The following is a 50,700-nucleotide window of genomic DNA, read 5'->3' on the forward strand; positions in this document are numbered from 1 at the left end:
CAGTACTTCCCGAGCGAAATCCCCATTGCGGTGGGACGGACAAGCGGCTTCGTGCTCGATGTCAGTCACTGCACACGGCGGCGCTCAGGGGGCATGCGGCAGGACCAGAAGGCGAAGGCACAGGCGCTCTATTCGACGATTCGGCTCGAACGGGGTGGGATCGGCCGGTCATTCAGGGAGGTGCTGGCGACGAGCCTTGCTGTGCAGCCGCCACAGCCTCAGCGGCCCTTCGTGCTGATCACCGATGAGAAGCCCGACTATGCGCGCCTCGTGCGGAAGCTTGCAGTCTACTGGGGTGAGGGAGGAGGGCGACTCGTGCACCTGAGGATTGCTTCACACTTGCCACGGACGATCCACAATCCACTCTTTTCTTCGAACTACACCGATCGCGAGCTCAGAAAGGACCTGGCGAACCACCATCGTGAGAGTGTCTGCTTCAACCGCAATGTCGCAAACGGCATGCTGCGCCTCTGGGCCTACCTTATGTGGCACAACTACTTAAAGCCCTACCGTATCCGCTGGCCGAAAGGCCGAAGACCCGCCACCCATGCCGAGGCGAGCGGCATCGATGCAACTGCGCTCGAGAACGTATATAGAAGCTTCTTCGAAGAACGGGCGTTTCTGACACGAAGCCCTTTGAGTCCGACGATGGCGAGAAGCTGGAAGAAGGAATGGCGGACACCGGGGAAGGAGAAGGCGGAGTATCTTCCCAAGCTGGCGCTCGGTTGAACAGCTTGTGCTGGATTGGCGAGGTGCGTTCTTCTCAGTGCCCTCGTTTACACAAGGTTGAGAGCACTAACCGCTTACCGCCACCAAAACGCATTCTGCGCAGTAACCGTTTCAAACCCGTTGCTGGAAAAAATTTTCTTGTTTGCTTCGTACAGATCGGGATTTAGCCGCACAGTCACTACTTCGAGATTTTTCTGGACATAGGTATCGACGGCCTGGGACAGCTCTTTTTGGCCTGTCTTCATAATTGCGTCACTCTCCTGAAAAACAAAGGAAGGAATTCCCCAGCTCCAGAGGGCGGCTGCATGTGCAGCTGCATCCAGAGGATCACCCTGGATGGCCATAGTCTTCTCGAGCAGAGCCTGGCGCGCTGATTGGTACTCGGCAGCAGAAAAATATGCAGGATTGGATTTGATCATGTACAGTTCAGTGCCGCGGGCAAGCTCCTTGAACGAAAAAACAATGTCGGTGGGCTTTTTTCCTGACGGCAGTGGAATGCTGGCAATAATCGAGAGCCAGGATGCATTCCTGTTCGGGCTGTAAGCGATGCGCACTTCTTTCGGCTCTGCACCTTTTGGCATTCCTTTGCGGATTGCGGTGAAAAAGCGCGATGAAGGAGTATTCGCGAGTTCTTCCAGCATGCGCAAGGCTGCAAATGAGCTGGTTTCTTTCGGATCGGGCCCGCGGTAGCGAAGTTCGACCTGCATCATCCCTGATGGCATGGTACTGTCGGGGAATACCAGGAACAAAGGCCTCGTGACGCCTGGTTTGGGAAAGGCTGCCAGGGGCGCAGACCAGGGATTGGATGCTTTGGGCAGCTGTCCGAAACGCTCATCGAGCAAGTTCATAATCTGGTCGGTGTCAAAATTGCCTGCTATAGCTATAAATGCATTGTTCGGAACCAGCCAGGTTGCAGCGAATGTGCGCAGGGTAGCTGCGTCGGCCTTTTCGAGCACATAATCAGCTCCTAGCACATCGAGTCGAAATGGAGCCCTTGAAAAAAGCTTTTTTGCGATGGCCATATCATGAATCGCATTGCTGTCGAGGGTCGAATCCTTTATAAGAGCTCGTGCTGATTGCCGGGCATTTTCGACCCCATCTTCCTGGGCAAGCAGAAATTCTCTCCGCTCCTGCGAGAACAGGTACAGAATAGTGTCGAGGGCGGGTACAAGTTTTTCTTTGCTGACAGAGAAACCGAATTCGAAGCGGTCAAGACTCGCTCCGCCTGCAATGCGGTTTGGCTCGAGTACATCGATCGCAGCCGCGGGTTCAGTGGTTCCTGGCGATGCTGCGGGGCCATTGAACAGTGCGAGTTCAAGAAGCTTGAATAGGCCTGCGGTTTGGGCTGTTTGGGCATCTGCGCCCGCATGGTAAGCCAGCAGAATCGCGACATTCTCTTCGCTTTCGATTGGATTGAGGAGAACGGTCATCCCATTGCCGAGCGTTTTGAGTTGTGGTTCTGCAGCTACAGGAAGAATAGCCAAAATACTTATCAGTAAGAATATTGCGATGGAATAAATCTGGTTTTGTCTCACTCAACCATAGTAAAAAGCGTCTTGGAAATTGTCAATCTTCAGGCGAAGTGCTGTCTTCAGGGCGATTTTTGCCTTTTTGTTCTTCTTCCGGGTTCTGCGGATACCCGAATAATCTTTTTCGGGAATCTTCGAACCATTGGAATATTTCATCGCGAGTGAAGAACAGATCCTGTTTCTGCGGGTCCAGGAAGAGTTTCCATGGTTCTATTTTCAGAGCTGCGGAAATTTTGAGTATCGCTTTGCTCGAAGGGAAATTTCTTCCGGTTTCGATATTTGCGATAAATCCTGGAGACAGGTCTGCCCTTTGGGCCAGTTCCTCCTGTGACATCTGGAGGATTGCCCTTCGCAGGCGCAGATTCGAGGCAAGGCAATACCGTACATAATCCATTAGCTTTACAGTATCCCAAGCAATAGCAAACTGCTGCCAATCCGGAAGGCATTTTGCCTTCCGTGGCGAAGGATGCTGAATGGAATAATCTTTCGATTGACCCTTCTCCCCGAAGGGACATAGAATACGGTCATGTTCACATCGGAAACCTATATTAAAAGAAGAACTGCATTCCGGCAGTCTCTGTATGATCGAGGTATTTTGAATGGCACGCTGCTGCTGCTTGCAAACAGCGAATGCCCTCGCAATTATCCTTCCAATTGCTACCCATTTCGCCAAGATTCAACCTGGAAATACCTTGTGGGCCTCGATGTCCCGGGAATTGCTTTTACGCTCGATATAGACTCAGGGCATTCCTGCATCTATGCCGATGATCCGGGCATAGACAGCATCATATGGACTGGGGGAACGCCGACCAGATCCCAGCTTGCGAGTCAGGCTGCATGTGACGAAGCGGCCTCTTTTTCGACCTTGTCTGCTTTGCTCGCAAGAGAACGTGCCGCGAAGAAGCCAGTTTTCATTTTTCCTCCCTACCGAGCGGAGCAGGTATCTGCGCTCGTAGCGCTTTTGGGGTTACCGGATGCATCGCCGGCTGATTTTTTGAAAGAACATATAAATACAAGCGTCATCGCAGCGCTGGTGAGCTTGCGGGAAATAAAAGAGCCAGAGGAAATCGCGGAAATAGAGCGGGCCGTTACGATAACCAAAGCGATTCACGAAGATATTTTGCACAATTTCCGCGCTGGCTGGACAGAAAAACAAGCCGCAAATCGGGTGCTTTCGCTTGCAAGCGAATATGGATGTGAACTTGCGTTCGCGACCATAGCGACATGCAAAGGGGCGGTGCTGCACAATGCCCCGACCGCATATGCAGCGACATCGAACGATACATTTCTTCTGGATGCCGGAGTCGAGATGCCTTCAGGCTATGCGGGGGATTTGACGACGACATTCCCGGTCGGCGAGCGCTTTGACGTGCAATCGCGCGAGATATACGAAGTTCTCTCCCGTGTATTCAATGAGGCAATTTCTGTGCTGGGGCCGGGAGTCAGGTTTATCGATGTGCACAAGAGAGCTTCAGTTGCCCTTGCTCAGGGGCTCACATCGCTCGGTATCATGAAAGGCGACCCGGAAAAAGCTGTTCAGGCGGGAGCACACGCCCTGTTCTTTCCGCATGGGCTGGGGCATCAGATTGGGCTCGATGTACATGATATGGAAGGGCTGGGAGAGGATATTGTCGGCTATGGAGACGAGCTTGGGCGCAGTGACCAATTTGGCTTGCATGCGCTGCGGCTTGCAAAGACGCTCAAGCCTGGCATGGTGCATTCCGTCGAGCCTGGCATTTACTTCATTTCCGAGCTTATCGAGAGGTGGCGCGCGCAAGGTATTTGCAAAGATTATATCGAATATGATAATATAAACAGATGGATGCATGTGGGCGGCATGCGCATCGAAGAAGATTGGTGCATAACCGAGTCTGGTGCAAGGCGCCTCGGCCCCGAATTTGATAAAAAAGTAGCTGCGATAGAAGCGGCAAGGTCAGGAAAATGAAAGAAGTATTCGCTTGTGCATTTCTCGAAGACGCAATCGTTGTGAAAAGCATGCTTGAATCTGCAGGGATACAGGCAGAGCTGCTCTCCGATCAGATGCTCGATATCAATCCCTTTTATTCAATAGAGCCAAAAGGCGCGAAAATTGTCGTCTCTGATTCCGATGAGGCGGATGCAAAGGCAATTGTTGACAGTTTCAGGGAGCATATGCGCTCGGATAATTGAATAGCTGCATCGGGAAAAGTGATATGAAAAAAAAGTTGCTGATACCTTCAATAATTGTGCTTCTCACTGCGTTTGCTGTGGCAGGGGTTTTTCTTTTGATGCAGCTCTATATTGCGGACAAAAGTTTTGACACGCTCGATCGTGCGCTCAAAAGTCTGATCGATCTGCAGGCCTCAGCTGCATACAATGGATATTTCGCCTGGACGAAGATGTACGATCTCGTTATGCAGGGCAATCTGACCGAAGCCAATGCGCTTGCAGATGAGATCCCCAAGAGTTTTCCTCTCGTTGCATCGGCAGAAATCATACAAGAGGCGCCGCCTGAAGAGAATTTTGTTGTCGGTGCCGACGGAGAGCTGCTCAGAATTGTGTACTCGATCCGCGATGACGATGAATTCCGTACCGCGCCAAACGCAGTTGCGGTTACTATTATTCAGGCGTCCAAACTTCTCGACATTGTATCTCCAAATGGCTTTAAGATAGATATGACCGGTGGGCGAAAAACCACGTATGGTATTCATGTTTCGGCAAATTTGATGCACATAAGCCTATGGAATATCATTGCGATGGTTCTCCTCACCGTACTTTTCGCGTCGCTTCTTATCCAGCGATATGTAAAGAAAACAGCCTTCTTTCTTGATACAAGAGGCCTTGAATCGATTATCTATCTTTTCGAGCAAACCGAGAAAATGTCCGCAAGTCATTCGAGAAATGTTGCGGTGCTGGCGCTTTTTCTTGGAAAGAAACTGGGGCTCCGCGGCAAGAAGCTTCGAAACCTCTATGTTGCGGCGCTTCTCCACGATATTGGAAAAATCGGCGTACCAACCAATGTTATCGCGAAAGCTGGTCGGCTCGACTCCAAAGAATATATGCAGATAAAGCAGCATCCCGTTATTTCCGCACGTATCCTTAAAAGCTTCAAGGAATTCGAGCGCCTCAGCCCAATTGTGCTGTACCATCACGAGAGGGAAGATGGATCAGGATATCCTGAAGGCCTTACAGGCAAGGATATTCCTTTGGAATCAAAGATCATCGCCGTTGTCGATGTATTCGAAGCTCTCGTAGGAGAGCGTCCGTACCGAAATCCCATTCACTCTTTCAGTGCCTTCGAGAAACTGAAGAAGATGCCGCTTGACCAACGCATTGTCAAGGTGCTCATCGATAATTATAGCGAGCTGAATTCGTTCCAGCCTCCGCGCTGGGTGCTTTCGTACAGCCCTTGGCTTTTGGGAGTTTGACCAGCTGCTGCAAGCTTGCCGAAGTTTGTCGGAAGCCTGGCCTTCAGTAATGCGCAATTGTTCGCTTCGAGCGGCTTTTCAGCGAGCCATCTGCGTTCCGGTATGGATTTTTCATATTGCGGCGGATTGTCTGGTAGGCATTGCAGGCTTCATAGTAGCCTTCCGGGTCTTTGTAGCTTGAAAATTCATCGCATCGGAACAATTCAAGCAGCGCAGGAAAACGCGGATCCGTTATGACTGGCTCTGTTTTCTGAATTGGAAGAACCGAGAGCGCCGCAGGCATCATATGGTAGCGTATCAAAAACGCCACATCTTCCTGTGTTGTGGTGGAAAAACCAAGGCGAGCCAGAAATTTCCGCGCACGCCGCGCACCCAGCTCGGCATGCTGATCGAAGCGTTTGCCTTCTCTGCTTAGGGATTCCGGCTTGCCGATATCATGGAGCAGAAGCGCAAGCGAAAGCACAAGGTCGCGCTCTTTGCGGTATGAAAATGTTTGAAGCGTATGATTCCATCCATTGCCTTCGGGATGATAATCCTTTGCATGATCGACATCATCGAGCAGCGCAATTTCTGGCCATTCCCGGGCAATAAAGCCGCTTTTTTTAAGCAGTTCGAGACCTGCTGCAGGATATGGACCGGTCAGAACCGTGATAAGCAGGTCTTTCTGGAAATACGATGAAGTGCAGGCAGGCAGGGGAATTGGTTCTTTTGCAAGGCGATAGCCTTCGGGATGGAAGGTAGCCAGCGCTGCAGATTCGAAGAGTGCATTGTCCGTATCTGTATTGCAGGACGGGATAGCTTTGGCCTTGAGATCATCGTAAATATTCCCCTGATCATAAAATATGTCGCTCTGAGGGTTTCTCCGGAAGTTAGCCCACGAGCCGCCTACCTCGCAATGAAGCGCGTCTTCGGTACAGAGAAAGCGCACGCTGCTTTCCTGCATGGAGCTTTCCTGTATGGCGCCCGCCGGCGCTCCGCCGCTCTCGGCAAAACTTGTGCGCAAAGCAAGGCTGGCTTCGCATGTGTCAAACGCGGCATCCGCATATGGCAGATTCGGGTACTGCAATTCGCTGAAACATCGGGCAAGGTCAATGACCGAGCATTCAGCCACTACAAAGCGCACAGGGCGAGGCTTTTCATCATAGTATGCATCAAGCGCGGTTACGCCATATTCGAAAAACAGTATTCCAGCATCCGCGAGCTGTCGGTAAATTTCTCTCATGTTCCCTTCGCAACGGGAAGATTCGAGAGAAGCCAGCGGAAAAGCTCGCATTTGGAATCGGCGCCAAGCAACAGGTCGTGTTCTGTATTCCCAATACGATATCGAAGCGTAAAGACTGTAAAAGGCGGGCTGAACAGAAAATCGAAGAAGTGCTTTTTAGGCAGCTCGATCGACGCAATGGATTCCAGCGGCACCAGAATGTCAGCAAGGGGCTCTTTGGGAACCCTGGGTGCAGCCATGCGGAACAGCGAATCGAACCAGTTTTCGCCTGGAGTGGGTCTGAAGCGAAGGGCCGTTTCGGAGAGCACAAGGAGTCCCCATTCGCCTTGCGATTTGCGGGTGCTGAAATGCTGACCCATCGTTCTCGAGATTATTTTTTCGCCAATCTCTTTTTCGAAATTGGCCCAGAATGCTTCGACATCAACTTGCATCATACTTGTAATATACTACCTGTCGACATTCATTTCCATGGATGTCTCGCACACTGGAACGAGAAGCAGGAAAATGCTACTCTCCAGCCATGAGCAGAGCCCGAGGTATTGCAGCAGGCATCGGATATTCAACGATTTTCGGTTTTTCGTTTCTGGTAACAAAAGAGACATTAGCAGTGCTCAGTCCGGTCGAGCTGTTGGCTTCGAGGTTTTTCATTGCCGCCCTGCTTATGAGCGGGCTTGCTCTGGCTGGCGCGATTCGTATCGATTTCAGGCAAAAGCCGCTTGGACTTCTGCTGCTTATGTGCTTGTTCCAGCCAGTGGCCTATTTCATATTCGAGACATATGGGGTAGCGAACGCGGCAACGAGTGTGGCAGGGATTATTCTTGGGGCGCTGCCTGCAGGTGTTGCAATAGTCGGTGCGATTGTCCTGAAAGAGAGATTGTCGGCGCTGCAGTATTCGGGGCTCGCCATGTCCATAATCGGCGTTGGGCTTGTTGCATTGCTCGGGCAGGGACAGAATGCCGAGACCAAGCCAATCGGCGTTGTTTTTCTGACTGCTTCGATGCTGAGCGCAGTAATCTTCAATATAGCGAGCAGAAAGGCATCAGAGAGATTCTCGCCAGCCGAACGGACATTCGCGATGATGTGGTCGGGGGCGATAAGTTTCGGCATTCCTGCTGCGCTGCAGAATATTGCCGGAAAAGGAAATATTGCGGCGCTTTTCAATACCGCCGGCAGCAGATTCGTACCTTCCTGGGCAGGGATATTGTACCTGGGCGTGCTCTCTTCGGTGCTGGCCTTTTTTCTCATCAATTACTCGCTCACGTATCTCAAGGCCTCGCAGTCTGCGGTTTTTACCAATATGGTCACGGTAATCACGGTGCTTGCAGGCGTTTTGATTCGGCATGAAGCGTTCAGCTGGAATCAGGGCTTGAGCGCGCTTCTTATTGTAATAGGGATTGCGGTCGCTAATTCGGCTGGAAAACGAGAGATACAGGAGCGTCGATCATGAAGAATGCTGCTTTCTATGATGTACACTGCCACCTCATGAATCTTTCTCATCCTGCCTTTGTGTCGATAATCGAGTCGCTCCGGCACAGGCCGCGCGAAGTGATTTACTCGCAAATCGCATCGTTCGAGTACCTTGCGTCGTCGATGCTGAAAAGGGGAGGAGAGAAGGTTCGCAATCTTCTCGCAGTGATGGATAACGACTGCGCGGATATTCTCTTTCTTATGGAAGACGACCTTGCAGGGCAATTTGAAGATGCGAAAAATGCTAAGTTCAAGGAGCCAGCCCCCTTGCGCGAAGGCTCGCTTCATATCGGTGAACTCTCGTTTGATTCTCTGGTGCTGACGCCGCTTGTTATGGACTTTTCTACTCCTTCGACGCTCACGCCGGACACATACTACAAGCGGCCTCCGCGAAAGCCAATCGAAGCACAGATTGTCGATATTATGTATGCAATTAGGCGATATCGGGCTGATCGGCCGCAGGGATTCTTGCGCGTCTATCCTTTTCTCGGGTTGAACACGAAGAATTATCGAGCGGAAGGGCTTTTGGCCTATCTTGAGAAATGGTTCGCCGGCTATAAAAAAGATGAATCTGAATTTGAACGGCGCTTCATGTCCATGTCCGCGAACGCACCTGACTGCACGCCGGAAAGCTATGGTCTTTTTGCGGGCATAAAGCTGTATCCGCCTCTTGGCTTCGATCCGTGGCCAGACGACCCGGCAGAAAGAGAGAAAGTTGAAATTCTGTATTCTTTTGCTGAATCCAAGGGCATTCCCATCACAACGCATTGCGATGATCAGGGGTATCGCATTATCCCTCTGGAAGAATCGCTCTTGTTTACCGCGCCTGCGCGCTACAAGCCGGCACTCGAAAAATACCCGAACCTTGTGCTCAATTTCGCGCATTTTGGGAAGCGCTACATACGAATGATCGGTGGAAGGGCACAAGAAGACTGGCGTGCGCAAATCGTCGATCTGGTGCTTGCATATCCTCATGTGTACACCGATTTTTCTTTTACCGCGGGAGAGCCTTCGTTTTATGGCGAGCTGGCCAATCTACTCGATTCGCTCAGTCAAAACGAAGCTGAAAAACTATCGCATCGCATTCTGTTTGGCTCGGATTTTATGGTGAACCTTTTCAAAGTGCGCTCCTACAGAGATTACTACGAGCTTTTTTCTCAAAGCGGGCTTGCTGAGGAGATGAAGCTGCGATTCTGCTCGGAAAATCCGAGGGTGTTTTTGTTTGGGAGCGGCGAGTAGAGCAGGGGATAGACGACGATTTTCAGCTAAATCTTGCGGCGATTCTCAAGCCATTTGCTGAAAACGTCGAGCCCTTGGGGGATTGCTGCGCGCCCAAGACCTATGCGGAAATGCGCGGCATATTCCTCGCCATACAGCGAGCCTGGCAGAATAAGGGCTCCGGTATCATTCACCAGTTCATGAGCAAGCTTGTCTGCTTCGTTCCAAGGGGCGTTCTCAGCTGTTGCCGAGAGGCGCGGAAAAGCAACTGATCCCCCCTGCGGCGGTATCCATGAAAACAGCTCGACATGCTGGTCGAAAAAAGCCCGGTAATGGGCGAGGTTGCTCTGGCATATGGCCTTGTTTCTCGCAAGAATCTTTTCCGAATTATCGAGCGCAATGCAGGCGAGCGTCTCAGAGGGTGCTGATGCGCAGATGGAGTTATAATCTTTGACCGCCGCGACCCGATCGAGGATGTCGCTGCGATGCGTTGCAAGCCATCCGATACGAAGCCCGGCCAGCCCCCAGGCTTTCGAAAGCACCGACAAGGAAATCGCATTTTCGTAGACTTCGCAGGCCGCAGGCAAAGGCTCTCTTCCGTCGAGTTCGAGCAGCCGGTACACTTCGTCGACTAAAAGCGTAATGCCGCGCTTTGCGCAAATCTCAACAACACGAGAAAATTCTTCTTGCGTCATCAGTGCCCCGGTCGGGTTGTGCGGCATATTGAGCACGACCATTTTGACATGTGTAGTGGGGTTTGGGCCGGGGCTAAATTTCCGCGCGCTGCCTGAATTTGTTCTTGCGTTTAGTGAGGGGCTTGGGCCGGATCCGAAGCCGAAACTTGCGCCGGGGCCGTGCCTGCGGTCGGGACCTTCAGCACTCTCTATCAACTGCTCGAGTTCAACCGGATCGAAAAACCATCGCGCGGGGCTTCGCTGAATTTCCCATTTGATAACGTGCGCACCGAGGCTTTTCGGTATTTCATGCAACGACTGGTAGCATGGCCAGTTGACGATGACAGTGTCGCCGGGTTGAATGGTCGCCATGTAGAGGTTCAGGATGGCTTCTTCGGCGCCCGAATGCACAAGAATCGATTTCGCTTCGAGCCCTTTGTAGAGCTTGGCGATTTTTTCTCTCAAAATCGGAGAACCGCGCGACTCTGTGTAGCCGAGCCAGGTCTTTGTGAGGCTTTCGAGCGCGTGTCCGGGGTTGTCGCTCAGTTCTAGGAGCGTCGAAATGGGCATGCTCTCGCAATCTGAAGTGCACAAAAGGTAGCGCGCGTTGAATTCATGCTCGGCAAAGAATCTTTCGAGTCCAAACGGCTCAAACATGGGTATCCTCCAATATTTTTCTTACGATCCATGAAGCCATGAAGTGGCCGGCAGCCTGCGGCACAAAGGGAGCTGAACCCTGGATGCCTCGCTGGCCTTCTCTGGGCATGGGCTTTATCGCAGGTTCATCCGACCACACTACGGGAAAATCGAGAGGGATTTGTAGTTTGGCAAGGCGCTGTCTGACTGCCCGCGCGAGAGGGCAGCCCTTGACCTCCGACATGAGGCCAATCTTCAGCCGCTCCGGCATGAGCCGGCCAGCAGTTCCCATGCTCGAGATGAACACAAGATTTTGCGTGCGCATGGCTGCAAGCAGACTCACTTTTGGGCTCAGCAAATCGACGCAATCGGCATGGATTTCGCATTCGCGGGCAATTACTTTGGTGGCGGTCTCGCTGGTAAAGAATGTTTTTTCGGCAAGAATTTCAATATCGGTGTTGATTTCTCTGGCTGCTTGCATAAAGGCTTCGGTTTTCGGCATGCCGACAAAGCGGGAAAAACCGATTGCGAGGCGGTTCAAATTCGATATTTCGACGATATCGAAGTCGATGACATGCAGATACCCGATACCAGCGCGCACAAGGTCAAGCGCGCATGCCGCGCCGACCCCGCCAAGTCCATAGACAGCGACGCGGGCCTTTGCAAGCGCATCAAGGCCATTTTCGCCAACTATGATGCGGGTTCTGTCTGTAAATCGGGCAGGGGATTCCATCGCCATTGCGCTCATTTTTCTACCTCATTCATTCAGAAGATACGCAGATGCAAAATTGGCTTCGAGTATCGACTCGAGCGCAGATTGCTCTATTTTCAGCACCATGGACATTTTGCGCACCACTGTTGCGATATCCTCGAGGCGCGTCCAAGCCGAGCCATGAGGAGGCTGCCATGGTGCATCGGTTTCGGACAGAATGCGAGAAAGAGGAAGCCCGATCAATGATTCAATCGCGTGGCTCGAATCGCGCAGAAGAGGCGTTCCGAATGAGAAATATGCGTTGATGCCTTTTTTGAGAAGCATATTTGCTTCTTCGAGCCGCCCCGGCCAGCAATGGAAAATGACCGATGGAATATCGGCCAGTATTCTGCCATGAGCCATTAGCACATCTGCAGCCTTTCTCAGATGAATGACAAGGGGCAGCCCTTCAAAAGCGGCCAGCCTGGCCTGAAACACAAATGCTTCGGTCTGCAGCTTCATTGCCTCAGGTGTTCTCGAGCGCAAGGGCCCATCGCCAAAAAAGTCAAAACCAGCCTCTCCTATAAAGCGTATTTTCTTTTCCCTGCAAAGCGCTGCCAGAAAATCTGCATTGCGCATGTCCGGGTTTTGCGGGTGAACGCCGAAACCGGCGATAGTGGGAGAAAGGAGAGCCTGCATTTTTTCGCTGGCTGCGAATTCATCGGGGTCGTGGGAAACCACTGCTGCGCGCCACGGAAAAGGAAGCGGCCGGCGCGCAAAACCTGGTTCCCTTGAGTCGAGATCGACCAGGTGAATGTGCGCATCGCAATACATGGCTCAATTGTGGCCGCAAAGCACGGCGCGGGTCAATCCGAGCTCCAAAAATTGAGAATTTTTGCGTTTTTGCTCTTGCAAAATAAAATGCTATAAATTATATTATGTATAACAAGATATTCTTGCAAAGGAGAGATGCGATGGAAACGATCCTGATGGATGTGAGGCGCTTTATGCGATCAATCCTGGATCTTGCACATGCGCGCAGCGATGTGCAGGTAGGTTCTGGCCGAAAGGCAGACACACACAGCAAGTCGGCTTCGTATCGGAGTATCGATACAGGGTCTTCTGTCGATGTGTACGGGTGCAGGGGACGGATAGATATCTATTCCGGAAAAGAGGCGTTCGAATTCTACAAGAAAATGTCGTTCGATAAGATGCCTCCGCTTTGATATCTGCCCAGCCAGTGCGGGTGCTGTCCCATTTCGAAATGCGTGGTATGCTCGAAAGGTGCCAACAAGGAAAATGCCATGAGCGCAGCTGAGGAACTCTACGAAAAATGGAAAAGCCAATTCAGAAAAGGATTTCTCGAGCTCTGCGTGTTGGAACTTCTCTCGAAAAGCGGCAGAAGCTATGGCCTGGCTATTATGGAACAGTTGAATAATGCGGGCGTGGATGTGACTGAGGGCACGCTGTACCCCCTTCTTATGCGCATGACAAAGGACGAGAGCATCGAAGCGCAGTGGGAAACTCCCGATGTGGGCCATCCGCGAAAATACTATGTCATATCAAGCACAGGAAGCGCCCTGCTTGGCCAAATGAGGGAAGAATATGAAAGAAGCGCCGCAGCGCGACGCACGATCATGACCGGAGGGCATGCAGAATGACAAGAAAGGAATACATCGATATCCTGACGCAGCGCCTCGGGGGGCTCGATGAAGCTTCCTGCGCTGATATCATCCTCGAAATCGAGGATCATATCGATGGTCTTGTGCGCGAGCATCCTGAAAAGAGCCCCGAAGAGATTATCGAAGGACTTGAACCGCCAGAATCGCTCGCCGATAGCCTGAGGGAAGCGGCAGGGCTTGGGCCGTATGAGCCACCCCATGCAGAGCAGCCAAAAAGCGGGCAAAAGGCTAAAAAAAACGTTCACATTACCATCGACGATATCGAGCTTGAAGAAGCGATCAGAAAAGCATTCGACATAGCCCGGATTTTCAGACGAAATCGCGACGGAACTTTTAAGGAGAGCCAAGAAAGCCAAACCAGCGAAGACGTGCATGGCAGCTATGAATTTGGAGATTCCGATCTTGCTTCGGTGCATGAAGTTTCTGTGCGCTGCAGGTCTTCTGACATTAGGGTACTTGTTGCTGACACTTCCCTTGCTGTCCGGACACCGGGCGAAGAGCATCCAAGACTTGAATTACGCTACGACAGCACAAGGGGAACATTCGGAATCAGCACAGCTCATGGCAAGTCAGAACCTGATCTCATAGAATTGCGCATACCTTCTACCGTGGATAGCCTTTTAGTCTCGACGATTTCCGGCGATGTGCAAGTTCTGGACCGGATCGGCTCTCTTTCAATCAAGACTGCTTCCGGTGATGTGGATGTTGCGGCTTGTGCAGGTGATATAGAAGTGAGGACTGCTTCGGGCGATGTGTCGCTCGCGCAATGCCAGGAAAATATCACCGTGACAACGGCGTCGGGCTCCGTATCGATCGAGGCAGATGAGCTGTGCAACGCGATCGAGGTTTCGAGCGCATCGGGCGATGTATTGCTATATTATCCCGAGCTTTGGGATGCGCGCGTAGCAGTTTCGACAATTTCGGGCGACATCGAGCACAATGGAAACGCAACGGGCAGGGGCACGATTGTGTTTGGCAGCGGTCTTGCCCCTGTCCGCATTACAACGGTTTCTGGCGATATCAGCGTGAGGCAGATGCGATAGCAGCGCTGTGCGTTTGCGCAATCGACGGACTTCTGTTGCCGAGCCCACTTGTAATCACAAATAGCCGAGCGCTTTTGCTTTCTCCGTGAGTTCTGCCCTGAAATCCGGATGCGCCACCGCAATGAGCTCACGTGCTCGCTCGCGGACAGTTTTGCCGCGCAGGCGGGCAATGCCGAATTCAGTGACTACATTGTCGACAAGACTGCGATGCAGTGTTACCGCCGTGCCTTCAGGCAACACGGGTACAATTGTAGAAACCTTGCCGCCTTTTGCTGTGCTGTAACAGGCGATGATGCTCTTGCCTTTGCCGTCAATGCCCTCGACTGCGCCTTCGGCAGTGTCGGACTGACCGCCTGTGCCTGAGTACTGCACTGGTCCAAGGCTTTCGCTTGCTACCTGACCGGTAAGATCGACCATAAGGCAGGTATTGATGGAGACCATTTTCGAATTCTGTGAAACAACAGCAGGGTTATTCACCCAGCGCCCGCGCATGAATTCCACCGCTACATTGTCGTCGAGCCAGTCATAGAGCTTGCGCGAACCCATTGCGAAGGTGGCGACAAGCTTTCCCTTATGGAAGGATTTTTTGCGGTTGGTTATGACGCCCATTTCGTACAGTTCCATCATCGAATCGACAATCATTTCGGTGTGAACGCCAAGGTCCTTCTTGTCGCGGAGGGCGAGGGCAGCGGCATTTGGAATGCCGCCGATGCCGAGCTGAATGGTAGAACCGTCTTCGACGAGCTCTCCGATATATCTTCCGATGGTGAGATCAGTTTCGCTGGGCTGCGGCGAGGGGAGTTCGGGAACAATCTGTTCATGCTCGACAAAGAAATCGACTTCCGAGATATGCAGATGTGTATCGCCAAATGTGCGCGGCAAAAGCGGATTTACTTCCAGAATAACGAGATCTGCCGCTTCCAGTATATCTTTTTCGTATGTAATGCCGAGCGACAGAGAAACATAGCCGTGCTTGTCGGGAGGGGTGCAGGTTCCATAAAAAATATGGGGTTTGCGCGCGAAAATGAAGTCGGTCGCGCTGCGGTGCAGCATGTTCGGCACATAGGTGACTGTTCCTGTATTGTTTTTCAGCGCTGCGCGCGAACCTGGGGCATGGAACCAGCTTGCAAGCTCGAAGTGTCCCTTCATTTCGGGCTTCATGTAGAAGTCGTACGGTTGGAGTGTAAGGCACGAAAAGACGCGCACATTCTCGACGCGGTCCGCAACGGTATGGAATTGGCCCATGCAGCCTTGTGGTTCCGATGCGCACATTGCCACGACGACATTGTCGTCGCTCTTGATTTTCGAAACCGCTTCCGGAATGGAAATGAGCTTCGTGCGATATTCATCCTGAAGATTCATACTTCCTCCCTTTCTGGAATTTCAGCATCCTAGAATTTCAATAGCGAGGCGCCAACCGCGAGGCCAGCCCCCGACGCGACCATGACGACGAGGTCGCCTTTCTTTATTCGCCCTGCCATTACCGCTTCATGCAGTGCCATGGGAATGCACCCCGAGCCGGTATAGCCGTACCTGTCCATAACCATTGTAGTCTTGTGCAGTGGCTCGCCTAGAACCGCCATAACCTGCTCAATGACAGACTTGTTGATTTGAGTGAACAGATAGTGGCTCACCGCTGTCTGAGGGATCTTTGCCTTTTCAAGCAGGCGCTGCACGAGCGGCGGCCACAGCTTCACATTTCGGTCGCCCGGAAGCTTCTGCAAAAGCTGAAGGCCATACTCGCCTGAATCAAGCCTCTCGCGCGTAACGGGCAATTTTGTTCCGCCCGCATAGACGCCGACAAAGTTCCACTGCGTGCCATCGGTCACGAAGGCGCCATCGATGTATCCCGACTGGCCCTGCTCCTGGCGCTCGAGCACAACCGCACCGGCTCCATCGGCAAAAATCGACCATCCAAAGGCATCTCCGTCGCGGATATATGCAGGCATGTTGTACACGCCGACAACAAGGGCATAGCGCATGCTCGAGTCAGTTATAAGATGACGGGCAGCCGCATCGAGTGCCTCGATAAAACTTGCGCAGGAAGCACCGACATCGAATGATTTAGCGCCTGTTTCTCCACCCTGCAGCCTCCCCTGCAAGAGAATGGATGTTGCGGGCGAAATGTATTCGGGCGTATCAGTGGCGACAATGAAAAGCCCCACGTCCTTCGGATCGACTTTGGCTGCCTGGAGCGCATCGCGAGCAGCATGTTCGGCAAAATCAGCTGTTGTCTCCTTGAGCCCGGAAAGACGCGCAATGTGCCTGCTTTTTATGCCCAATTTTTCTTCATGCCGCTGTGAGTCGAATTCGACACCCGTCAGTTTTTTCAGTGTTTCGTTATCGATCGGCTGGCCAGGCGCATACAAGCCTGTGCCGATGATTGCTGCTTTGGCCATATGTTCCTCCGTGTTAATTGCGTGCATTGTGCAAGCGCTCATCCCCGCTCAGCCCATGTGTATAGAGATATCCTATTTCTTCGATGACCTGGCGGGCGTTGTCGGGTGACTTGTCGAATATGACCTCGATGCCGAGATAGTGGGCGACCCCCAGCATGAATTCGATGCATGTCGTCGTATCGCATGTAATCGTGGAGTCTTCTCTCTTGAGATATCCGCGATGGAATGCGTCGTAGTATGAGCGCACTTCCTCAGGCAACACGAATTCGGCCTCGCGGACGATATTGTAGCAATAGCGGTCCATAGAGAGAAAAAGAATGAAGAGCCACAGCCCGCGCAGTTCTCGCTCGAGGCGATTGAGGCCGTTACCGAGATTCAGCGTGATAAAATGCCGCACATCTCTTCCTACTGACTGGATAATTTCTTTATAGAATGCTTCCTTGCTTTCGAAATAGCGATAAAAGGATCCGATAGCCAGGCCTGCGTTCGATGCTACTTCGTGGATATTGGTCTCGAAGTAGCCCTTTTCTCCAAAAAGCTTGCGGCCTTCAGCGAGAAGCTGTTCTCTGCTGTCCGGCAGAAGCTCGATCGGCAGGGGTGTGATCGAAGTGGAAAAGACGCGGTCGGCATTGATGGGCTGTTCCTTCAGAATGCCGCTGTGCAGAATCGAGACAATGGCCTCAGGCTGAACAGGTATTTGATGGAATGCCCTGCGGATGCTCGCAAAGCGCAAGCCTCCTAGGGCGAACAAGTATTCAGCTGTTGAAGGCTTCCGGTCGAATACTACGGCAAAAGCTTTTTCGTATACGTCCTTGAGCTTTCGTTCATATTCGAAAAGCCGGTATTGCCCTTCGCGGAACACGCGAACGAGCGGCGTATTATTCTGCGAAAAATCATAGATAATGCGCACAAATTGGCGCAGCCTGTCATTTGGCTCGATTTGAGCCAGCGGCGCAAGCGCTGATTCGATTTGTCCGACGACATAATCCAGAATGGCGCAGAAAATTTCTTCTTTGTTCTTAAAGTGGCGGTAGAAAGCTCCATTCGAAAGATTGGCGGACCGGCATATCTCGGCGACGGAAACAATTCCGTACCACCTTGCAGAGAAAAGACTTGCTGCGCTTTCGATCAGCGCCTTGCGAGTATCAGAGCCCATATTCAGCCTCATTGGGTGAGAGATGATTCACCGCTTACATAAGTCTAGTATAGCCTTGCTTTTTCGAATGTGCAAGCGAAATTTGCATGACCTAGCGAAAATCAGGCTTTTGCTTTTAAGTATTTTTAATAGAAAAACTTATGAAGCTTTATTGTGATGCGTCTTCAAGGCGCCGCAAGAAAATTTCATTTTTCCTCTTGACGGATTGCAAATTCCATTCAACAATAGTGTGAGAGCTGATTCAGCTGTTGCTAGCTATGCTGCATCCTGTCTGGCCCCGGATGGGTAACAGCATCGATTTTCTTGATGGAGTGAAGCATGCATGTTGGCATTGCGGGCATAGGCCTCTATATACCGGAACATCAAATGACAGCCTCGGATCTTGCGAAGGCAACAAGCGTGCCCGAGGATGTCATCGCCCTCAAGTTCGGCATAAAGACAAAACCGATTGCAGGGCAGGAAGAGCCGACTAGCTACATGGGGTTCATGGCCGCGCAAGCAGCGCTCGAAGATGCTGCGATTCCAGCAGAGGATGTAGATCTTGTCATCTGGTGTGGCGCCCAGCACAAAGATTATCCGTGCTGGCTTGCAGGCCTCAATGTCGCGAACAGACTAGGAGCAATCCGGGCCTGGAGTTTCGATATGGAAGCCATGTGCGGTTCGATGATGGCTGCCATCGATGTAGCAAAATCGCTCATGTTGGCTCGCGATGATTTGAACACAGTGCTGCTTGTTTCCGGCTATCGCAATAATGACCTCATCGATCTTTCCTATCCGCCGACTCGATTCATGATGGATATCGGCTCGGCTGGCTCCGCCTGCGTTCTCAGAAAAAATCTCGGGCGGAATGTGGTACTCGCATCAGCGTTCAAAGGCGATGGCTCGCTTTCGGAGATGTGCGTGGTGCCTGTGCTTGGCTCCAAAGCATGGCCTCCAAAGCCTGAAGACGCTCAGCATGCATCCTTCATAGTGCCTGATGAGCAGGTCTTCAAGCAGAAACTTGGCGAAGTCACTATGCCGAATTTTTATGCGGTTATCCGCGAATCGCTGAAAAGGAGCGGCTTGAGCGAGCGTGACATCGATTATCTTGCGATCCTGCACTTCAAGCGCAGTGCACACTTGGCGGTGCTCCAGGAGCTTGGACTGCGGGAGAATCAATCGACCTATCTGGAGGACTATGGCCATCTTGGCCAGAACGATCAGCTGTTGTCGATAAAGCTGGGGTTGGAGACGAGGAAGATCCGCGATGGCAGCCGCATTGTGATGGTGGGAGCGGGGCTCGGCTTTGTGTGGGCGAGCACGGTGGTGGTGTGGGGGCCTGTGGCCGCTGACCATGCCTAGACCCGCCGACGGCGCATGTCTTGGCGGCTGTGCCCCAGCGGCGGCTGCGAGAAACTCGCCGGGGCAAGCGATGGAATCTTATAAGGGAACTGCCAGCCAGACTGGTTCTGGCTGGATAAAATAAGACAGGCCGCAGCAGAAAAGTGCGGCGGACAGGAGGCATTCATGAAAAGAATGATGCTGGTACTTGCGGTGCTCGTATTATTTGCGGGCAGCGCATTCGCGCAGGGAACCACCAAGCTGGAGGGAACCATCAAACTGGGCGGGATCTGGACGCTCGCCGATATAACTGGCAAGCAGGGCAGTGCAGCTGCGCAGCTGGCGGTCGATGAGATCAATGCCGCAGGCGGAGTCCTCGGCAAAAAGCTCGAGCTCATTGTCGTCGATGACGAAGGCAAAGCTGATAAGGCCGCCGCTGCTGTCGAGAAGCTGGCCACAGTGGACAAGGTCGATGTCTTTGTGGGCGGTATGGCATCCGGTGCCGAGCTCGGCAAAATCCCTGCATTCAAGAAATATGGCAAAGTCGTCATGTCGACCGGCGCTGCAGGCAGTGCGACCGTGGAGAAAGCGCTCGGCCCGAGCCCGGAGTCCGATTTCTATTTCCACCTGCATCCATGGGACTACAACCAGGGCGCTTCCTATGCGGAAGGCTGGGACGCAATCCAGAAAAAATATCCGCAGATTCAGATAAAGAAGATCTTCCTCGCGTATGAGGAAGGTGCCTTCGGCAAGTCCTCATGGGATGCGACGAAAGTACTCTTCGGCAGCGACAAGCGGTACACCATCGACGGCGCCTCATTCAAGAGCGCGCTCCTCGGCGGCGGCGACTACACCGCGGTGCTCGAAGCGGCAAAAGCATTCAAGCCCGACCTCTTCATTTGGGCCGGCTATGATGCGGACGCCCTCCCCATGCTCGAACAGGCGAAGGCAATGAAATTCAGCCCGGGCATCTACCTCGGAGCACCTCCCGGATGGCCCATCGGCTTCGGTTCTTCCAAGCTCGCCCGCAATGTCATGCTGTACGGCATGTGGTCCCCGGCGATCAACGACATCAATCCAGTGAGCGCGAAGTTCTACAAGAACTATATAGCCAAATACAGGGAAGAGCCCGCCACTTATTTTGCGCCGCTCGCCTATTCAGCCGTCTATATCGTCGCTGAAGGCATCAAGGCTGCTGGAACCACGGAGACCGGCCCGCTTGTCAAGGCGCTTGAGCAGACCAAGTATGTCTCTCCGCTCGGGGAAGTAATCACCTTCAAGCCGTCCAACATTATCAAGCATCAGGGCATTACACGGCAGAAGATACTCCAGTGGCAGAATGGCATCCAGGAAGTCATCTGGCCGTTTGAAACCGCGACCGCGGAACCGGTGTATCCGTTCCCGGCATGGAAGTAAGCATCATCAGGTGAACCGGAAGACCGCCGCAGGCAGGTGCCATGGGCCCCTCCCTGCGGCGGCATAATCTGAACATACAGGCAGTCAAGATGGCAATCAAACAGCGTAAAGCGATCATTTTCGCGATCAGCATCGCAACTGCGGTTGTGCTGATACTGTGGAAGCCCACCGTGCTGATCTACGGCCTGCAGGCGGCAGGGCTCTATGCGGCGGTGGCGATCCCGATGGGGCTCGTTCTCGGCATCGTGCATATCGTCAACCTTTCGCATGGCGAATTCATGATGCTGGCCTCCTATGCGACGTATACCGTGTGCAGGGCATTGGGGGTGGACCCGCTCATTGCGCTCATCCCGGCGGCGCTTGTCACTGCGCTTTTCGGGTGGGTGGTGTTCCAGCTCACCATAAGGAGAGCGCTCAAAGCCCCTGAGCTGAACCAGCTCATTCTCACTTTCGGTCTGGCCATCGCTTTCAGCCAGATTATCAATCTCATATTTACTTCCCAGACATACAAGCTGTCTCTCGAATACTCATCGATGTCGCTAGATATCGGCGATCTTTCCTTTGGCGTATGGTCCTTTGTGTTTGTCGCAGTGGCGGTGATCTATGCCGTCGGTCTGCAGATGTTCCTCACGAAAACAAGGACCGGCAAGGCGGCTCTGGCGGTCGGTCAGAACCCGAAGGGTGCAGCCATCGTCGGCATTGATGTCTATCGGACATACGGGCTTGTGTTTGCGCTGGCCATTGGACTGGTCGGTGCCATGGGCGCGCTGTTCCTGACCAAGTCCGCTATTTTCCCGGGCGTTGGTTCCCCCTTCACCATGAAAAGTTTCAGCCTTGTCGCGATGGCGGGCATCGGGAATATCCCCGGAATTCTCGGCGCGAGTGTCCTGCTCGGACTTGCGGAGAATTTCCTGCGTTCGTTCCGCGGCACGAGGGATTGGGCGGAGATTGTGTATTTCGTGCTGATCATCGCGGTCATCCTGTCGCGCTCTCTGAAAGGGAAAAAATCATGAACCGGACACTGGTGCGCATTCTTCTTATACTCATCGCGGTGGCCGCGGTGGCGCTTCCCGCGTTTGCTGGCGATTACCCGCTACAGGTCGCCCGCAATATCATGCTGTACATGGCGCTCGCCATCAGCTGGGACATGCTGCTGCGGTCGGGGCAGATATCCTTCGGCATTGCCGGACTGTTCGGTATAGGCGCATATGCAGCGATCCTCGGCGTCGTGCGGGCAGGCATGCCTACTTGGCTTTCGATTCCTTTCGCTGCGGTTTTTGCAGCCCTGGTTGCCTTCCTGATCGGATTTGTCATTCTGAGGCTGAGGGCGATGTATTTTTCCATCGTCACGCTGGCTCTGGGAGAAATCTTCCGGATCATTGTGCACAACCTGCATGATTTCACCGGAGGGCCTGAAGGCGTTGTCATGCAACAGGGGGTCATGTTCGGAGGGAATGCCAGCAAGCTGTACTGGCTGGTACTGGCCGGCCTTTTGGTAGCTATCGCTGCTTCGTACTGGTTCGAAAAAAGCCGCATTCACTTCGCGCTCACGGCGATCAGGAATAATGAGATATCCGCGAAATCATCGGGCGTGGATATTTTCCGCTGGCTGCTGCTTGCGTTTGTCGTGACATCTGCCATCCAGGGAATGCTCGGCGGCATTTTCGTCATGTCGTACGGGTTTGCGGCGCCCGATGTGGTTTTCAGCGCTGATTTCACGCTTCTGCCGCTCGCGATGGCGCTCCTGGGTGGAGTGTACAGCACGAGAGGGCCGATTTTCGGCGCTATTCTTCTCGGCCTGGTCGCGGAGTGGCTCAAGCTGAAAATTCCCTACGGCCACCTCGTCGTCTATGGCATCATGATCATTATTGTCATTCTTTTCATGCCGCAGGGACTCAAGAATCTCCTTAAGCCGGCAGCGAAACGCGCAGAGGGGAGGAGCGCATGATAAAGCTCAGAACCACAAACCTCACCAAGCGCTTCATGGGCCTTGTGGCGGTTAACAATGTATCCTTCTCCATGGAGGAGGGCGAAATCCTCGGCATTATCGGCCCGAACGGTGCAGGGAAAACAACCTTCATCAACCTCATATCAGGCATTATCATGCCGAGCGAGGGCAGGATTGAATATAAAGGTCAGGATATCACCTGGATGCCGGCTCACGAGCGGGCTCGGATCGGCATCGCCCGCACCTATCAGCTCATTCATCCGCTGGAAAACCTTACATTGATTGAAAATGTGATGGTCGGATCGATTTTTGCGAGAGGACACAGCCTGAAGGAAGGCCGACGCAGAGCGGAGAACCTCTGTCACGAACTCGGGCTGACCGACCTCGAAAGGGATACGAGCCGCCTGACGATTCTTGAGGTAAAGAAGATGGAAATCGCCCGGGCCCTGGCCAATGAGCCTGAAGTACTCTTCCTTGATGAAGTGATGGCAGGGCTCAATTCCGACGAAACGAAAGAACTCATCGCGATGGTGCAGAAGATCGCCCGAGAGAAGAACCTCGCGGTCGGCGTGGTAGAGCATGTCATGGGCGTTATTCGCGAGCTGACGCATCGCGTTATCGTGCTTGAAGCAGGGGAGCTGATCGCCGAAGGCAAGTACGAGGAAGTATCCAGAAACCCGCGAGTCATTGAAGCGTATCTGGGGGGAGGAGCCGCCTGATGCTGAAAATACAAGGTCTGGAATGCGGCTATGGCCGGATGAAAGTGCTCGAAGGCATCAACTTCGAGGTCGGTGCCGAATCTGTCGGCTTGTTCGGCCCGAATGGAGCGGGTAAGACGACGCTGATCAGCGCAGTCATGGGAATGATAAAGCCGTGGAAGGGCAGCATCGAGCTGGAGGGGGTGAGGATCGGAGGCGCTGAGACTTTCACCATAGCCCGGATGGGGGTCGCGCTGGTGCCGCAGGAAAGGGAACTGTTCCCCGGAATGTCGGTCGAGGACAACCTCATGCTGGGCGCGGCATATATTCCCCATGCAAAAGACGATATTCCGAATCAGCTCGAAAAGGTTTTTGAGCTTTTCCCTATTCTGAAAGAAAGGCGCACGCAATATGCCGGCACAATGTCGGGAGGACAGCAGAGGATGCTCGCAATCGGGCGGGCGCTTATGTCCAAACCACGGCTTCTAATTCTCGATGAGCCTTCGCTCGGCCTGCAGCCTTCGATTGTTGCGGAAGTGTTCGAGGTGCTGAAGAGCCTGAAAAGTTCGATCTCGATTCTTGTCACCGAACAGAATGTGCGCGAAAGCCTCAAGGCCATAGACCGCGGCTATGTGCTCGAAAACGGGCGCATTGTGCTCGAGGACAGCGCCGAAGGCTTGAAAACGAACCCCCACGTCGTAAAATCCTATCTGGGGCTGTAAGCTGAATATTTAAATTTGTGGGTCAGACCCCGGAGGTTAAATATGGCTAGCGGTTTTGTCGCGGTGAATGGCATAAAGCTGGCGTACGAGCTGAGCGGGACGCGCGGCGTGGGCTCTGCGGATGCGCCGCTTGTGCTCTTGAATGGTATTGCCATGTCAATTTCTCATTGGAAGCCGCTCATTGCCGCGCTTCCTGAAGGAACGCGCTGTCTGTGTCATGATTTTCGCGGCCAGACGCTCAGCGAAAAACCCGCGGGTCCATATTCGCTTGTCATGCATGCGGATGATCTTGCGGCGTTGATGGACGCTTTGCATATCGAGCGCGGGCATATTGTGGGGACTTCGTACGGCTCTGAAGTGGCCATGGAATTTGCCATCCGGTATCCTGAGCGATGTGCGTCCCTTGTTGTGATCGATGGGGTGAGCGAGCTCGATCCGGTGCTTGATGCCGCGGTCGTTTCGTGGATGGAAACGGCCAGAACCGATGCGCGTCTATTTTACAAGACTATGCTGCCGTGGACATATTCATCCGGGTATATTGCGGCCCAGAAAGCGATACTCGCTGCGCGCGAGGAAGCGGTAGCAAAATTGCCACCCGAGTGGTTCAAGGCATTTGTCGAGCTCTGTAAAGCATTTCTCGATATCGACATAACGCCGAGGCTAGGCGCAATTGCCTGCCCGACCACAGTGCTCGTCGGTGAAAAGGATATTCTCAAGCATAAAGGGTTTTCGGAAATCATCGCACGGAATATTCCGGGCGCGATGCTGCACGTCATTCCAGATGCAGGCCATGCGGTGGTCATCGAGCAGCCTGCAGTTGTTGCGGAGGAGATATGGCAAGCGGTTTCGTAGTGGTTAATGCGATTGCTATGTTCTTTGTAGAGGCGGGGGTAGCGACCACAGCGGGAGCGGTGAGCATGGCGGGGGCGGCAGCTATGGCCGGAGCTCCGAGCGGGGCAGGGGCTGATCCCTGGGTGGGGGTGCCAGTGGTCTATGTGCACGGAAATACCGGCTCATCGATCTGGTTTTCGCTCGTAATGAATGTGCCGGGCTGTCATGTGGTTGCGTTCGATATGCCGAATTTCGGGCAATCCTCGCCACTGGAAGGCGACATAAGCATTCAGCGGTATGCAGCGTATGTTGCCGGCTTTATGGATGCAAAAGGGTTGAAAGGGGCGGTAGTGGTCGGCCATTCGCTCGGTGGGTGCGTAGTGCAGGCACTTGCGCTGGAGCGGCCGGATCTGGTGAAAGCCATGGTACTTGTCGATTCTGGCGCGCCGAACGGCCTTATTACACCGAAGGACAGACATCCTGCCATCGAGCTCATGCGCACAAACCGGGCCGTACTTGAGCAAGCGTTGAGAGCCGTCGTGCCGACGCTCAAGAATGACGAATTGTTCAAAGCCATTGTCGATGATGCACAAAAGATGGCTCAGCCTGCGTGGATCGGCAATGCGGAGGCGCTGTCGCACTTCGATATCACCGCCCGGTGCGCAGAATATAAGGGGCCGGTTCTGGTAATCCGCGGTGCGCTCGACCCGATCATCACCGCCGATATGGCGGAAACAACAGCAAAAGCATATCCGGGGGCGCGCCTTGTGACGCTGGAAGGGGTAGGGCACTCGGTGATCGTCGAGCAGCCGGATACTTTTGTGCGCCTATTGGGTGACTTTGTGGGGGAACATGTGACTGCGCGATAAGCGCTAATAAGTGGGCGAACAAGCATTTGCGAGGGCAGCCATGCATGCGAATACCCGGGCCGCCGTACGTTCATCGTTGAAGCAAGGCAAAATTCGTCAATATAGAGAGCAAAAGGGAGGTTTTCATGTCCAAAGTCAGTATTGTCGGCGCGTACAACACGCAATTTGGTTCCTTTGTCAAAAAGAACAAGGAAACGGGCGAAGTCACCGATCTCAAGAGCATCTATGACCTTATGCTCGAGGCAGGCCGCGGAGCCATCGCGGATGCAGCCATCGAGGCGAAAGATATCGATGGTGTTTGGGTGGGCTCGTTTGCGCCGGGGCTTTTTGCCAATCAGGAACATCTCGCGGCCTTTGCGACGGAAATCGCTCCGGATGCGCTGCGGTTCAAACCCATGTACCGCTGCGAGGATGCATGCGCGTCGGGCTCGGCGGCCATCTATAACGCGCTCTATGCGCTCGAGGCGGGGCGGGCCAATATTGCGCTTGTGCTTGGCGTCGAAAAAATGAGCCTTCTCGATACCAAAGGCACAACAAAAGCGCTTGCTGCGGCATCGTACTGGGCAGAGGAAGGAGCGAAAGGCTATACCTTTCCCGGGCTTTTTGCTGAATATGCCAAAGGATATGCCGCTCATTACAGCCTCGATCCTGCCACATTCTCGAAAATGCTCGCTACGGTCGCAGCGCTGTGCTACAAAAATGGAATCGACAATCCGCTCGCGCATTTCGGCAAGGGTGGGCCGGCGGATCGACTCGGCCTTACAACTGCCCAGGCTATTCTCGATTTGCCGCCCGAAAAGAACCCGATGATTGCCGAGCCTCTGCGCCTTCATGATTGCTCACTCATCACGGATGGAGCCGCGGCGATTGTTCTTGTCCGCGATGATACCTCGCTCGCAAAATCGGACAGGGCGGTCAAGCTGGCAGGTTTTGGCCATGTCAACGAGCGCATCCCCATTTCAGTGCGTCCAAACTTGTACCAGCTTATGGCAGGCAAGGAAGCGGTGCGACAGGCATTTGCAGAAGCAGGGATTACCGCGCGCGATGTAGACCTTGCAGAAGTGCACGACTGCTTTACCATTACTCAGCTTTTGATTACCGAAGCGCTCGGCCTCTCGAAAGACGGACAAGCAGGCTATGACTATATGGCAGGCCGATTTACCCGCGATGATGACCAGTGTGCAGTAAATCTTTCAGGCGGGCTCAAGGCAAAAGGCCATCCTGTGGGCGCTACCGGTGTTTCGATGCATGCGCTCGTCTACAAACAGCTCATCGGAGAGCCAATCGGGGCGATCCTCACGAAAAAGCGCCCGACAGTAGGGGTGACTTTCAATGTCGGTGGTTCCGGGGTCACCAATAGCGTGAGCGTGCTGAGCCGATAGTAGTGCTTCCAAGCTTGTGCCAAAGCTAAGGAAGCGGTTCTGACGTTACCAACAGCTCAAGCGTGCTGAAAAAAAGAGCAAGTTTCCCCTTTTGTTTTGGCTTGAATATTTTTCTTATGAGCGCTAGGCTCTGCTGAATGGAGCGCAGGCGATGAACATTGGTGATTTTTTGAAACGCAACAAAACAATGGTTGCCATGGTTGTCATGGTCATTCTGGTCGGGCTCGGCGAGAAAATGGCCGAGCGGTTCTTGCCGCTGTACATTCTGGCCATTGGCGGTTCGACATGGGTAGTCGGCGGGCTCAACGCCATGGATAACCTATTAAGTGCCCTCTATTCGCTGCCGGGCGGCTATGCGGCGGATAAAATCGGTTTCAAGCGATCGCTTTTTCTTTTTACCGCGCTCGCGATGGGCGGCTACCTCATTGTCATTCTGTTTCGCAGCTGGCAGGCTGTCCTGGTCGGGGCGGTATTTTTTATCTCATGGACAGCTGTTTCCCTACCTGCAGTGATGAGCCTTGTCAGCAAGGCGGTGCCCAAGGAGCGCCGTGCGCTCGGGGTTTCTATCCATTCGTTTTTCCGTCGCATACCCATGGCGCTCGGTCCTATTATCGGCGGTCTTTTGATTGGCGCGTACGGCACCAAAAATGGCGTGCTCGTTGCGTTTGGCGCAGCATTCATTATGGCAGGCTTCTCGCTCTTTCTCATCCAGCGCTACATGGATAACGATGCCGGCGAGGGGAAAGACCGGGGCAGCCAGAAGATTCCTTTCAAGGACATGTTCAATCCCGCGCTGCGCAGTCTTCTGGCGAGCGATATTCTCATCCGCTTTGCCGAGCAGATTCCGTATGCGTTTGTCGTTGTGTGGGCGGTGAATAGCAACGGCCTGACCGCACTGCAGTTTGGCGTGCTCACCACCATCGAGATGGTGACTGCCATGCTGGTGTATATTCCTGTGGCGAATCTCTCCGATAAATACGGCAAAAAGCGCTTCGTGCTCATCACCTTCGGGTTTTTTACCGCATTTCCGGTTGTGCTTTTGTTCTCACATTCATTTCCGATGTTTGTGGTTGCGTTTATCATTCGTGGACTCAAGGAATTCGGCGAGCCGACGAGAAAAGCCCTCATTATGGACCTTGCGCCGGAGGCAGCAAAGGCGCGCACCTTCGGCCTTTACTATCTTATCCGGGATGTCATTGTATCAATTGCGGCACTTTCGAGCGCTGCGCTCTGGAATATCGCCCCGGCAGTCAATTTTCTTGTTGCTGCAGGGTTCGGGGTTGCAGGCATCATCGTTTTTGCGATATTTGGAAAGGACCTGACAATGGTATCAGCGCAAAAGGCGCCAGCCTCGAAATAAACAAGTAGTGCTTCCAACCTTGTGCCAAGCGAACAGCGCGCACTACCAAGCCAGCACCTCTATCTTCTACCCTCTCCTTTTCAGATGCGCGAGACCAGCGCATCCTTCTTTCTTCACTCCCGAAACCATTTTATGCAAGCGCATACTTCGGAATGTACTCAGCCTTTGTTTTCCCTGGCGTCTTCCAGCGCTTCTCCCAGGTCCGTCGCATCGTCTCGGAGAGCGTGCAGCGGCTCAAGAATGCCCGTATCCCACCAGTGAGCGCCTGCACAAAGTGCTGCACAAGCTGCACCGGAATCCCCGCTGCCTCAGCATGCGTACGAGGATGCGCTCCTTTATGTGCGCGAATACGAAAGGGCTTGAGGTAGTTGTGGCCAAGGAGGTACAAGCTGAGGCGCATCATGCCGTTTGCGACATTGCGGTTGAAACAGACTGTTTCCCGGTGGTGGTGCGCGAGGTCTTTGCGCAGCTCCCGGTCGATGTAGTTGGAAGAAAAAAGGGGATTGCTGAGGGTGCGGGGCAGCTTCGAGCTGCTCGTCCAGTGGACGAGGCGGGTTTGTTCAGTCTGCGTGCGGAAGGCTGCAAGCCTATGGAACACGCGCTGATAGTCGGGCTTTTCATCGGTGATGAGGACAAAGGGCCGGTAGGGAGCCGGTGGCTGCAGCTGCAGGGCGTGTACGAGGGTTTCGCGGAAGGAGCGGGCGAGTGCGCCGCGCTCTAAGGGGATACGACGGTAGAGCTCCCGCGCCTTTGCCTTCTGGGCAGCCGTCATGGTGCCCGACCTGCGGCGGCTGGCATGGCTGAAGTCGAGGATGAACTGGGAATGGGCAGTGATGGCGATGGGGATTTCGCTCGGGAAATACTGGGAAGTATCGAAGGAGACAAAGCCATCGATACAGATATCGTCATACCCCGCTCGGGATGCAAGGCAGATGCTGTGCAGGGCGATTGCCTGGCGGGTAAGCCGATCGATGCGATTGGACAGGAGGTTGAGGGAGACTGCGAGGTTGCGGCTCATGGCTCTGAGGCTTTCGCCGCTTCCCAGGCGGGCGACGATGTCGGGTAAGGCTACTGGCCGCTTCACATAGTAGGCTAACGAGAAGGTTTGGGAAGAGAAGGTCCTGTGGCAGGCGGCACACTGGTAGCGTTGGACGCGGCCAAATGCCTTGGTGGTATAGAAGCCCTTGGGCTTCGCCCAAGCGAAATCTGGTGCGTTACTGTGCCAGACACAGTGAGGATTCGGACAGAAAGGGAAGGATTGCATCGGCATCTACCTCCATAGAGAGTGGTGAGTCTTCTCATAGAGGTAGACGCGAGAATGTGAATGCTTACTTCAACTCTGGCACAAGGTTGGAAGCACTACCCGAGGTCTGCCGCTTCAGCTTTTTGGTCGTTGTCATTTCGAGCGGCTCATTGAGCAGTTGTATTCGCGTAATCTTCTGATACGGCCGCAGACGCTGATTGACTTCCGCGATGATTTCCTGGATTTGTGCTTCAATTTGCTCTGATGTGAGCTTATTTTGGGCAGCCCAATCCTGGTTCGGATAGACAAGCGCTTCGATCTCTTCTGCGACAGACTTGCCTTCGGGAATGTATCCACGCACAAGAATCTGTTCGATTTCGTCGTACAGCTGGAATTCATTCTCTATCTCTTCGGGATATACATTCTTGCCGCCTTCGGTGACTATAAGGTTCTTGATCCTGCCTGCGAGATAGAGATAATTTTCGTCATCGAGCTTTCCGAGATCGCCCGTTCTGAGCCAGCCGTCTTCCGAGAGCACTTCGGCTGTTTCTTCGGGCATTTTGTAGTAGCCCTGCATGACCATGGGGCCGCGGACTACAATTTCGCCGATACCTTCTTCGTTCGGATTGTCGATGCGAATTTCGGCGCCAGGGATGACCTTGCCTACAGAGGTTTCTTTGTAGTGCTCCACGGGGTTGAGCGTGAGGATCGGCGAGGTTTCGGTGAGGCCGTAACCCTGCACAAAGTCGATACCTAGCTGGTTATACTGGCGGAACACTTGAGGATCGAGCGGACCGCCGCCTGAAATGCAGATGCGAATGGACGACAGGCTCGCCTTCTCAAGCACTGAATGGAAAATCTTCTTGCCTGGATTGACTCCGAATGCTTTCTTGATGAATCCCGAAATGGCCATGAGTGTCCGGATCAGCGCATACGCCACCGCGCCTTTTTCTTTTATGCCTTTCATTATTCCCGACAGCAACTTGTTGAAAAGCATCGGCACGCCGAGGAACATTGTCACTTTAGCTTGCTTGAGATCCGAAAGAATTTGCTTGACCACCATTTTCTTGCCAAACACGGTCTCGGCGCCGACAGAAAGCGACTCGATAAACACCGCAAGCATGGTGTAGGAATGGTGAATTGGCAAGAGTGCATAGAAAACATCGGTTTCTGAAATATTGAGATTCGATTGCGCGAGGAAGCAGTCGGACACAAAATTCTCGTGGCTGAGCATGACGCCTTTTGGTATGCCTGTAGTACCTGACGTGAAGAGAATGGCTGCAAGGCTCTGCCCAGGAACGACAGGTGGCTCGAACTTGGTGCCACTAGGCGGGGCTAGATCATAGATGTAGTTCCTTGTGCCTTTCGCGAGGCTGAAACAAGGCATCGTGCTCAATTCTTTCTGCATCTCTTCGAATTTTTCTTCGTCTATGAAGGCTGCAGACACATCGCCGGCTTTTATCAGTGCCAGAATCTCTCGTGTCGGCAATTGGTAATCGATGGGAACAACCACCGCCCCTGCATACAGAACTGCGAGGTATGCCACCGCCCATTCTGGTGCATTTTTCCCTGTGACTGCGACATGGCTGCCCTTTGCAATACCAATAGAATGGAGGTATGCAGCGACTTTTACAGTGACAGCCTGTGCTTCTTTATACGTGAGACTGACACGCTCAGGGCTATAGACTGTAAAACATGGCCTGTCGGGGAAGCGCTCCGTCACAATGTCGAAAAGCTGAGGGAGCGTCGGCCATTTGCCAGTAAAAACACGTCCTCGATATGCATCGAGAAATTTCCAAGGTTCTGTTTCGCGCATGTCATATATTATGCTGCACATGAGCTCCATTGAAAAGAGGCACAGCGCTTGAACTCTGGATATATCATCTTTCCCCCTTTCCTGCAGCAAGGGTTTTGCGATATTCTTGTGGCACTTTTCTTTTGAAGAAGAATGTGCAGCGCGGCCGTATCCATTTGGCCAGCCAGCATTCAGCAGACGCGAATGTGGAGGAAAAGATGAAATCGGTGGAGCTCCCGAAGGCGTATGACCCAAAAACATTTGAGCGGCGTGTCTACGAAATGTGGAAAACCGAGGGCCATTTTCAGCCGAAAGTAGACAAGCGGAAAAGACCCTTTACCATTGTCATTCCTCCACCCAACGTAACGGGCGTACTCCATATGGGACATGCGCTCAACAACAGCCTCCAGGATATCCAGATCCGCTACCGCCGGATGAAGGGCATTCCAACGCTCTGGCTGCCGGGCACCGATCATGCCGGTATTGCGACCCAGAATGTCGTTGAGCGCAAACTGCGCAAGGAAGGCCGCGAGCGCACCCAAATCGGCCGCGAAGCCTTTATCGAAGAGACCTGGAAAGTCGCGAAAGAACATCGCGCATTCATCAATAATCAGCTTGAGCGCATTGGAGCGAGCGTCGACTGGAGCCGCGAGCGGTTTACGCTCGACGAAGGCCTTTCGAAGGCGGTGCGCGAAGTATTTGTCACGCTGTACGAGCGCAATCTTGTCTATCGCGGTGAATACCTTGTGAACTGGTGCCCTTCGTGCGGGACTGCCCTCTCGGACGATGAGGTTGAGCACGAGGATGAGCCGGGCTCGCTGTGGCATATCTGGTACGAGCTGGTCGATGGCCCGACGCCCGAATGGCCCTCCGGAAGAATCGAAATTGCGACTTCACGCCCCGAGACTCTCCTTGGCGATACAGCCGTTGCCGCGCATCCGAATGACCAGCGCTACACCGCACTTATCGGCAAAATGGTGCGCCTGCCACTCACCGACCGCATAATTCCGATTATCGCTGACAGCTATGTCGATCCAGAGTTCGGCACCGGCTTGGTCAAGATAACCCCTGCCCACGACCCGAACGACTTCCTTGTCGGCCAGCGGCACAAGCTTGGGAGCACTAACATTCTCAACCCCGATGCCACCCTATCCAGCGCGGTTCCCGAAAAATACCGTGGCATGAAGGTACTGGAAGCGCGCAAGGCCGTGCTCGCCGACCTGGAATCGCAGGGACTTCTTAAAAGTGAAGAAAAAATCGTGCATGCAGTGGGGCATTGCTATCGCTGCCATACTGCCATCGAGCCGTATTTATCGCGCCAGTGGTTTGTCCGCATGAAGCCCCTCGCCGAAAAGGCGCTCAAAGCCTGGCAGGACGGCGATGTCGTCTTTTTCCCGAAAAAGTGGGAGCACACCTATGAGCACTGGCTTGAAAATATCCGCGACTGGTGCATTTCCCGCCAGCTGTGGTGGGGTCACCGTATCCCCGTGTTTTATTGTAAGGATTGCGGCGCGACCATGGTGAGCCGCGAAGACCCGGTTGTGTGTACCCAGTGCGGCTCCAGCAATATCTACCAAGATGAAGATGTGCTGGACACGTGGTTTTCGAGCTGGTTGTGGCCGTTCAGCACGCTTGGCTGGCCAAAGGACACTGCAGACTTGCGGTATTTCTACCCCACAAGCGCCCTTGTCACCGCGTACGACATTATTTTCTTCTGGGTTGCGCGCATGATCATGGCAGGGATGGAATTCACCGGCCAGAGCCCCTTCAAGGAAGTCTACATTCACGGCCTTATCAGGGACAAACAGGGCCGCAAAATGTCCAAGAGCCTTGGCAACGGCATAGATCCACTCGAAATCGTGGACGAATATGGCTCTGACGCCCTCAAATTCACGCTCGCCTACAACTGCGCTGGCGGCCAGGACATCCTTCTCGATCGCGACAGCTTCAAAATGGGCAGCAAATTCGCGAACAAGATCTGGAATGCCTCGCGCTATATTCTCATGAATCTCGAAGGGCGCACCTATCTGCCCGAGAGCGAGATAGTCTACAACGACACTGACCGATGGATTCTGCACAGGCTCAATCTTGCTGCAAAAAATGTAAGTCAGGCGCTCGAATCCTGGCGCTTCAACGATGCAGCCCAGACAGCCTATTCCTATTTTTGGGACGATTTCTGCGATTGGTACATTGAAGCGTCCAAGCTTTCGACAAAATCATCGGACGAACACGAAAAGGACCGCGCAACCACCGTGTTGCTCAATATGCTCGATGCATCGCTCAGGCTCCTGCACCCCTTCCTTCCCTTTGTGACCGAAGAAATTTACAGCATGCTGCCGAACGCAAACGGCAAGCTCATTTCTGCACGCTACCCAGAGTGGACAGCTGAACGGGATGCGCCAGAGACTGAAGCCCACTTCGTCGCACTCAAGGAAATTGTCACGCTTGTGCGCACACTCCGATCGGAGTTCCAGATCCCGCCGGAAGCTGCCATTCCGCTCAATCTTGTATTCGACGCGAATTTTTTGCACGCGAAATTTATCACGGAAAATATAGCTCTCATAAGCCTTCTGGCAGGGGCTTCTTCTGTTTCGATTGGAGCACCGCCACCTTCCGGGAGCATTTCTCTTGCGGGCAACGGAGTTACAGCCCAGGTGCAGGTGCGCGGGCTTCTCGACATCTCAAAGCTCATCGAGCGGCTCTCGAAAGAAAAAGAGAAAGAAAAGGCCTATATCTCCAAGCTCGAAGCAAAGCTTTCGAATCCAGCATTTCTTTCATCGGCTCCGGCTGATATCATAGAAAAGGAGAAGGAAAAGCTCGCGGCATCCGCATCAAAAGCCGCAAAGCTCGAAATGTATATTCGGGAGCTCTCATGAATTCAGGAGAGAATGGCCCGCAAGATACAGGCCCAAATGGTTCGAAAAGCCCAGCCGCAGAAAGCTCGCAGGATGCAGAGAGCCCGCAGGATGCAAAGAGCCCGCTTTCGAGACAGGGCTCGATTCTGCGCTCCGATCGCCTCACCATGGACAAGGCTGCTATGCTCCGCCTCAAGCGGATGCATCTGGCGCCCTACATCCAGCTTGCGACTTGCCTTATCGGAAAACTCAGACGGAGCGGCGGCAATATGTTCCGTCACCAGCTCGATACGATGGCCATTCTCATGGACTATGGGTATATTGATTCTGTGCTGCTCAAGGCTTCTCTCATCCATGACCTTCTCGAAGATGCGCCCGAAACCGACCCCGACACCATTCTCTCGATCGATGATGAGTCTGTCGATGTCTACAAGCTCGTGCTAGAAGTGACTCGCCGCCCGGTCGAGAACAAAGCCGAATTCCTCAACAGAATCCGCGATTTCGGCTCGCTTCGCGCCAAAGTTTTGAAGAGCGCGGACCGCATTTCGAACATGATCAGCCTTGGCTATGTGACGGACGATGTGTTTGTTCGCCGCTATACCGACGAAACCGAGCAATTCGTGTTTCCGATAGCCGAGCGTGCGGATGAGCGAATGCTCTCAGAGCTGAAGGAACTTGTCGCGACACGCCGAGAATATTTGCGCAACAGAATAGAGATTTGATATTTCTATATGGAGGACACTGATAATGAATAGGAAATGGACAAAAGCCGAGATCGCCGCGGCGATCGATCACACTCTGCTCAAAGCGACCGCAACGAGTGAGCAGATCAGGACGCTTTGCGCAGAGGCCAAAGAATATACATTCAAATCGGTCTGCGTGAATCCATGTTGGGTGCCGCTATGCGCGAGCGAATTGGCCGGCTCGGGAGTGCTCATTGCCACCGTAGTCGGTTTTCCGCTGGGTGCGAACAGCACTGCCATAAAGGTCGAAGAAGCCCGCCGCGCGGTTGCTGAAGGTGCTCGCGAGATCGACATGGTCATCAATATCGGAAAAGCCAAGGCTGGCGACTGGAATGCGGTTCGGGACGAAATCGCAGCTGTTGTACATGCATCAAAACCGGCAATAGTCAAAACAATCATCGAAACCTGCTACCTCACGCAGGACGAAAAGATAGCTGCATGCAGGGCAGCGGTCGCAGCCGGAGCTGCGTTTGTCAAAACAAGCACCGGTTTCGGGACAGGCGGAGCGACTATTGAGGATGTCCGCCTCATGAAGGAGACTGTGGGCGATGCCGCGCAAGTAAAAGCTTCTGGCGGCATCAAGACATATGAAGATGCGGTTGCCATGCTCGAAGCAGGTGCAACGCGTATCGGCGCTTCGGCCGGCGTAACAATAATGAAAGAAGCTGAAGCCTGAAGGTGGAGCCCGAAGCCCGAATCGATTAAAATGCGGATTTGTTATTGACAATCCGCGAGGGCGGCTTTACCATTTATGTTGCTCATCGCGAAAGATCGGTATGATCTTCGCTATCAATGCAGTGTAATCCTAAAAAGGAGGATGAAGCATGAAAAAAGCGCTATTGGTGCTTGTCGTCGCAGCTCTCATTGCTGCGCCGGTGTTCGCTCAGTTCAAAGTAGGTCTCGTAACCGATGTCGGCGGCATCGATGACAAGTCGTTCAATCAGGGGACATGGGAAGGTATTGTCCGTTTTGGACAGGATTTCAAGCTTCCGAAAGCAAATTACAAGTATCTGCAGTCCAGCGCCGAAGCTGACTATGTGCCGAATCTCTCGACCTTTGCAGACGAAGGTCTCAGCCTCATCATCGCTCCCGGATTCCTCTTCGAGAAGGCGATGACACAGGTCGCGACCAACTATCCGACCCGCAAGTTCCTTATCATCGACAGCGTCGTCAATCTGCCGAACGTTGCCTCCGCTGTTTTCGCCGAGCATGAGGGTTCCTTCCTTGTCGGCGTTGCAGCAGGCCTCAAGGCAAAAGCCGATGGAAAGAACATTGTCGGCTTTATTGGCGGTATGCAGTTCCCGCTCATCGAGAAGTTCCAGGCAGGCTTCGAGCAGGGCGTAAAAGCGGTCTATCCAGATTGCAAGATCCTCGTAGACTATGCCGGCGACTTTGCAGCGCCTGATAAAGGCCAGGCCCTTGCGCAGAAGCAGTACAGCGCGGGCGCCTACATTATCTTCCATGCAGCAGGCGGAACCGGCAACGGACTTATCAAAGAGGCAAAAGAGCGGTCTCAGAAGGGCGATATCCGCTGGGCAATCGGCGTCGACAAGGATCAGTATGCTGATGGTATCTACAGTGGCACCAAGTCAGCAGTCCTTACCTCCATGATGAAACGGGTAGATGTTGCAGCCTACGACGTTTGCAAGATGACCATGGATGGCAAGTTCCCCGGAGGTCAGACCCTCGTCTTCAAAGTTGCGAACAAAGGCGTCGGCATCCCCGAGAAGAACCCCAACCTCTCTGCTGATATCGTAGCGAAAGTAAAAGAGTACGAAGCGCTCATCGCTTCCGGCAAGCTCGTGGTTTCAGAGATTCCGGCAAAGTAAGTGACGATTTGAACGAAGCGGGGCGGGTTTTCCGCCTTGCTTGTCGAATGGGGCTGCCTGTTGCGTCTGCGCGGGCAGCCTTTTTTTAACCATTTTCTAACGTAAACAAGAAATTTCATTAATAAGAAGCGGGTATCCTCTGCTCGAAATGCAGGACGGGCACTGTGCATTGGCCATGGAACAGCAAGCACGAATTCTCGGTGCCCCTTGCAATTTCAACTACGAGAATGGAGGAAACCACATGAAACGAAATGTATTGTTCCGACGAGGCCTGTTGATGGCACTTTGTCTGATTGGTGCAGCAAGTGCGCTGAATGCACAGACTCTGCTGGGTTCAGGCGCAACGTTCCCGGCTCCTGCCTATACCAAGATGTTCGACGAGTATTACAAGACAACAGGCATCAAGGTGAACTATCAGGCAATCGGTTCTTCAGGGGGGCTCAAAAACATCCAGGATCGCGTTGTCGATTTTGGTGGCTCTGATTCTTTTGTCAAGGACACAGACTTTGCCAAGTATCCTGCTTCAATAGTGCATATTCCGACAGTGATCGGCGCGGTGGTTGTTACCTACAATCTGCCCGGAAACCCTGCCCTCAGATTGACCGGCGAGGTGATTGCGGATATCTACCTCGGCAAAATCACAAAATGGAACGATAAGAGAATTGCGGAGCTCAACCCGGCCGTCAAACTGCCGAACATGGCGATAATGCCTGTCTATCGTTCCGACGGGTCTGGAACGACCTTCAACTTCACGGCATACCTGAGCGCAGTCAGCACTGAATGGAAATCGAAGGTCGGCAATGCGAATTCCGTCAGCTGGCCGGCAGGGCAGGGCGCAGCACAGAATGCAGGTGTCGCTGGAGTTGTCAAGCAAACTCCCGGAAGCATCGGATATGTCGAACTAGCATATGCACATCAAAGCAATATGCCTGCAGCAGCAATAAAGAATTCAAGCGGTGTCTGGGTCGATGCCAGCCTAGCATCGATTTCAGCTTCGGCAGCTGGAGCGTTTCCTCCAGATTCCCGCATACTTCTTGTAAATACGAATGCCAAAGAAGGCTATCCCATCAGTGCGCTCACCTGGATCATTGTCTATCGCGAACAAAAATATGCCAGCCGCACCCTTGAACAAGCCGAACATCTCGCGAAGCTCCTCTGGTGGATGATCCATGACGGTCAGAACTTTGTCGAGGCGCTCGATTACGCCAAGCTCCCTGCGCCAGCAATCAAGGCTGCCGAAGCGATAATCAAGAGCATCACATATGATGGCCAGCCCGTGCTGAAATAATGAACGACAGAAGATTTAACGCCCTGCTTGGTTTAGCAGCTTTGTTAATCGTTTTTGTCTTCGCAGGGTTTGTGTTGACTCTCGTTGTGCAGTCGCTTCCCGCAGTAAAGCAGGAAGGGGCTGCCTTCTTGTATGGTTCCGAATGGAATCCTGTCACTGCGCGCTTCGGCGCGCTGCCTTTTATAATCGGCACTCTTCTGACATCATCGATCGCTCTGATCATCGCAATTCCATTGTCGCTCAGCGCCGGGATTGTCATGGGCGAGTATGTGCGCTCAGGCTGGCTGCGTTCGCTCTTAAATACGCTTATCAACGTGCTTGCCTCTATCCCGTCGGTGGTATTCGGACTTTGGGGTATCGAAGTCGTCATTCCGCTTGTCCGGAATCTGGCGGTGCTCATCGGCGCTCCTCCCTATGGGGCAGGAATTCTCTCCGCATCGCTCGTCCTTGCGATCATGATTATCCCTTACATGTCATCTATGACGCGGGAAGCGCTCATGAATGTGCCAGCGGGGCTTCGAGAAGGAGCCTTTGCACTCGGGCTCACAAAGCAGGAAGTAGTGACCGGAATCGCCTTGCCATTCGCGCGACAGAGTATTTTTGCTGGAATTCTTCTTTCGCTCGGGCGAGCGCTTGGCGAAACCATGGCGGTGACCATGCTCATTGGAAACGCGACGCGCATTCCGGATTCGCTTTTTTCGCTCGGGAATACGCTCGCGAGCGTCATTGCATCCCAATTCAACGAGGCGGCGAGCGATGTGCATCGTTCTGCGATGATGGGGCTCGCTCTGATGCTTCTCCTGATAACGATGATCGCTGGATGGTTTGGAAGGACATTGATGCGCAAGGGGGCAAGCGCCTATGGAAAATAATGCATTCAAAAGCCGCCATCAAACGCGCGCGCAAAAGGACAGATTTTTTAAGTTTGCGGTGATGATTCCTGCGGGTATTGTGGTTGCGCTCCTCGTGCTCATCCTTGCGCAGGTAGTAATCAACGGCGCCCGCGCTCTGAATGTGGACTTCTTCTTTAAGGAACAGAAGCCGTTTGGCGAGACGGGCGGCGGCATTGTGCAGGCGATTGTCGGCACCATCATGCTGCTGGGAACCTCAATTGTTGTCGCATTGCCATTTTCTTTGCTGGCAAGTCTTTACCTCTATGAGCACAGAGGATCGAAACGAGCAAAAGTGCTGGCGACTGCCATCAATACGCTGCAAGGAATTCCCTCAATTGTGATCGGCGTGGTGATCTATTCATGGATAGTTGTACCGCTCAGGAGCTTTTCCTCGCTGGCGGGCGGTGTGGCGCTTGCGATTGTCATGCTTCCTCTTATGACCAGCATGATACATGCATCACTCGAGATGGTGCCGTCTTCATATCTGGAAGCAGCACTTGCACTCGGTGTCCCAAGGTGGCGCGCCATAATCGATATAATCCTTCCTGCTTCAGCTTCCGGAATTCTCGAAGCGACGGGCCTTGGAGTAGCCCGTGCTGCGGGCGAAACAGCGCCGCTCATTTTTACCGCATTCGGAAATCCTTTTTTAAGCCTGAGCCTGAAAGGGCCTGTCTCCGCTCTTCCCCTTGTGATCTACGAGTATATCAAAAGTCCATACGACGACTGGCACCAAAAAGCATGGGGCGCAGCGCTCCTTTTGGTGCTGTTCGTGCTCAGCCTCAACGTGCTGATAGGTTCCCGGAAAAAACACTGAGTTTTGTATCTGGCAAAAAATATCCTTGCGTGATATACTCATTCACTATCCTTATCCAGGGGGTTGCAGGTGTCGTACATCGTGGAGATGCTTCACATCACCAAGGATTTCCCCGGAATCAGAGCAAACGACGATATCACGCTGCAAATAGAAGAAAAGTCAATTCATGCTCTGCTTGGCGAAAACGGCGCCGGGAAATCCACACTGATGAGCATCCTGTTTGGACTGTATCAGCCAGATAGCGGCTCGATCCGCGTGCGAGGGAAGGAAGTAAAAATAAGCGACCCCAATGTCGCGACCTCTCTCGGTATCGGTATGGTGCACCAGCATTTCAAGCTCGTCCATAACTTCACCGTCACTGAAAACATTATTCTCGGCATGGAGCCTCATAAAGGGCCTGTGATCGATATCCGCAGCGCCGAGAAAAAAGTCGAAGAAATTTCGAAATTGTATGGACTTGCAGTCGATCCGCGCGCAAAAATCGAGGATATATCGGTCAGCATGCAGCAACGCGTTGAAATTCTCAAAATGCTTTTCCGCGATGCAGAAATCCTCATTTTCGACGAACCGACAGCGGTGCTCACGCCTCAGGAAATCCATGAACTCATGCAGATCATGCGCAGGCTCGTCGAAGAGGGCAAGACTATCCTTCTCATTACACACAAGCTCAAGGAAATAAAAGAAGTTGCTGACGTGTGTACAGTGCTGAGGCGCGGCAAGCTTGTCGGAACCGTTTCTGTGGCAGATACCGATGAAGAGAGAATGGCAGAAATGATGGTCGGCCGCCAGGTCAGTTTCCATGTCGAAAAAGGGCCTGCAAAACCTGGTGAAGAACTTTTGCGCATCGAAAACCTGAATGTAAAGAATGTGAAAGGATTGCTCGGGGTAAAGAATTTGTCGCTCTCGGTGCGCGCCGGAGAAGTTCTTGGCTTATGCGGCATCGATGGAAACGGCCAGACCGAGCTTGTTCAGGCAATCACTGGGCTCACAAAAATTGAATCAGGCAAGATTTTCTTAAGAAATATAAACATAGCAAATCTCCCGATCAAGGAACGAACCGACCTCGGGCTTGGTCACATTCCAGAGGATCGGCAGAAACACGGACTTGTACTCGATTTTACGTTGGGCGAGAACTTTGTCATCCATAACTATTACGAAAAGCCTTTCGCGAATTATGGCATTTTGAACAAAAAAGCCATTCTTGAAAATGCCGAGCGTCTTATACGCGAATTCGACGTCCGCTCCGGGCAGGGCGCAATGACTCCTGCGCGCGCGATGTCCGGCGGCAATCAGCAGAAAGCGATTGTCGCGCGCGAAATCGACAGATCGCCCGATGTATTCATTGTTGTTCAGCCAACGCGCGGCCTCGATGTCGGCGCAATCGAGTACATTCACAAGCGCATTATTGCGGAGAGGGACAGAGGCAAGGCAATTCTTCTTGTTTCACTCGAACTCGACGAGATCATGGATGTCTCGGACCGAATCGCGGTTATTTACAATGGCGAAATAGTCGGCATTGTCGATGCCGCAGCAACAACCGAAAACGAACTTGGCCTCATGATGTCTGGTGCGCTTCGGAAAACGCACGCAGCGCCGCAAGCGGTGCACGTCTGAACGGAGGAAAATCGATGACAACACGAAAAGAAAAGATTGTGCTTCCGCTCATCGCGGTGCTCCTGGGATTTGTGCTGGGTTCGCTGATTGTTGCATTCACCGGGCGCTCTCCGCTTGCGATGTATGCAGCCATTGTGAAGGGCTTTTCGGGCATCGACATTTTAAATGGCCAGCCCCTCAATAGCCGCTATATCGGTGAATTCATCATTCAGGCCATGCCCATTATCCTTACCGGGCTTTCTTTTGCGTTTGCGTCGCGGACGGGGCTGTTCAGTATCGGTGCGGAAGGCCAGCTCATGATCGGTTCGCTTTCAGCGACGACAGTAGCACTTCTCGTGCGGGCACCGACAGTGATTCACCTCCCGCTTGTGCTTCTTGCTGCGATTCTGGGCGGTGCGCTCTGGGGCGCCATCCCCGGATTCTTAAAAGCCCGCTACAATGTGCACGAAGTCGTTGTGACCATCATGATGAACTATATCGCGCTGCATTTCAACAATTTTGTCATTTTGCACATTTTCGGCAGCGTAGACAGGGTCAAGACAGCGCCATTTCCGACGACAGCGCTCCTCAAATCCCCCTTCCTCGAGAGCATTACACGCAATTCGCGCCTCAACTGGGGCTTTATTCCGGTCATTCTCGCCTTACTGATATTTGCTTTTATTATCAATAAAACGACCTTCGGCTATTCATTGCGCGCAGTCGGCTACAACAAAGAGGCCGCCCGCTACGCCGGCATGAAAGTGAATCGTAACATAATCGCATCGATGGCAATCGCGGGCGCATTTGCTGGTCTGGCCGGCGCGGTGATCACGGTCGGCACGTTCAATTTCGGGCGTGTCATTCAGTCTGCCGAGGGCTATGGCTTCGACGGTATTGCGGTTGCGCTCGTCGGTGGCAATGAAGCCTTTGGGATTCTGCTTGCGGGCATGCTGTTTGGCGGGCTCAAGGCCGCCCAGCCGCTGATGCAGTCGCAGGGCATTCCGCGTGAAATCGCTGGAATTATCCAGGCTTCCATTGTGCTCTTTGTAGCCATGAAATTCGGAATCAAGATGGTTCTCGACAAATTCGAACGCAAGCAAGCTCCCACAACGGAAGGGGATCGCGTATGACTTTCGAACTATTGCTTCAGATGTTTCCGATTGCACTCATGTTCTCGGCTCCCATCATTCTGACTGCGCTGGGCGGGCTGTTCAGCGAGCGCTCAGGCATTGTCAATATCGCGCTCGAAGGCATTATGATGGTTGGCGCATTTACCGGCGCGACTGTTACGGTGCTGCTCGAAAACTCAACGCCAGCAGCGGCATGGTACGGCTTACTCGCGGGTCTCCTGGCAGGCGTTGTCTTCAGCATTCTGCATGCGGTGGCGAGTATCAACCTCAAGGCTGACCAGGTCATTTCAGGTACCGCGCTCAATATCCTTGCTGGCGGCCTCACGGTATATCTCTGCCAAATTATCTTCCATCAGCAGAGAACACGCGCATTCTCCAATGGCATCCAGAAATTCAGCGTGCCGGGCTTAAGCGATATTCCTGTGCTTGGACGGATGTTCTTCAAAGAAATCTATCCGACATTCTACATCGCGATTGCAATGGTGTTCATCACCTGGTTTGTGGTGTACAAGACGCCGCTGGGGCTGCGCATGAGAGCCTGCGGCGAACATCCCCAGGCCGCCGCCAGCATGGGCATCAACGTCGCAAAGATGCGCTATTTCGGTGTGCTTGTATCAGGCGCATTAGGTGGGCTCGGGGGTGCCGTCATGGTGCTTACCGCGGACATCCAGTACACGCTTGTTTCAATTCACGGCACGGGCTTCATTTCGCTGGCTTCGCTTGTATTCGGCAAGTGGAATCCGTTCGGGGTGCTTGGCGCGGGGCTATTCTTCGGTTTTTCGACGGCGCTGTCTTTCTATGCAAAGGATATCAAGTTCCTGGCTGGCCTGCCTGGAGAATTCTTCTATATTTTGCCGTATTTGCTCACTATCATCGCCCTGCTGTTTTTTGCGGGCAAATCGGTGGGACCGAAGGCCGCTGGTGAAATCTACGATTCCGGAAAGCGCTGATGGATTGCTGCCAGGGCGCAGAGACTCAAGCCACTGTGATCTCTTCACCCTGGTGGTGCTAGGATCTATATATTCTATATGCAGCAAGGATTTGATACATTCAAAAAGGAATTTTCCGCACGACTCTCCGCCCGGGGCTTGCCCCGCTATTCGGGTTGGCCTGAATTCAGCGCGCGCCTCGAGGACGAGCTTGAGCGGCTTACCGGCCTTTTGTTCGAGCTGTACGGCGACAGGCCCGATTTTGCGTACTGGGTCGAAAATATTGTCCTTGGAGCGTTTGAAGCGTACAGAAAGCGGCCGACCTGGCTCAAAGCGCGCGACCGGGAGTACCCGCCTGAAAGCGGTTGGTACCTGCGCGAGGATGTAATCGGTGCGGTGTGCTATGTGGATCGGTGGGCAGGGACATTCCGCGGGATTGAGGAGCGCCTTCCATATCTGAAAGAGCTGGGCATCAAATATCTGCATCTCATGCCCTTTTTCAAATCTCCGGAGCGCGAGAACGATGGGGGATATGCTGTTTCGAGCTACCGGGAAACGAACCCTGCGCTTGGCACCATCGACGAGCTCTCCGCGCTCGCGAGGAAACTTGCCAGGCACAGCATCGCGCTTATTGCAGATTTTGTGTTCAACCACACCTCGGACGAGCACGAATGGGCCCTGGCTGCAAAGGCAGGCGACGAGTTTTACCGCGATTTCTACCTGACATTCCCGAATTGGAAAGAGCCTGAAGAATACAGCAAGACACTGCGCGAAATTTTCCCCGAAGCCCGGCGCGGTTCCTTCACCTGGAATGAAGAAATGCAGCGCTGGGTGTGGACGACATTTCATTCGTACCAGTGGGACCTAAACTACCGCAATCCGGCAGTGTTCGAGGCCATGGCAGGAGAAATGCTCGCATTAGCCAATCAGGGTGTTGCTGGACTTCGCCTCGATGCGGTTGCTTTTATCTGGAAAGAGAAAGGCACACCGTGCGAGAATTTGCCCCAGGCTCATACGATAATCCGCGCGTTTCAATGCGTGGCTCGCCTTGCCTGTCCTTCGCTTGTGTTCAAATCCGAAGCGATTGTACACCCCGATCAGATTGTCCAGTACATCGACCTGCGCGAATGCCAGCTATCGTACAACCCCCTACTCATGGCCGAGCTCTGGGAAGCGGCGGCGACAAAAGAAGTTCGGCTTCTTGCATACTCGATCAAAAAGAGGCACAACCTTCCAGAAGGGTGCGCCTGGGTCAACTATATCCGTTGCCACGACGATATCGGCTGGACATTCGCGGATGAAGATGCGGCAGCGCTCGGCATCAAGGGCTTCGATCACCGCCAGTTCTTGAACCGCTTCTATCTCGGCGAATTTCCGGGCAGCTTTGCAAGGGGTTTGAGCTTTCAGTATAACCCTGTGACGCATGACATGAGGATCTGCGGCACCGCAGCCTCGCTTGCGGGTATCGAACGGGACATGCGCCGCGACCCTGGCAAGAACAGAGAGACGGCCCTGCGGCGATTTTTGCTACTGTACGGAATAGCTTTCTCGGCGGGCGGCATTCCGCTCATCTATCTGGGCGATGAACTTGGCATGGAAAACGATCCGGACTGGGACAAGGATCCTGCCCATACCAAGGATTCGCGCTGGGTGCACAGGCCGGTCTGGCAGGAAGTGCTTTTCCGGGAACGGCATAATCCTGCGACCGTGACCGGTCAGGTATTTGCAAGCATAAAGAAGATGATCGAGCAGCGCTCGAAGCATTCAGTGTTTGCGGTGCAAGGCATAGAGGTGCTCGAAAGCGGCCATCCTTCGGTCCTGCTATTCCGCAAAAAATCGAAAAGCGAAACGCTTGTAGTAGTCGGCAATTTTAGCGAATGCGAAGCGACGGTGCCGCGCGAAGTGTGCGCGCGGGCATTTGAAGGGCGGCTAGCTGTCGATTTGCTGGCGAGCGGAGCTGCCGCAGGCGAAGGCGCAAGCGTTGGCCCTCTGACTCTGAAGTCCTGCGAGCTGAAATGGCTGCTCATAGAGGGCTGATTCTCTTCTTTTTATTATTTTTGCTTGATTTTGCCTCCACCTCCGGCTACCATTGGCGCATCCGGAGGGAACTCGATGATCAGATTTTCCAGGCGTATTTTCACCGACCTCGCGATTTACATGATGGGTTTCGGCTTTGTCATTGGAGTAGTATTTCCATTTTTCATGACGCTGCTCGGCGTGCCGGCTTCGTATACAATGCAGCTCTGGTTTTTTATCGTCTGCATTATCGCTGGCTTGATCGTCGGAGCAATGAACATTCTCCTTGCCAGGTCAGTCGTCGGCTCGCGGCTCCACCTTATTGCCAATAAAATGAAGCAAATCGGCGGCTACATTTCGAGCAAAACGCACGAAGAGATCGTCACTACATGCAGCCCTCAGGAATGTATGGTAGAGAAGGATTCCGACGATGAGCTTGGCGAGTGCGCTGAATCTTACAATCAACTCATTAATGCTCTATATGCGTCATTTCAACAGGAAACAATGGTCAAATCTTTCTCACAGCTTTTATCTTCGCGCCTGGAACTGGACGATCTTGCCGCAAGTGTGCTTCCTTCGATGCTTGAGCACACTGGCGCCGAAGCGGGAGCGCTTCTGGTTGAAGAGAATGATGAGTTGCGGCCAGCAGCATCGTTCCGGATCAATGGAGTCGAAACGCTGAAGGACAGGGAATTCATCAAGCGAGTGGCTCAGGAAAAAAAGCGAATTACTATTGAGCTGCCGGAAAATATCGCGGTAGAAGGAGCATTGCTGACATTCAGGCCTGCTTCAATAATCCTCGAGCCGATTGTGTATCATGATGTGGTGCTGGCAATTATGCTGCTCGCATTCATCCGCGAGCCAGGCGAAGAAGCACAGCGCACGATTGATCTTATTTCGCCAAACCTTTCGGTGGCAATCCGCAACTCGCTCTCCTATGACCAGCTGCAGCGGCTTGCCGCGAATGATTCGCTCACCGGGCTTTTCAACAGGCGTTTCGGCATGGCCCGCCTTCAAGAGGAATTTGGCAGGGCTGTCCGTAACAGCGCGCCGATTGGCGTCTGCATATTTGACCTCGATCATTTCAAGCTCGTGAACGATACCTATGGCCATCAAGTTGGCGACAAGGTTCTTGTATTTCTCTCCAAGATAATACGAAGCGCACTTCGGGAAGGAGATATCGCAATGCGGTATGGAGGAGAGGAATTCATGACCATCCTTCCCGGAGCGTCGATGACCGATGCCTACCAGATTGCAGAACGTATTCGCCGCATGGTCGAGGAATCGGAATTCCAGTATGGTCCCCAGCGGATTAGGCTGACAATTTCAGGAGGGGCTACCTCCTGGCCTGATTTTGATGCTTCATCTGCAGATGCCCTCGTCAAACGTGCAGACGAGTCGCTCTATGCTGCAAAAGAGGCTGGAAGGAACAGAGTTACTGTTCTATAATAAAAGCGCTTGTATCAGTTTGGGGATAGCAGAGAATGATCGATGTGAATGCACTTCAGAAATATTCGCTGTTCGGGGGCGTTTCGCCTGAGCAAATCGAGAAAATCAAGCCTCTTCTCGGGACTGCCCATTTCGAGGCAGGGGAATGCCCCCAGATCGAAGGTCAACCCAGCGATAAAATTTATTTCATCTTGAGCGGAGAAGTGGAAATCGTCAAACAGGGCCTCGTCATCGCGCGCCTCAAGGAGGGCGAAACCTTCGGCGAGATGGAGCTGCTCGACATAATGCCGAGCATTGCCACGGTGCGCGCAGCAACGCCGCTCGAAGTCGTCACTATTTCCAACCGCGCGCTCTACGAAATCTCGAAGCTCGATCTCAAAACCTTTTCCATGATGATCATGAACCTGGCTCGCGATCTTTCGCGCCGCCTACGCCGCATGGACGAGCTAGCGTGTCTGGATTCGAACGATATCCTAAAAAAATAAAAAATCTATCATTGGTTTAAATATTGCGTTGTCATCACCCGAATACTATACTGCAAATGTAAGAGAAAGAATTATCATAGGTATTCTTTTCTCATTTCATAAGGAGGCATGTATGTTGAAAAGGAACAATGTCCTTGTGGTCTTGCTGTTTGCCATTCTGGCATTCGCCGTCAGTGCGCAGACAGTGACAATTACGTACTGGCAATACTACTATGAATCCAAAGTCAAACTGATGGATGAACTCATCCAAAAATTCCAGGCAGCAAATCCCGGAATCAAGGTCGAACAGGTCACATTCCCGTATGAAAGCTACAACCAAAAGGTTGCCGCTTCCATCCCAGCAGGAGAAGGCCCTGATATCATCAATCTCTTCTATGGCTGGCTGCCTACGTATGTAAAAGCTGGCTATCTTGCAGAGCTGCCCGCCTCAGATTTCAACAAAGCCTATTTTGACAAGAACTTCTATCCTTTTGTTGCTGAATCGGTCCAGTTTGGCGGGAAATACTATTCGGTGCCCACTGCAGTCCGGACGCTTTCGCTATTCTGGAACAAAAAACTGTTTAAAGACGCTGGTCTTGATCCCAATACACCGCCCAAAACCTTGGAAGAGCTCGAAGCATACTCCAAAAAGCTCTCCAAATACGATGCGCAGGGCAATCTGATTCAGGCAGGGTTGGCTATGCAGCCGACTGGTCAGGGCCACAACTGGATTCGCGAAATACTTTTCAGGCAATTTGGCAATACACCGTATAGTTCAGATTACCGGAAAGTGACCTATGCAGATGCCAATGGCGTTGCTGCTTTTAAATGGTACACAGATAGAATTACAAAAGACAAAGTCGGCTATCCCAATTTTGCGACCGATGATGTCACCGCTTTCAAATCAGGCAAAGCAGCCATGAATATCGATGGCTCATTCAGAATTGCGACGCTAAAGGCAGTAAAAGACCTTGAGTGGGGTGTCGCTGAACTTCCGGCTTATAAAGGAATCAAATCGAATTACGCGTCGTTCTGGACTCATGGAATAGTCGCCGGAACAAGCGGCAAAAAGCTTGATGCTGCAATAAAATTCCTGAAATATATTACTTCTCCCGAAGTCCAGGAGCTTTGGCTTGAGAAAGTGGGCGAGCTTCCAGCGAATCCCGGTCTCTCCGAAAAGTACAAGAATGATCCAGTGATTTCTCCATTCCTGAAGGGCTTGGCGTATGCGCATGCAACGGCCTTTGTCGATGAAGCTGGCCAGAGAACGGTTCTCGTTGATGCAGTAGATGAAGTAGTGCTGAAAAAAGTGGATCCAGCGGTAGCGCTCAAGAATGCCGCAGCCAAAGAACAGGCGCTCATCGATGATTTCTGGAAGCAGTAATCAGGAAAGCAAATAAAATAAGCTTTCGAGAGAAGGGGAGGCACATCGAGATGACACTAGCGACAAAAAGAGCTCTGACTGCTTATCTCTTTCTTGCGCTTCCCCTTGTATTTTTTCTATGTGTTCGCCTGGGCCCTATGGTGTATATGCTTGTCATGAGCTTTACCAATTGGGGCCTTTTGAGAAAGACTGTAAAATTCATCGGTTTCGAGAATTACATAATACTGTTCAACGATCCGGTATTTTTGCAGGCATTGGGCAATACGTTTCGTTATGCCGTTTTCGGGGCACCTATTGTTATAATTTTGAGTTTGCTTATTGCGCTTCTTTTGGATTCGATTCCCAAAGGAAAAGGATTATTCAGACTCATTTATGTCCTGCCATATATTACTCCAGTTGTGGCAGTCAGCTGGGTTTGGCGCTGGATGTATCAGCCGCCTCCGCTTGGTATTATCAATGGAATTCTAGGAATTCTCGGTCTTCCGGCAGGAGAATTTCTCAATAGCCCGACGCAGGCTTTGCCATCTATTCTGGCAGTAAATGTCTGGGTAGAGATGGGGTATTGCACGACTATTTTTCTCGCAGGGCTTCAGACCATTCCCAAGGAAATGTCCGAGGCGGCCAGAATCGACGGAGCCAATGACCAACAGGTTCTGAGAAGAATTACGCTTCCTTTGCTGATGCCGATCACTTTTTTCCTCATGGTGATGGAAGGTATTCAGTTCCTCCGGATTTTTACCCAAGTGTATAACATGTCGATGCAGGCAATGGGTGGACCGCTCAATTCCACAAAGTCAGCTGCTCTGTACATATATCAGAAAGCTTTTACCAATTTTGAAATGGCAAGAGCGGCGAGTGCAAGTGTTGTTCTTTTTCTGATCATCATGGTTGTGACAGTTCTGCAAGTGAGGTTTTTCGACAAGAGGGTGAATTACTGATGAAGCATAGAAATCAGATGCAGAGGTGGGGCAAGGTTCTGCCTGCCTACTTTATTCTTCTTTTTTTGTCGATAATCATGTTGTTTCCTTTTGTCTGGATGCTATCTTCAAGCCTAAAAGATGTAACCCAGATTTATCGATTAAAGCTGTTTCCGGAGCGTCCGACACTCGAAAATTATCGCTATATCTTGTTCTCTGCAAGCACCAAATTTCCTCAGTGGTTTCTGAATTCAGTCATTGTTGCGATTTGCACAACTGCGTCAGTGCTTTTTTTTGATTCACTTGTAGGCTATACACTTGCCAAGTTCCGTTTTCCAGGCAAGAAAATTGTTTTCTTTTTGATTATAAGCACACTCATGATTCCTACCGAAATGCTTGTCATCCCCTGGTATGCGATGGCAAGAGCGCTGAAATGGGTCAATACCTATTGGGGGATCATGTTCCCTGGCATGATAAGCGCATTTGGCGTATTTCTTATGCGTCAATTCATGTCGACAATTCCGGATGATCTCATCGATGCTGCGTAAGCGTAAATTTCACACCGTTGGGCAAAAATCAGTATGAATTGGGTGCGAGCTTGTACGGCAATAACGCCCGCTTTTCTTCCAAGCTCCTCGCCTTCGGTAATGCATTGAACAGGTAACAGAGATACTTGTATGGTTCATGCCCATTGGCCTTGGCAGTCTCGATCATGCTGTAGATCCCCGCAGATGCATGCGCACCCAAGGGCGTATTCGAGAACAACCAATTTTTCCGGCCAATCACAAACGGCCGAATTGCATTTTCAACAGCGTTGTTGTCTGGCGTCAAAAGCTCGTGCTGTAGATACTTTTCGATTCTGTCCCATTGTCCGAGTGCGTAGTGTACCGCTTTGCCAAACGAGAGACTCGGGGGGCTCTGCCCCTGCTTCGCGATAAGCCAGGCTTTCATTTCAGAAA

The 50,700-nt window shown here is 52.7% G+C and carries 48 protein-coding genes; 35 read left to right on the forward strand and 13 right to left on the reverse strand.

Annotated features, from left to right (window positions below; genetic code table 11):
- The coding region (locus GAP13_RS05270) for a hypothetical protein (RefSeq protein ID WP_503473374.1) at positions 1–729 on the forward strand (729 nt) is incomplete at its 5' end.
- 74 nt (positions 730–803) lie between these two features.
- On the opposite strand, the gene GAP13_RS05275 is transcribed toward GAP13_RS05270, so the two are convergent.
- Positions 804–2,264, reverse strand: coding sequence for a M16 family metallopeptidase (locus GAP13_RS05275; protein ID WP_158906924.1), 1,461 nt, complete (start codon positions 2,262–2,264; stop codon positions 804–806).
- Between the two features lie 31 nt (positions 2,265–2,295).
- Positions 2,296–2,652 (reverse strand): helix-turn-helix domain-containing protein, encoded by a 357-nt coding sequence (locus GAP13_RS05280; RefSeq protein ID WP_158906926.1) that lies wholly within the window; start codon positions 2,650–2,652, stop codon positions 2,296–2,298.
- A 132-nt stretch (positions 2,653–2,784) separates the two neighbouring features.
- On the opposite strand from GAP13_RS05280, the gene GAP13_RS05285 reads away from it, so the two are divergent.
- The 3 genes from GAP13_RS05285 to GAP13_RS05295 are packed head-to-tail and all read left to right on the forward strand — an operon-like array spanning position 2,785 to position 5,665.
- Complete coding sequence (locus GAP13_RS05285; protein WP_158906928.1) at positions 2,785–4,203, forward strand: aminopeptidase P family protein; 1,419 nt, start codon at positions 2,785–2,787, stop codon at positions 4,201–4,203.
- Positions 4,200–4,427, forward strand: coding sequence for a putative signal transducing protein (locus GAP13_RS05290; RefSeq protein WP_158906930.1), 228 nt, complete (start codon positions 4,200–4,202; stop codon positions 4,425–4,427). The genes GAP13_RS05285 and GAP13_RS05290 overlap by 4 nt, the downstream gene beginning before the upstream one ends.
- A gap of 23 nt (positions 4,428–4,450) precedes the next feature.
- Positions 4,451–5,665, forward strand: a complete 1,215-nt coding sequence (locus tag GAP13_RS05295) for an HD-GYP domain-containing protein (RefSeq protein WP_158906932.1) — start codon at positions 4,451–4,453, stop codon at positions 5,663–5,665.
- Positions 5,666–5,708: 43 nt separating this feature from the next.
- Here GAP13_RS05295 and GAP13_RS05300 read toward each other — a convergent pair whose 3' ends face one another.
- Positions 5,709–6,887, reverse strand: a complete 1,179-nt coding sequence (locus GAP13_RS05300) for an HD domain-containing protein (protein WP_158906934.1) — start codon at positions 6,885–6,887, stop codon at positions 5,709–5,711.
- Positions 6,884–7,321, reverse strand: coding sequence for a hypothetical protein (locus GAP13_RS05305; RefSeq protein ID WP_158906936.1), 438 nt, complete (start codon positions 7,319–7,321; stop codon positions 6,884–6,886). Before GAP13_RS05305 ends, GAP13_RS05300 begins: the two co-directional genes overlap by 4 nt.
- Before the next feature lie 86 nt (positions 7,322–7,407).
- On the opposite strand from GAP13_RS05305, the gene GAP13_RS05310 reads away from it, so the two are divergent.
- Complete coding sequence (locus GAP13_RS05310; protein WP_158906938.1) at positions 7,408–8,334, forward strand: DMT family transporter; 927 nt, start codon at positions 7,408–7,410, stop codon at positions 8,332–8,334.
- A complete protein-coding gene (locus GAP13_RS05315; RefSeq protein WP_158906940.1) occupies positions 8,331–9,593 on the forward strand; it encodes an amidohydrolase family protein in 1,263 nt (420 codons plus the stop codon). Before GAP13_RS05310 ends, GAP13_RS05315 begins: the two co-directional genes overlap by 4 nt.
- Positions 9,594–9,619: 26 nt before the next feature.
- Here the strand turns inward: GAP13_RS05315 and GAP13_RS05320 are convergent, their stop codons facing one another.
- The 3 genes from GAP13_RS05320 to GAP13_RS05330 are packed head-to-tail and all read right to left on the reverse strand — an operon-like array spanning position 9,620 to position 12,407.
- Entirely contained in the window at positions 9,620–10,903 is a 1,284-nt protein-coding gene (locus GAP13_RS05320) for an aminotransferase class I/II-fold pyridoxal phosphate-dependent enzyme (protein ID WP_158906942.1), read from the reverse strand.
- Complete coding sequence (locus tag GAP13_RS05325) at positions 10,896–11,630, reverse strand: tRNA threonylcarbamoyladenosine dehydratase (RefSeq protein ID WP_158906944.1); 735 nt, start codon at positions 11,628–11,630, stop codon at positions 10,896–10,898. Before GAP13_RS05325 ends, GAP13_RS05320 begins: the two co-directional genes overlap by 8 nt.
- 9 nt (positions 11,631–11,639) lie before the next feature.
- Positions 11,640–12,407 carry a TatD family hydrolase gene (locus tag GAP13_RS05330; RefSeq protein ID WP_158906946.1) on the reverse strand — a complete coding sequence of 256 codons (768 nt, stop codon included), beginning with the start codon at positions 12,405–12,407 and terminating at the stop codon, positions 11,640–11,642.
- A 140-nt stretch (positions 12,408–12,547) separates the two neighbouring features.
- Here GAP13_RS05330 and GAP13_RS05335 point away from each other — a divergent pair, with 140 nt between their 5' ends.
- From GAP13_RS05335 to GAP13_RS05345, 3 genes are all read left to right on the forward strand, one after another.
- On the forward strand, positions 12,548–12,799 hold the full coding sequence (locus GAP13_RS05335; protein ID WP_158906948.1) for a hypothetical protein: 252 nt from the start codon (positions 12,548–12,550) through the stop codon (positions 12,797–12,799).
- A 78-nt stretch (positions 12,800–12,877) separates the two neighbouring features.
- Positions 12,878–13,234, forward strand: a complete 357-nt coding sequence (locus GAP13_RS05340) for a PadR family transcriptional regulator (protein ID WP_158906950.1) — start codon at positions 12,878–12,880, stop codon at positions 13,232–13,234.
- Entirely contained in the window at positions 13,231–14,298 is a 1,068-nt protein-coding gene (locus GAP13_RS05345) for a DUF4097 family beta strand repeat-containing protein (protein WP_158906952.1), read from the forward strand. The genes GAP13_RS05340 and GAP13_RS05345 overlap by 4 nt, the downstream gene beginning before the upstream one ends.
- A gap of 54 nt (positions 14,299–14,352) precedes the next feature.
- On the opposite strand, the gene GAP13_RS05350 is transcribed toward GAP13_RS05345, so the two are convergent.
- The 3 genes from GAP13_RS05350 to GAP13_RS05360 are packed head-to-tail and all read right to left on the reverse strand — an operon-like array spanning position 14,353 to position 17,853.
- Entirely contained in the window at positions 14,353–15,660 is a 1,308-nt protein-coding gene (locus tag GAP13_RS05350; protein WP_158906954.1) for an acetyl-CoA hydrolase/transferase family protein, read from the reverse strand.
- 29 nt (positions 15,661–15,689) lie between these two features.
- Entirely contained in the window at positions 15,690–16,697 is a 1,008-nt protein-coding gene (locus tag GAP13_RS05355; RefSeq protein WP_158906956.1) for a 3-oxoacyl-ACP synthase III family protein, read from the reverse strand.
- Between the two features lie 13 nt (positions 16,698–16,710).
- Positions 16,711–17,853, reverse strand: coding sequence for a TetR/AcrR family transcriptional regulator (locus GAP13_RS05360; protein ID WP_158906958.1), 1,143 nt, complete (start codon positions 17,851–17,853; stop codon positions 16,711–16,713).
- 318 nt (positions 17,854–18,171) lie between these two features.
- Between GAP13_RS05360 and GAP13_RS05365 the strand changes: the two genes are divergently transcribed.
- From GAP13_RS05365 to GAP13_RS05410, 10 genes are all read left to right on the forward strand, one after another.
- Positions 18,172–19,194: a 3-oxoacyl-ACP synthase gene (locus tag GAP13_RS05365; RefSeq protein WP_158906961.1), complete on the forward strand. Its 1,023-nt coding sequence runs from the start codon at positions 18,172–18,174 to the stop codon at positions 19,192–19,194.
- Positions 19,195–19,359: 165 nt separating this feature from the next.
- Positions 19,360–20,589: an ABC transporter substrate-binding protein gene (locus GAP13_RS05370; RefSeq protein ID WP_158906963.1), complete on the forward strand. Its 1,230-nt coding sequence runs from the start codon at positions 19,360–19,362 to the stop codon at positions 20,587–20,589.
- Between the two features lie 89 nt (positions 20,590–20,678).
- A complete protein-coding gene (locus GAP13_RS05375; protein ID WP_158906965.1) occupies positions 20,679–21,602 on the forward strand; it encodes a branched-chain amino acid ABC transporter permease in 924 nt (307 codons plus the stop codon).
- The gene (locus GAP13_RS05380) at positions 21,599–22,537 is read left to right on the forward strand and encodes a branched-chain amino acid ABC transporter permease (RefSeq protein ID WP_158906967.1); all 939 of its coding nucleotides are present in this window, start codon (positions 21,599–21,601) and stop codon (positions 22,535–22,537) included. Before GAP13_RS05375 ends, GAP13_RS05380 begins: the two co-directional genes overlap by 4 nt.
- Positions 22,534–23,256 (forward strand): ABC transporter ATP-binding protein, encoded by a 723-nt coding sequence (locus GAP13_RS05385; RefSeq protein WP_158906969.1) that lies wholly within the window; start codon positions 22,534–22,536, stop codon positions 23,254–23,256. Before GAP13_RS05380 ends, GAP13_RS05385 begins: the two co-directional genes overlap by 4 nt.
- The gene (locus GAP13_RS05390; RefSeq protein ID WP_158906971.1) at positions 23,256–23,957 is read left to right on the forward strand and encodes an ABC transporter ATP-binding protein; all 702 of its coding nucleotides are present in this window, start codon (positions 23,256–23,258) and stop codon (positions 23,955–23,957) included. Before GAP13_RS05385 ends, GAP13_RS05390 begins: the two co-directional genes overlap by 1 nt.
- Before the next feature lie 42 nt (positions 23,958–23,999).
- Positions 24,000–24,809 carry an alpha/beta fold hydrolase gene (locus tag GAP13_RS05395; RefSeq protein ID WP_158906973.1) on the forward strand — a complete coding sequence of 270 codons (810 nt, stop codon included), beginning with the start codon at positions 24,000–24,002 and terminating at the stop codon, positions 24,807–24,809.
- Positions 24,791–25,657 carry an alpha/beta fold hydrolase gene (locus GAP13_RS05400; protein ID WP_158906975.1) on the forward strand — a complete coding sequence of 289 codons (867 nt, stop codon included), beginning with the start codon at positions 24,791–24,793 and terminating at the stop codon, positions 25,655–25,657. The genes GAP13_RS05395 and GAP13_RS05400 overlap by 19 nt, the downstream gene beginning before the upstream one ends.
- 125 nt (positions 25,658–25,782) lie before the next feature.
- On the forward strand, positions 25,783–27,039 hold the full coding sequence (locus GAP13_RS05405; protein WP_158906977.1) for a thiolase C-terminal domain-containing protein: 1,257 nt from the start codon (positions 25,783–25,785) through the stop codon (positions 27,037–27,039).
- A gap of 151 nt (positions 27,040–27,190) precedes the next feature.
- The gene (locus GAP13_RS05410; protein WP_158906979.1) at positions 27,191–28,399 is read left to right on the forward strand and encodes an MFS transporter; all 1,209 of its coding nucleotides are present in this window, start codon (positions 27,191–27,193) and stop codon (positions 28,397–28,399) included.
- Positions 28,400–28,529: 130 nt separating this feature from the next.
- Here the strand turns inward: GAP13_RS05410 and GAP13_RS05415 are convergent, their stop codons facing one another.
- Both GAP13_RS05415 and GAP13_RS05420 read right to left on the reverse strand, forming a co-directional pair.
- Positions 28,530–29,663, reverse strand: a complete 1,134-nt coding sequence (locus GAP13_RS05415) for a hypothetical protein (RefSeq protein WP_158906981.1) — start codon at positions 29,661–29,663, stop codon at positions 28,530–28,532.
- Positions 29,664–29,727: 64 nt separating this feature from the next.
- Entirely contained in the window at positions 29,728–31,458 is a 1,731-nt protein-coding gene (locus GAP13_RS05420; protein WP_158906983.1) for an AMP-dependent synthetase/ligase, read from the reverse strand.
- Between the two features lie 197 nt (positions 31,459–31,655).
- Here GAP13_RS05420 and GAP13_RS05425 point away from each other — a divergent pair, with 197 nt between their 5' ends.
- The 16 genes from GAP13_RS05425 to GAP13_RS05500 all read left to right on the forward strand — a co-directional run bounded on the left by GAP13_RS05425 (position 31,656) and on the right by GAP13_RS05500 (position 50,289).
- Positions 31,656–34,313 carry a valine--tRNA ligase gene (locus GAP13_RS05425; protein WP_158906985.1) on the forward strand — a complete coding sequence of 886 codons (2,658 nt, stop codon included), beginning with the start codon at positions 31,656–31,658 and terminating at the stop codon, positions 34,311–34,313.
- The gene (locus tag GAP13_RS05430) at positions 34,310–35,014 is read left to right on the forward strand and encodes a hypothetical protein (protein WP_306769194.1); all 705 of its coding nucleotides are present in this window, start codon (positions 34,310–34,312) and stop codon (positions 35,012–35,014) included. Before GAP13_RS05425 ends, GAP13_RS05430 begins: the two co-directional genes overlap by 4 nt.
- Before the next feature lie 25 nt (positions 35,015–35,039).
- Positions 35,040–35,711 carry a deoxyribose-phosphate aldolase gene (gene deoC, locus GAP13_RS05435; protein ID WP_158906987.1) on the forward strand — a complete coding sequence of 224 codons (672 nt, stop codon included), beginning with the start codon at positions 35,040–35,042 and terminating at the stop codon, positions 35,709–35,711.
- 148 nt (positions 35,712–35,859) lie between these two features.
- Positions 35,860–36,864, forward strand: coding sequence for a BMP family lipoprotein (locus tag GAP13_RS05440; protein ID WP_158906989.1), 1,005 nt, complete (start codon positions 35,860–35,862; stop codon positions 36,862–36,864).
- Positions 36,865–37,105: 241 nt separating this feature from the next.
- Positions 37,106–38,152: a phosphate ABC transporter substrate-binding protein PstS gene (pstS, locus tag GAP13_RS05445; protein WP_158906991.1), complete on the forward strand. Its 1,047-nt coding sequence runs from the start codon at positions 37,106–37,108 to the stop codon at positions 38,150–38,152.
- Positions 38,152–39,024, forward strand: a complete 873-nt coding sequence (gene pstC / locus GAP13_RS05450) for a phosphate ABC transporter permease subunit PstC (RefSeq protein WP_158906993.1) — start codon at positions 38,152–38,154, stop codon at positions 39,022–39,024. Before pstS ends, pstC begins: the two co-directional genes overlap by 1 nt.
- Complete coding sequence (gene pstA, locus GAP13_RS05455) at positions 39,014–39,859, forward strand: phosphate ABC transporter permease PstA (RefSeq protein ID WP_158906995.1); 846 nt, start codon at positions 39,014–39,016, stop codon at positions 39,857–39,859. The genes pstC and pstA overlap by 11 nt, the downstream gene beginning before the upstream one ends.
- An 87-nt stretch (positions 39,860–39,946) precedes the next feature.
- Positions 39,947–41,473 (forward strand): ABC transporter ATP-binding protein, encoded by a 1,527-nt coding sequence (locus GAP13_RS05460; protein WP_503473375.1) that lies wholly within the window; start codon positions 39,947–39,949, stop codon positions 41,471–41,473.
- Positions 41,474–41,487: 14 nt separating this feature from the next.
- Positions 41,488–42,582 (forward strand): ABC transporter permease, encoded by a 1,095-nt coding sequence (locus GAP13_RS05465; RefSeq protein ID WP_186338822.1) that lies wholly within the window; start codon positions 41,488–41,490, stop codon positions 42,580–42,582.
- Positions 42,579–43,532 carry an ABC transporter permease gene (locus GAP13_RS05470; RefSeq protein WP_241864294.1) on the forward strand — a complete coding sequence of 318 codons (954 nt, stop codon included), beginning with the start codon at positions 42,579–42,581 and terminating at the stop codon, positions 43,530–43,532. Before GAP13_RS05465 ends, GAP13_RS05470 begins: the two co-directional genes overlap by 4 nt.
- 78 nt (positions 43,533–43,610) lie before the next feature.
- A complete protein-coding gene (locus GAP13_RS05475) occupies positions 43,611–45,548 on the forward strand; it encodes an amylosucrase (protein ID WP_158906999.1) in 1,938 nt (645 codons plus the stop codon).
- A 75-nt stretch (positions 45,549–45,623) separates the two neighbouring features.
- Positions 45,624–46,976: a GGDEF domain-containing protein gene (locus tag GAP13_RS05480; protein WP_158907001.1), complete on the forward strand. Its 1,353-nt coding sequence runs from the start codon at positions 45,624–45,626 to the stop codon at positions 46,974–46,976.
- Between the two features lie 35 nt (positions 46,977–47,011).
- Positions 47,012–47,461 carry a cyclic nucleotide-binding domain-containing protein gene (locus GAP13_RS05485; protein WP_158907003.1) on the forward strand — a complete coding sequence of 150 codons (450 nt, stop codon included), beginning with the start codon at positions 47,012–47,014 and terminating at the stop codon, positions 47,459–47,461.
- A gap of 112 nt (positions 47,462–47,573) precedes the next feature.
- On the forward strand, positions 47,574–48,824 hold the full coding sequence (locus GAP13_RS05490) for a sugar ABC transporter substrate-binding protein (RefSeq protein WP_158907005.1): 1,251 nt from the start codon (positions 47,574–47,576) through the stop codon (positions 48,822–48,824).
- Positions 48,825–48,874: 50 nt separating this feature from the next.
- Entirely contained in the window at positions 48,875–49,762 is an 888-nt protein-coding gene (locus GAP13_RS05495) for a carbohydrate ABC transporter permease (RefSeq protein ID WP_158907007.1), read from the forward strand.
- On the forward strand, positions 49,762–50,289 hold the full coding sequence (locus GAP13_RS05500; RefSeq protein WP_222126153.1) for a carbohydrate ABC transporter permease: 528 nt from the start codon (positions 49,762–49,764) through the stop codon (positions 50,287–50,289). Before GAP13_RS05495 ends, GAP13_RS05500 begins: the two co-directional genes overlap by 1 nt.
- Positions 50,290–50,317: 28 nt before the next feature.
- On the opposite strand, the gene GAP13_RS05505 is transcribed toward GAP13_RS05500, so the two are convergent.
- The coding region (locus GAP13_RS05505) for an IS66 family transposase (RefSeq protein WP_158907009.1) at positions 50,318–50,700 on the reverse strand (383 nt) is incomplete at its 5' end.

This window comes from Rectinema subterraneum (assembly GCA_009768935.1).
Taxonomy (GTDB): Bacteria; Spirochaetota; Spirochaetia; order Treponematales; family Rectinemataceae; genus Rectinema; species Rectinema subterraneum.

Excerpts from the sequence above, each read along its gene's own strand:
- GAP13_RS05400 (WP_158906975.1), top strand. The coding sequence starts at position 24,791 with ATGGCAAGCGGTTTCGTAGTGGTTAATGCGATTGCTATGTTCTTTGTA.
- GAP13_RS05395 (WP_158906973.1), top strand. The coding sequence starts at position 24,000 with ATGGCTAGCGGTTTTGTCGCGGTGAATGGCATAAAGCTGGCGTACGAG.
- GAP13_RS05280 (WP_158906926.1), bottom strand. The coding sequence starts at position 2,652 with ATGGATTATGTACGGTATTGCCTTGCCTCGAATCTGCGCCTGCGAAGG.
- pstC (WP_158906993.1), top strand. The coding sequence starts at position 38,152 with ATGAACGACAGAAGATTTAACGCCCTGCTTGGTTTAGCAGCTTTGTTA.
- GAP13_RS05310 (WP_158906938.1), top strand. The coding sequence starts at position 7,408 with ATGAGCAGAGCCCGAGGTATTGCAGCAGGCATCGGATATTCAACGATT.
- GAP13_RS05345 (WP_158906952.1), top strand. The coding sequence starts at position 13,231 with ATGACAAGAAAGGAATACATCGATATCCTGACGCAGCGCCTCGGGGGG.
- GAP13_RS05495 (WP_158907007.1), top strand. The coding sequence starts at position 48,875 with ATGACACTAGCGACAAAAAGAGCTCTGACTGCTTATCTCTTTCTTGCG.
- deoC (WP_158906987.1), top strand. The coding sequence starts at position 35,040 with ATGAATAGGAAATGGACAAAAGCCGAGATCGCCGCGGCGATCGATCAC.
- GAP13_RS05340 (WP_158906950.1), top strand. The coding sequence starts at position 12,878 with ATGAGCGCAGCTGAGGAACTCTACGAAAAATGGAAAAGCCAATTCAGA.
- GAP13_RS05365 (WP_158906961.1), top strand. The coding sequence starts at position 18,172 with ATGCATGTTGGCATTGCGGGCATAGGCCTCTATATACCGGAACATCAA.
- GAP13_RS05375 (WP_158906965.1), top strand. The coding sequence starts at position 20,679 with ATGGCAATCAAACAGCGTAAAGCGATCATTTTCGCGATCAGCATCGCA.
- GAP13_RS05380 (WP_158906967.1), top strand. The coding sequence starts at position 21,599 with ATGAACCGGACACTGGTGCGCATTCTTCTTATACTCATCGCGGTGGCC.
- GAP13_RS05405 (WP_158906977.1), top strand. The coding sequence starts at position 25,783 with ATGTCCAAAGTCAGTATTGTCGGCGCGTACAACACGCAATTTGGTTCC.
- GAP13_RS05470 (WP_241864294.1), top strand. The coding sequence starts at position 42,579 with ATGACTTTCGAACTATTGCTTCAGATGTTTCCGATTGCACTCATGTTC.
- GAP13_RS05300 (WP_158906934.1), bottom strand. The coding sequence starts at position 6,887 with ATGAGAGAAATTTACCGACAGCTCGCGGATGCTGGAATACTGTTTTTC.
- GAP13_RS05500 (WP_222126153.1), top strand. The coding sequence starts at position 49,762 with ATGAAGCATAGAAATCAGATGCAGAGGTGGGGCAAGGTTCTGCCTGCC.
- GAP13_RS05460 (WP_503473375.1), top strand. The coding sequence starts at position 39,947 with ATGCTTCACATCACCAAGGATTTCCCCGGAATCAGAGCAAACGACGAT.
- GAP13_RS05285 (WP_158906928.1), top strand. The coding sequence starts at position 2,785 with ATGTTCACATCGGAAACCTATATTAAAAGAAGAACTGCATTCCGGCAG.
- GAP13_RS05410 (WP_158906979.1), top strand. The coding sequence starts at position 27,191 with ATGAACATTGGTGATTTTTTGAAACGCAACAAAACAATGGTTGCCATG.
- GAP13_RS05385 (WP_158906969.1), top strand. The coding sequence starts at position 22,534 with ATGATAAAGCTCAGAACCACAAACCTCACCAAGCGCTTCATGGGCCTT.
- GAP13_RS05295 (WP_158906932.1), top strand. The coding sequence starts at position 4,451 with ATGAAAAAAAAGTTGCTGATACCTTCAATAATTGTGCTTCTCACTGCG.
- GAP13_RS05315 (WP_158906940.1), top strand. The coding sequence starts at position 8,331 with ATGAAGAATGCTGCTTTCTATGATGTACACTGCCACCTCATGAATCTT.
- GAP13_RS05305 (WP_158906936.1), bottom strand. The coding sequence starts at position 7,321 with ATGATGCAAGTTGATGTCGAAGCATTCTGGGCCAATTTCGAAAAAGAG.
- GAP13_RS05485 (WP_158907003.1), top strand. The coding sequence starts at position 47,012 with ATGATCGATGTGAATGCACTTCAGAAATATTCGCTGTTCGGGGGCGTT.
- GAP13_RS05465 (WP_186338822.1), top strand. The coding sequence starts at position 41,488 with ATGACAACACGAAAAGAAAAGATTGTGCTTCCGCTCATCGCGGTGCTC.
- GAP13_RS05415 (WP_158906981.1), bottom strand. The coding sequence starts at position 29,663 with ATGCAATCCTTCCCTTTCTGTCCGAATCCTCACTGTGTCTGGCACAGT.
- GAP13_RS05475 (WP_158906999.1), top strand. The coding sequence starts at position 43,611 with ATGCAGCAAGGATTTGATACATTCAAAAAGGAATTTTCCGCACGACTC.
- GAP13_RS05490 (WP_158907005.1), top strand. The coding sequence starts at position 47,574 with ATGTTGAAAAGGAACAATGTCCTTGTGGTCTTGCTGTTTGCCATTCTG.
- GAP13_RS05330 (WP_158906946.1), bottom strand. The coding sequence starts at position 12,407 with ATGTATTGCGATGCGCACATTCACCTGGTCGATCTCGACTCAAGGGAA.
- GAP13_RS05430 (WP_306769194.1), top strand. The coding sequence starts at position 34,310 with ATGAATTCAGGAGAGAATGGCCCGCAAGATACAGGCCCAAATGGTTCG.
- GAP13_RS05320 (WP_158906942.1), bottom strand. The coding sequence starts at position 10,903 with ATGTTTGAGCCGTTTGGACTCGAAAGATTCTTTGCCGAGCATGAATTC.
- GAP13_RS05350 (WP_158906954.1), bottom strand. The coding sequence starts at position 15,660 with ATGAATCTTCAGGATGAATATCGCACGAAGCTCATTTCCATTCCGGAA.
- pstA (WP_158906995.1), top strand. The coding sequence starts at position 39,014 with ATGGAAAATAATGCATTCAAAAGCCGCCATCAAACGCGCGCGCAAAAG.
- GAP13_RS05425 (WP_158906985.1), top strand. The coding sequence starts at position 31,656 with ATGAAATCGGTGGAGCTCCCGAAGGCGTATGACCCAAAAACATTTGAG.
- GAP13_RS05390 (WP_158906971.1), top strand. The coding sequence starts at position 23,256 with ATGCTGAAAATACAAGGTCTGGAATGCGGCTATGGCCGGATGAAAGTG.
- GAP13_RS05480 (WP_158907001.1), top strand. The coding sequence starts at position 45,624 with ATGATCAGATTTTCCAGGCGTATTTTCACCGACCTCGCGATTTACATG.
- GAP13_RS05290 (WP_158906930.1), top strand. The coding sequence starts at position 4,200 with ATGAAAGAAGTATTCGCTTGTGCATTTCTCGAAGACGCAATCGTTGTG.
- GAP13_RS05420 (WP_158906983.1), bottom strand. The coding sequence starts at position 31,458 with ATGCGCGAAACAGAACCTTGGAAATTTCTCGATGCATATCGAGGACGT.
- GAP13_RS05370 (WP_158906963.1), top strand. The coding sequence starts at position 19,360 with ATGAAAAGAATGATGCTGGTACTTGCGGTGCTCGTATTATTTGCGGGC.
- pstS (WP_158906991.1), top strand. The coding sequence starts at position 37,106 with ATGAAACGAAATGTATTGTTCCGACGAGGCCTGTTGATGGCACTTTGT.
- GAP13_RS05335 (WP_158906948.1), top strand. The coding sequence starts at position 12,548 with ATGGAAACGATCCTGATGGATGTGAGGCGCTTTATGCGATCAATCCTG.
- GAP13_RS05440 (WP_158906989.1), top strand. The coding sequence starts at position 35,860 with ATGAAAAAAGCGCTATTGGTGCTTGTCGTCGCAGCTCTCATTGCTGCG.
- GAP13_RS05355 (WP_158906956.1), bottom strand. The coding sequence starts at position 16,697 with ATGGCCAAAGCAGCAATCATCGGCACAGGCTTGTATGCGCCTGGCCAG.
- GAP13_RS05325 (WP_158906944.1), bottom strand. The coding sequence starts at position 11,630 with ATGAGCGCAATGGCGATGGAATCCCCTGCCCGATTTACAGACAGAACC.
- GAP13_RS05360 (WP_158906958.1), bottom strand. The coding sequence starts at position 17,853 with ATGGGCTCTGATACTCGCAAGGCGCTGATCGAAAGCGCAGCAAGTCTT.